General features: G+C 64.1%; 53 protein-coding genes (1 of these 53 cut by a window edge). 21 read left to right on the top strand and 32 right to left on the bottom strand.

All coding sequences use genetic code 11. The features are described 5' to 3' along the window. From AC3G2C_RS17430 to AC3G2C_RS17420, 3 genes are all read right to left on the bottom strand, one after another. Positions 1-836, bottom strand: the 5' portion of a protein-coding gene (locus AC3G2C_RS17430; protein ID WP_488385908.1) for an NAD(P)/FAD-dependent oxidoreductase. It extends 442 nt beyond the left edge of the window; 836 of the gene's 1278 nt are visible here — the first part of the coding sequence; its start codon is at positions 834-836; its stop codon lies off the left edge, out of view. A gap of 2 nt (positions 837-838) precedes the next feature. Further along, entirely contained in the window at positions 839-1798 is a 960-nt protein-coding gene (locus AC3G2C_RS17425) for an acyl-CoA desaturase (protein WP_488385907.1), read from the bottom strand. A 67-nt stretch (positions 1799-1865) separates the two neighbouring features. Continuing rightward, positions 1866-2690, bottom strand: coding sequence for a hypothetical protein (locus AC3G2C_RS17420; RefSeq protein ID WP_488385906.1), 825 nt, complete (start codon positions 2688-2690; stop codon positions 1866-1868). A gap of 162 nt (positions 2691-2852) precedes the next feature. On the opposite strand from AC3G2C_RS17420, the gene AC3G2C_RS17415 reads away from it, so the two are divergent. The 4 genes from AC3G2C_RS17415 (at position 2853) to AC3G2C_RS17400 (ending at position 11150) form a co-directional block, all read left to right on the top strand. Further along, a complete protein-coding gene (locus AC3G2C_RS17415; protein WP_488385905.1) occupies positions 2853-3866 on the top strand; it encodes a LacI family DNA-binding transcriptional regulator in 1014 nt (337 codons plus the stop codon). A gap of 217 nt (positions 3867-4083) precedes the next feature. After that, on the top strand, positions 4084-6600 hold the full coding sequence (locus tag AC3G2C_RS17410; protein ID WP_488385928.1) for a glycoside hydrolase family 3 protein: 2517 nt from the start codon (positions 4084-4086) through the stop codon (positions 6598-6600). Positions 6601-6947: 347 nt separating this feature from the next. Beyond that, the gene (locus AC3G2C_RS17405; RefSeq protein ID WP_488385904.1) at positions 6948-9380 is read left to right on the top strand and encodes a TonB-dependent receptor; all 2433 of its coding nucleotides are present in this window, start codon (positions 6948-6950) and stop codon (positions 9378-9380) included. Positions 9381-9566: 186 nt separating this feature from the next. Continuing rightward, the gene (locus AC3G2C_RS17400; RefSeq protein WP_488385903.1) at positions 9567-11150 is read left to right on the top strand and encodes a tryptophan halogenase family protein; all 1584 of its coding nucleotides are present in this window, start codon (positions 9567-9569) and stop codon (positions 11148-11150) included. A gap of 18 nt (positions 11151-11168) precedes the next feature. On the opposite strand, the gene AC3G2C_RS17395 is transcribed toward AC3G2C_RS17400, so the two are convergent. Beyond that, positions 11169-11537 carry an ArsR/SmtB family transcription factor gene (locus AC3G2C_RS17395; RefSeq protein ID WP_488385902.1) on the bottom strand — a complete coding sequence of 123 codons (369 nt, stop codon included), beginning with the start codon at positions 11535-11537 and terminating at the stop codon, positions 11169-11171. 109 nt (positions 11538-11646) lie between these two features. On the opposite strand from AC3G2C_RS17395, the gene AC3G2C_RS17390 reads away from it, so the two are divergent. Together AC3G2C_RS17390 and AC3G2C_RS17385 are read left to right on the top strand one after the other, a co-directional pair. After that, on the top strand, positions 11647-12393 hold the full coding sequence (locus tag AC3G2C_RS17390; RefSeq protein WP_488385901.1) for a glucose 1-dehydrogenase: 747 nt from the start codon (positions 11647-11649) through the stop codon (positions 12391-12393). A 123-nt stretch (positions 12394-12516) separates the two neighbouring features. Beyond that, a complete protein-coding gene (locus AC3G2C_RS17385; RefSeq protein ID WP_488385900.1) occupies positions 12517-12915 on the top strand; it encodes a DUF302 domain-containing protein in 399 nt (132 codons plus the stop codon). A 6-nt stretch (positions 12916-12921) separates the two neighbouring features. On the opposite strand, the gene AC3G2C_RS17380 is transcribed toward AC3G2C_RS17385, so the two are convergent. The 3 genes from AC3G2C_RS17380 to AC3G2C_RS17370 form a co-directional block, all read right to left on the bottom strand. After that, positions 12922-13356: a GFA family protein gene (locus tag AC3G2C_RS17380; RefSeq protein ID WP_488385899.1), complete on the bottom strand. Its 435-nt coding sequence runs from the start codon at positions 13354-13356 to the stop codon at positions 12922-12924. Positions 13357-13386: 30 nt separating this feature from the next. After that, the gene (locus tag AC3G2C_RS17375; protein ID WP_488385898.1) at positions 13387-14220 is read right to left on the bottom strand and encodes an SGNH/GDSL hydrolase family protein; all 834 of its coding nucleotides are present in this window, start codon (positions 14218-14220) and stop codon (positions 13387-13389) included. A gap of 119 nt (positions 14221-14339) precedes the next feature. Beyond that, positions 14340-15362 carry a YeiH family protein gene (locus tag AC3G2C_RS17370; RefSeq protein ID WP_488385897.1) on the bottom strand — a complete coding sequence of 341 codons (1023 nt, stop codon included), beginning with the start codon at positions 15360-15362 and terminating at the stop codon, positions 14340-14342. A gap of 86 nt (positions 15363-15448) precedes the next feature. Here AC3G2C_RS17370 and AC3G2C_RS17365 point away from each other — a divergent pair, with 86 nt between their 5' ends. Next, on the top strand, positions 15449-16357 hold the full coding sequence (locus AC3G2C_RS17365) for a LysR family transcriptional regulator (RefSeq protein WP_488385896.1): 909 nt from the start codon (positions 15449-15451) through the stop codon (positions 16355-16357). Here AC3G2C_RS17365 and ptsP read toward each other — a convergent pair. From ptsP to AC3G2C_RS17305, 12 genes are all read right to left on the bottom strand, one after another. Continuing rightward, positions 16347-18077, bottom strand: a complete 1731-nt coding sequence (ptsP, locus tag AC3G2C_RS17360; RefSeq protein WP_488385895.1) for a phosphoenolpyruvate--protein phosphotransferase — start codon at positions 18075-18077, stop codon at positions 16347-16349. The genes AC3G2C_RS17365 and ptsP overlap by 11 nt on opposite strands. A 158-nt stretch (positions 18078-18235) precedes the next feature. Beyond that, positions 18236-18505, bottom strand: a complete 270-nt coding sequence (locus AC3G2C_RS17355) for an HPr family phosphocarrier protein (RefSeq protein WP_488385894.1) — start codon at positions 18503-18505, stop codon at positions 18236-18238. Then, positions 18498-18890 (bottom strand): PTS sugar transporter subunit IIA, encoded by a 393-nt coding sequence (locus AC3G2C_RS17350; protein WP_488385893.1) that lies wholly within the window; start codon positions 18888-18890, stop codon positions 18498-18500. The genes AC3G2C_RS17355 and AC3G2C_RS17350 overlap by 8 nt, the downstream gene beginning before the upstream one ends. A 43-nt stretch (positions 18891-18933) precedes the next feature. Next, positions 18934-19833 (bottom strand): RNase adapter RapZ, encoded by a 900-nt coding sequence (gene rapZ, locus AC3G2C_RS17345; protein WP_488385892.1) that lies wholly within the window; start codon positions 19831-19833, stop codon positions 18934-18936. A 3-nt stretch (positions 19834-19836) separates the two neighbouring features. Next, a complete protein-coding gene (hprK, locus tag AC3G2C_RS17340) occupies positions 19837-20787 on the bottom strand; it encodes an HPr(Ser) kinase/phosphatase (RefSeq protein ID WP_488385891.1) in 951 nt (316 codons plus the stop codon). Between the two features lie 142 nt (positions 20788-20929). Further along, a complete protein-coding gene (hpf, locus tag AC3G2C_RS17335; RefSeq protein ID WP_488385890.1) occupies positions 20930-21253 on the bottom strand; it encodes a ribosome hibernation-promoting factor, HPF/YfiA family in 324 nt (107 codons plus the stop codon). A 291-nt stretch (positions 21254-21544) separates the two neighbouring features. Next, a complete protein-coding gene (locus tag AC3G2C_RS17330; RefSeq protein ID WP_488385889.1) occupies positions 21545-23005 on the bottom strand; it encodes an RNA polymerase factor sigma-54 in 1461 nt (486 codons plus the stop codon). A gap of 210 nt (positions 23006-23215) precedes the next feature. Next, a complete protein-coding gene (lptB, locus tag AC3G2C_RS17325; protein ID WP_038620857.1) occupies positions 23216-23935 on the bottom strand; it encodes an LPS export ABC transporter ATP-binding protein in 720 nt (239 codons plus the stop codon). A gap of 3 nt (positions 23936-23938) precedes the next feature. Beyond that, on the bottom strand, positions 23939-24418 hold the full coding sequence (gene lptA / locus AC3G2C_RS17320; RefSeq protein ID WP_488385888.1) for a lipopolysaccharide transport periplasmic protein LptA: 480 nt from the start codon (positions 24416-24418) through the stop codon (positions 23939-23941). Positions 24419-24431: 13 nt separating this feature from the next. Beyond that, positions 24432-25100 (bottom strand): LPS export ABC transporter periplasmic protein LptC, encoded by a 669-nt coding sequence (lptC, locus tag AC3G2C_RS17315; protein WP_488385887.1) that lies wholly within the window; start codon positions 25098-25100, stop codon positions 24432-24434. Then, on the bottom strand, positions 25097-25636 hold the full coding sequence (locus AC3G2C_RS17310) for a KdsC family phosphatase (protein WP_488385886.1): 540 nt from the start codon (positions 25634-25636) through the stop codon (positions 25097-25099). The genes lptC and AC3G2C_RS17310 overlap by 4 nt, the downstream gene beginning before the upstream one ends. Before the next feature lie 95 nt (positions 25637-25731). Next, the gene (locus AC3G2C_RS17305; protein WP_488385885.1) at positions 25732-26742 is read right to left on the bottom strand and encodes a KpsF/GutQ family sugar-phosphate isomerase; all 1011 of its coding nucleotides are present in this window, start codon (positions 26740-26742) and stop codon (positions 25732-25734) included. 252 nt (positions 26743-26994) lie between these two features. Between AC3G2C_RS17305 and AC3G2C_RS17300 the strand changes: the two genes are divergently transcribed. Further along, positions 26995-27234: a BolA family protein gene (locus tag AC3G2C_RS17300; RefSeq protein WP_488385884.1), complete on the top strand. Its 240-nt coding sequence runs from the start codon at positions 26995-26997 to the stop codon at positions 27232-27234. A 42-nt stretch (positions 27235-27276) separates the two neighbouring features. Next, the gene (gene murA, locus AC3G2C_RS17295) at positions 27277-28536 is read left to right on the top strand and encodes a UDP-N-acetylglucosamine 1-carboxyvinyltransferase (protein WP_488385883.1); all 1260 of its coding nucleotides are present in this window, start codon (positions 27277-27279) and stop codon (positions 28534-28536) included. Between the two features lie 81 nt (positions 28537-28617). Here the strand turns inward: murA and AC3G2C_RS17290 are convergent, their stop codons facing one another. Genes AC3G2C_RS17290 through purM form a run of 3 tightly spaced genes read right to left on the bottom strand, consistent with a single transcriptional unit; the run spans position 28618 to position 31092 of the window. After that, a complete protein-coding gene (locus AC3G2C_RS17290; protein ID WP_488385882.1) occupies positions 28618-29334 on the bottom strand; it encodes a DUF3108 domain-containing protein in 717 nt (238 codons plus the stop codon). Positions 29335-29390: 56 nt separating this feature from the next. Beyond that, a complete protein-coding gene (gene purN, locus AC3G2C_RS17285; RefSeq protein ID WP_488385881.1) occupies positions 29391-30059 on the bottom strand; it encodes a phosphoribosylglycinamide formyltransferase in 669 nt (222 codons plus the stop codon). A gap of 4 nt (positions 30060-30063) precedes the next feature. Beyond that, the gene (purM, locus tag AC3G2C_RS17280; RefSeq protein WP_488385880.1) at positions 30064-31092 is read right to left on the bottom strand and encodes a phosphoribosylformylglycinamidine cyclo-ligase; all 1029 of its coding nucleotides are present in this window, start codon (positions 31090-31092) and stop codon (positions 30064-30066) included. Between the two features lie 159 nt (positions 31093-31251). On the opposite strand from purM, the gene AC3G2C_RS17275 reads away from it, so the two are divergent. The 3 genes from AC3G2C_RS17275 to hda all read left to right on the top strand — a co-directional run bounded on the left by AC3G2C_RS17275 (position 31252) and on the right by hda (position 34199). After that, a complete protein-coding gene (locus tag AC3G2C_RS17275; RefSeq protein ID WP_488385879.1) occupies positions 31252-32232 on the top strand; it encodes a DUF2066 domain-containing protein in 981 nt (326 codons plus the stop codon). Positions 32233-32316: 84 nt separating this feature from the next. After that, complete coding sequence (locus AC3G2C_RS17270; RefSeq protein WP_488385878.1) at positions 32317-33498, top strand: AI-2E family transporter; 1182 nt, start codon at positions 32317-32319, stop codon at positions 33496-33498. After that, positions 33495-34199 carry a DnaA regulatory inactivator Hda gene (gene hda, locus AC3G2C_RS17265; protein WP_488385877.1) on the top strand — a complete coding sequence of 235 codons (705 nt, stop codon included), beginning with the start codon at positions 33495-33497 and terminating at the stop codon, positions 34197-34199. The genes AC3G2C_RS17270 and hda overlap by 4 nt, the downstream gene beginning before the upstream one ends. A 59-nt stretch (positions 34200-34258) precedes the next feature. Here the strand turns inward: hda and AC3G2C_RS17260 are convergent, their stop codons facing one another. Next, positions 34259-35062 carry an inositol monophosphatase family protein gene (locus AC3G2C_RS17260; protein WP_488385876.1) on the bottom strand — a complete coding sequence of 268 codons (804 nt, stop codon included), beginning with the start codon at positions 35060-35062 and terminating at the stop codon, positions 34259-34261. A gap of 159 nt (positions 35063-35221) precedes the next feature. On the opposite strand from AC3G2C_RS17260, the gene AC3G2C_RS17255 reads away from it, so the two are divergent. Further along, positions 35222-35995, top strand: a complete 774-nt coding sequence (locus AC3G2C_RS17255; RefSeq protein ID WP_488385875.1) for an RNA methyltransferase — start codon at positions 35222-35224, stop codon at positions 35993-35995. Positions 35996-36011: 16 nt separating this feature from the next. On the opposite strand, the gene AC3G2C_RS17250 is transcribed toward AC3G2C_RS17255, so the two are convergent. Continuing rightward, positions 36012-37334 carry a hemolysin family protein gene (locus AC3G2C_RS17250; RefSeq protein WP_488385874.1) on the bottom strand — a complete coding sequence of 441 codons (1323 nt, stop codon included), beginning with the start codon at positions 37332-37334 and terminating at the stop codon, positions 36012-36014. A 177-nt stretch (positions 37335-37511) separates the two neighbouring features. Here AC3G2C_RS17250 and AC3G2C_RS17245 point away from each other — a divergent pair, with 177 nt between their 5' ends. Further along, positions 37512-38141, top strand: a complete 630-nt coding sequence (locus AC3G2C_RS17245) for a DUF47 domain-containing protein (protein WP_488385873.1) — start codon at positions 37512-37514, stop codon at positions 38139-38141. Between the two features lie 78 nt (positions 38142-38219). Next, positions 38220-39341 carry an inorganic phosphate transporter gene (locus AC3G2C_RS17240; RefSeq protein ID WP_488385872.1) on the top strand — a complete coding sequence of 374 codons (1122 nt, stop codon included), beginning with the start codon at positions 38220-38222 and terminating at the stop codon, positions 39339-39341. Positions 39342-39389: 48 nt separating this feature from the next. Here the strand turns inward: AC3G2C_RS17240 and AC3G2C_RS17235 are convergent, their stop codons facing one another. Beyond that, positions 39390-39794, bottom strand: a complete 405-nt coding sequence (locus tag AC3G2C_RS17235; RefSeq protein ID WP_488385871.1) for a type III secretion system chaperone family protein — start codon at positions 39792-39794, stop codon at positions 39390-39392. 88 nt (positions 39795-39882) lie between these two features. Here AC3G2C_RS17235 and AC3G2C_RS17230 point away from each other — a divergent pair, with 88 nt between their 5' ends. Continuing rightward, entirely contained in the window at positions 39883-40224 is a 342-nt protein-coding gene (locus tag AC3G2C_RS17230; RefSeq protein WP_488385870.1) for an MGMT family protein, read from the top strand. 63 nt (positions 40225-40287) lie between these two features. Here AC3G2C_RS17230 and AC3G2C_RS17225 read toward each other — a convergent pair whose 3' ends face one another. After that, positions 40288-43170, bottom strand: a complete 2883-nt coding sequence (locus AC3G2C_RS17225) for a TonB-dependent receptor plug domain-containing protein (protein ID WP_488385869.1) — start codon at positions 43168-43170, stop codon at positions 40288-40290. A 262-nt stretch (positions 43171-43432) separates the two neighbouring features. On the opposite strand from AC3G2C_RS17225, the gene recQ reads away from it, so the two are divergent. Beyond that, entirely contained in the window at positions 43433-45250 is a 1818-nt protein-coding gene (gene recQ / locus AC3G2C_RS17220) for a DNA helicase RecQ (RefSeq protein ID WP_488385868.1), read from the top strand. Between the two features lie 551 nt (positions 45251-45801). Here recQ and AC3G2C_RS17215 read toward each other — a convergent pair. Both AC3G2C_RS17215 and AC3G2C_RS17210 read right to left on the bottom strand, forming a co-directional pair. Continuing rightward, positions 45802-46062 carry a hypothetical protein gene (locus AC3G2C_RS17215; RefSeq protein WP_488385867.1) on the bottom strand — a complete coding sequence of 87 codons (261 nt, stop codon included), beginning with the start codon at positions 46060-46062 and terminating at the stop codon, positions 45802-45804. 210 nt (positions 46063-46272) lie between these two features. Further along, the gene (locus tag AC3G2C_RS17210; protein WP_488385866.1) at positions 46273-47931 is read right to left on the bottom strand and encodes a M28 family metallopeptidase; all 1659 of its coding nucleotides are present in this window, start codon (positions 47929-47931) and stop codon (positions 46273-46275) included. A 295-nt stretch (positions 47932-48226) separates the two neighbouring features. Between AC3G2C_RS17210 and AC3G2C_RS17205 the strand changes: the two genes are divergently transcribed. After that, positions 48227-48625: an HU family DNA-binding protein gene (locus AC3G2C_RS17205; RefSeq protein ID WP_488385865.1), complete on the top strand. Its 399-nt coding sequence runs from the start codon at positions 48227-48229 to the stop codon at positions 48623-48625. Between the two features lie 118 nt (positions 48626-48743). Here the strand turns inward: AC3G2C_RS17205 and AC3G2C_RS17200 are convergent, their stop codons facing one another. After that, the gene (locus AC3G2C_RS17200) at positions 48744-49166 is read right to left on the bottom strand and encodes a PepSY domain-containing protein (protein WP_488385864.1); all 423 of its coding nucleotides are present in this window, start codon (positions 49164-49166) and stop codon (positions 48744-48746) included. 221 nt (positions 49167-49387) lie between these two features. Here AC3G2C_RS17200 and AC3G2C_RS17195 point away from each other — a divergent pair, with 221 nt between their 5' ends. Continuing rightward, complete coding sequence (locus AC3G2C_RS17195; RefSeq protein ID WP_488385863.1) at positions 49388-49816, top strand: phasin family protein; 429 nt, start codon at positions 49388-49390, stop codon at positions 49814-49816. A gap of 359 nt (positions 49817-50175) precedes the next feature. Continuing rightward, on the top strand, positions 50176-51768 hold the full coding sequence (locus AC3G2C_RS17190; protein WP_488385862.1) for an MASE1 domain-containing protein: 1593 nt from the start codon (positions 50176-50178) through the stop codon (positions 51766-51768). Between the two features lie 51 nt (positions 51769-51819). On the opposite strand, the gene AC3G2C_RS17185 is transcribed toward AC3G2C_RS17190, so the two are convergent. From AC3G2C_RS17185 to AC3G2C_RS17175, 3 genes are all read right to left on the bottom strand, one after another. Further along, positions 51820-52281, bottom strand: a complete 462-nt coding sequence (locus AC3G2C_RS17185; RefSeq protein ID WP_488385861.1) for a hypothetical protein — start codon at positions 52279-52281, stop codon at positions 51820-51822. Between the two features lie 437 nt (positions 52282-52718). Next, positions 52719-53003, bottom strand: coding sequence for a helix-turn-helix transcriptional regulator (locus tag AC3G2C_RS17180; protein ID WP_488385860.1), 285 nt, complete (start codon positions 53001-53003; stop codon positions 52719-52721). A 154-nt stretch (positions 53004-53157) separates the two neighbouring features. After that, a complete protein-coding gene (locus AC3G2C_RS17175) occupies positions 53158-53490 on the bottom strand; it encodes a hypothetical protein (protein ID WP_488385859.1) in 333 nt (110 codons plus the stop codon). A gap of 762 nt (positions 53491-54252) precedes the next feature. Between AC3G2C_RS17175 and AC3G2C_RS17170 the strand changes: the two genes are divergently transcribed. Further along, positions 54253-55068, top strand: a complete 816-nt coding sequence (locus AC3G2C_RS17170) for a hypothetical protein (protein WP_488385858.1) — start codon at positions 54253-54255, stop codon at positions 55066-55068. Positions 55069-55606 lie beyond the last annotated feature (538 nt).

Here is a 55606-nt window from a genome sequence, read left to right as displayed (position 1 = left end):
GCAAGAATGTCGTGCTCGCGCTCGCTGGGGTCAGCCAGCAGCGACAGCGCCTGATCGCTGTGGCAGGAGAGCACCACGTGATCGAAGCGCTCCGAACCGTATCCGGTGACGATCTCCACATAATCGTCGTAGCGATGGATGGTATGGACCGGGCAGCGAACGCGTTCATCGACCTGCCAGCGCGCGCGCATGGCCTGCACATACGTGGCCGAGCCACCACGAACGACACGCCATTCCGGTCGGCCGGCGACTTGCAGCATCTGGTGATTGGCCATGAACTGCACGAGGTATCGTGCAGGAAAGGACAGGATCTGCTGCGCGGGCGAGGACCACAGTGCCGACGCCATGGGGATCAGGTGCAAGTCACGAAACGTGGCGCCATAGCGATGCTGCTCCAGGTAGTCGCCCAGGCTTGGCCCTGCGCCTTCGCCCTGCAGCAGCGCTGGCGCCTCGCGATAGAAGCGCAGCAGATCGCGCACCATGCCGAGAAAACGCGGCGATACCAGATTTCGGCGCTGGCAGAACAGGCTGTCGAGCGTGGTCGCGTTGTACTCCAGACCGCTGGCCTCGCTGTGCACCGAGAAACTCATCGTGGTGGGCTGGGACACTACGCCCAGGGCGTCGAACAGGCGGTTGAGCCGTGGGTAATGCGCCGGGTTGTGCACGATGAAGCCGGTATCGACGCGATACAGTTTCCCGTGACGCGCGATGTCGTGCGTGTGCGTGTGCCCACCGAGATAATCGTTGGCCTCGAACAGCGTGACTTGATGATGCTGCGAGAGGTACCAGGCGCTGGCGAGCCCCGCGATACCCGAGCCGACGATGGCAATGCGCATGCTCAACCCTCCCGCTTGCGCAGCACCCAGGCGGGCACGGGCTTAAGATCCCAGACCAGACCTAGGGCGGCCATGAGACGCAAGCCGTACCAGGTAAGGTCGATCTCCCACCAGCGGAACCCCTGCCGGGCCGATCCAGGGTAGTAGTGATGATTGTTGTGCCAGCCTTCGCCAAAGGTGATCAGGGCCAGCCAGACGTTGTTGCGGCTGTCGTCGCGAGTCGGGAAGCGGCGGCGCCCAAATCGATGGGCCAGGGAGTTGATGGTCACCGTGGCGTGGAACAGCACCACGGTCGATACGAAGAACCCCCACACCAGCATCTGCGCCCCACTGGTACCCCAGGACGGAGCCAGCCATTGCAGCAGCGCACCCAGGAAAAATAGCGCCACGGCCAACGCCACCGGTACCGCTATGTCATAACGATCGAGCCAGCGCAGCTCCGGGTAGAGCGCGAGGTCCGGCACGCGCGATGCATCGGTGCGAAAGGCTGCGGGCGTGAGGAACCAGCCGGCGTGACTCCACGCAAAGCCGTGCACCGTGGGGGAGTGCGGGTCTTGCGCGGTGTCGGCATAGCGGTGATGGTGCCGGTGGTGGGCTGCCCACCACAGCGGCCCGCGCTGCACGCAGGAGGCGCCGATCAGTGCGAACACGAACTGCACAGCGCGCGAGGTGCGAAAGGCGCGATGCGAAAAGTAGCGGTGATAGAACCCGGTGAGCGCGAACATGCGTAGCGCATAAAGCGCCGCCGCCACGCCCAGGGCGATGGGCGAAACACCGACCCAAAGCACGGCGACGCAGGCCAGATGCATGGCGATGAAGGGGCCGGCTCGCAGCCAGTCGATGCGATCCGGTCGATCCGCCGAGTCCGCGTTGACCTGCGTGTCGAACCACAGGCGAATACTGGCGATGCGGCGAAAGCTGCTGCTCGCGGGCTCCGCGTTGCGTGGCAATGGGGTGTGCATCTGCGGGTCCTTGGCGCCAGTCAAAGGTCTATACGGCGCGAGGATGGATTTGGATGCATCGCCGGACTCAGTCCGGGCAGCGACTGGCCAAGGGCGTCGCCAGTGCGTTCATCACTTCGGTGTGATTGGGCGCGGGCTGCTCGCCGCTGGGCGGGAACTCGATGCGCACCCGCTGGCTGTGGCCGTTGGCATCACGGATGTTGCTGATGCCGTCGAATCGCAGCAAGCGCTGGTTGTTCACCGCATAGACCAGCTCCACACTGGGAGCGAGCTTGCCGAGCCAGCCATCCAGGCTCATGCGCAGGCGTTGCACGGATGCCGCGTCGGCGCGTCCGTCGGCCACCGGGCGAAGGCGCAGCGTCAGCTGGTCCAGGCGGGAGGGCACGATAAAGTCGGCGCGCAAGCCGTCGGGTTGCCGCAACTGGCTCCAATGGCCCCGCACGAAGTCGTCGAAGCCGGCATCGATCACGGTATCGGGTGAAGGGGTGAGCGTGGCGGTGTCCGGCGGAGCGTCATGATGGCGCTTGGCATATACCTGCAGCTGCCCGTTCGCCTCCCGGCGCACGCCTTCGCGATAGCCGTCCCGGCCATCCTCGAAGGCGTACTCGGGTGCCCAGGGCACTTGCCCGTAGCGAACCCACTTGCGTGCGAATGCCGTGCCATCGCTGCAGCGGTAAAGCACCAGGCGCGTGCGAGTGCCGCGATCATCGAACAACCAATGTTCCTCGCGATAGCGCACGGCATTGCCATTCTGGGCATAGGCCACGCCGACGTAATGCCGATCGGCGGCGGCGAGTTTCCCCGCGCTGCTAAACGCCAGCACCACCAGCAGGGCCGTGCGGATGCCGGCGCCTGGGCGCGGCATGGCGAAAGGGCGGTTGGGAGCGGTCATCGCCAGGTATCGCGTTGGGGTTATGGAGCCGATACGTGGTTTGGCGTGTTCTGGATTCCCGATGCTTCATTCGGCGTCCTGACCGGCATACGCCGGGTTCTTGTAAACCTGCCGTACCGGAGGGCATAGTCACCGGGCAGTACGGCAATGTCGGGAGAACACATGCGGGTCCGCCTGGAAGATGTAGCGCGCGCGACGGGAGTCTCGCCCAAGACGGTGTCCCGCGTGCTCAACGAAGAGGCGTCGGTGAAGGAGTCCACGCGCCAGAAGGTGCTGGCGGCGATGGAGTCGATGAACTACCGACCCAGCCCGGCAGCTCGTGGGCTGGCGGGCAGCCGCTCGTCCCTGGTGGCGATGCTGTACGACAACAACGACAACCCGGCTTCCACGTATCTGGCCGAGATCCAGGATGGCGTGCTCGACGCCTGCGACGCCCATCGCTTCAGCATGATGGCGTGCCCCTTGCGCATGCGCGGCAAGGATTTCATCCGTCGCGTGGACGCCCTGGTGCACGATCACCACATCGAGGGCGTCATCGTCACGCCGCCGCTGACCGATCATGCGCCGCTGTTGCAACGCCTCAAGGAGCTGGGTGTGCCGCATGCCAGCATTTCGCCGCTGCAGCGCGAGCACGTCATCGGCGTTTGCATGGACGAGCAGCAGGCGGCCAAGGCGCTGGTAACGCACCTGATCGAGCTGGGGCACCGGCGTATTGCGCATATCGTGGGTATCGCCAATCACGGCGCCAGTCGTTGGCGCCTTGCCGGTTACAAGGACGCGCTCGCCGCCGCCCGTATCGATTTCGACCCGCAGTACGTGTTGCAGGGCGAGTTTTCGTTTGGTTCGGGCGTGTTGGCCGCCCGTCAGTTGTTCGACCTGCCCGAACACCCCACGGCCATTTTCGCGGCCAACGACGACATGGCGGCGGGCGTGATGTGGGCCGCCAACGAGCGGGGACTCAAGCTGCCACGCGACTTGTCGGTATGTGGGTTCGACGACACCCCGTTGGCCAGTCAGTTGTGGCCGCCGTTGACGACAGTGCGCCAGCCGAGCCGCGAAATGGGCAGGCTGGCCACCCAGCAGTTGATGGATCTCCTACGTGGGCGTGGTTCGGGCTTGCTGGTGCAGGTGCCTTACGCGCTGCAATTGCGCGAGTCGACGGCGAAGGCGCCGTAAGTTTCTCGGGCAGCGGGCAGTGATGCCCTTCTGTCGGCCAGGTGCTGGTCGGTCACCTATTCATCTCCTCATGCCTAGCTAAAACATAAGTTATTTCAAGTAGTTGTATGGATTTTGCGGGCTGCTGCATCGCAAATTGACAGCGCTGTCATTTCTGTCAGGCTGTTTCGCACGGGCTCCACGGGGGAGGCCGCCTTGGCCTGTGGAGAGAACCGTGCTGGCGTCTGTTCGTCGTTTGCGATGTGCCCCAACCCTGCTGGCGGCCTTGTTGGCTGGCGCAACCGGAGGTGCGGCCTGGGCCGCTACCACAGCCTCCATCCACCCGGCGCTTTGGCCGCGCGCGACCTGGCCATTGCCGGCCGACGCGGCGCTGGAGCGGCGCGTGGCCGCGTTGATGGCGAAGATGACGGTGGAGGAAAAAGTTGGCCAGTTGATCCAGGCCGATATCCTCAGCGTGACGCCCGACGACGTACGCAAGTATCGCCTTGGCGCGATTCTGGCCGGCGGCAATTCCAAGCCGGGCGGTGCCGTGACCGCCACGGTGGCGCAATGGCAGGCCCTGTCCGAGGCGTTCTATCGCGCCGCCATGGCGCCGGTGGCCGGGCACGTGGCGATTCCACTGCTGTTCGGCGTTGACGCCGTGCATGGTCACAACAACGCCGTCGGCGCCACGCTGTTTCCGCAGAACGTCGGTCTGGGCGCCGCACATGATGCGGATTTGATTCGGCAAATTGGCGAAGCCACCGCGGCCGAAGTGCGTGCCACGGGCATCAACTGGAGTTTCGCACCCACGCTGGCCGTGCCGCAGGACGTGCGTTGGGGGCGTTCGTACGAGGGCTATTCGCAGGACCCGAAGCTGGTGGCGTCATACGCCGGGGCGATGGTCGAAGGATTGCAGGGCAAAGTAGGGACGCCGCAATTCCTGGATGGTGAGCATGTGGTGGCATCGGCCAAGCACTTCCTTGGCGATGGCGGCACGCTCAACGGCAAGGACCAGGGCGATGCGCAGATCAGCGAGGCGGCGCTGCGTGATGTGCACGCGGCGGGCTATCCGCCGGCCATCGAGGCGGGCGTGCAAACGATCATGGCGTCGTTCTCCAGTTGGAACGGCGAGAAAATGCATGGCAACCGTGCCTTGCTGACCGACGTGCTCAAGCAGCGCATGGATTTTCAAGGTTTCGTGGTGGGCGACTGGAACGCGCACGGGCAGGTGCCTGGTTGCACCAATGAGGATTGCCCCGTCGCGATCAATGCGGGGCTGGACATGCTGATGGCGCCGGACAGTTGGCGCGGCCTTTACGAGCACACGCTGGCCGAGGCGAAGGCCGGCACCATTCCGATGTCTCGCCTGGACGATGCGGTGGCACGCATTCTTCGGGTGAAGTTTCGTGCGGGCCTGTTCGAACAGGGCGCACCATCGGCGCAAACGCTGGTAAAGAACGCTACGAGCGTGGTGGGCAGCCCGGCGCATCGGGCGCTCGCGCGCCGCGCGGTTCGCGAGTCGTTGGTGTTGCTCAAGAACGACGGCGGCTTGCTGCCGCTCGATCCTCGAAAGCATGTGCTCATCGCCGGCGACGCGGCAGACAGCGTGCCGCGCCAGAGTGGCGGCTGGACGCTCAACTGGCAAGGCACCGGGCTCAAGAGCAGCGATTTTCCGGGTGCGCAAACCATCGGTGCGGGCATCGTGGAGCAGGTGCGTGCAGCGGGTGGCCGGGCGTGGATCGATGCGGATGGTCGCTACACCACCAAGCCTGATGTGGCCGTCGTCGTGTTCGGCGAAGATCCCTATGCGGAATTCCAGGGCGATTTGCCCAACCTCCTGTATCGCCCGGGCGACGACCACGACCTTGCCCTGCTGCGTCGCCTGCGTAGCGAGGGCATTCCGGTGGTTGCTGTTTTCCTGAGTGGCCGGCCGCTGTGGGTGAACCGCGAACTCAATGCGGCAAATGCCTTTGTCGCCGCCTGGCTACCCGGTAGCGAAGGCGGTGGCGTGGCCGATGTGCTCCTGCGTACGCGAGATGGCCAGATTGCCCATGACTTTCACGGCACGCTGGCGTTCGCGTGGCCACGCACGGCCGTCGCGGGTGAGGGCACACCGCAGTTCGCTCTGGGTTACGGCTTGCGATATGGCGACAAGCGTAGCTCGCCGCCGCTGCCGGAAAACTCCGGCATTCAGGGCGAGCAGATTCCGATCGGGCATTACCTCGATCGCGGCAAGCCCATTCATGGCTATGCGTTTGCACTGGTCGATGCCCAAGGGCAGGCGGTGCCCGCGGACGTATCACGGGCGACCACGGCGGACGGCGGACTGCAGATGAGTGGCATGGACTATCGGGCGCAGGAGGATGCCCGACAGTTCCGATGGCAAGCCGCTGGGGGCGAGCTTGTGATCCAGGCGCATGCGCCGCTCGATCTGGATCGCCAAACCAACGGCGACGTGTTGCTGGTCACGACTCTGCGAGTGGACGCCATGCCCAGTGGCGATGCCTGGATCGCCATGGGGTGTGGCAGCGGCTGCGAAGGACGCGTGCCGTTGGCCAAGAGCTTGGCGGTGCTGCCACCGCATGCCTGGGTGCGTCTGGGCGTGCCGCTCAAATGTTTTCGGGCCGCCGGCGCGGACATGCATCGCATCGATCGACCCTTCGTGATGGCTGGTAGCAAAGGAAGCGATTGGGCACTGACGCGCGTGGCGCTTGGCACGGAGGTCGATCAGGTCGTCGATTGCCCACGTTGATGGCCTCGCTCGCCGACACTGCGCATGGGTGAGTCGATGGGGTTTTGAGGGTGTGCGCCGGCACAAAAACGGTAACGGCGCGCGGGACGTCCATCTGCTGTGCACCAAAAGCGTGGTGTTGCAGCTTGCCTGATGGGCTTGGAAGTGTGCTGTAGCAAGGGTTTGGCGGTATGCGACAGGCGTGTTGCCGCGCGTCAAGCTTCTACGAAGGAACCGGTCTATCATCACGAATGACAGCGCTGTCATTTATGAATTTGACAGCGCTGTCATTTGGGGTGGGGATCGACGGGTCGCCGCAGGGGGCGGTGACGAACAACAATCCGAACGATGCTTAGAGGGGAAGCCACATGAAGTTGCGCTATTCGGCGTTGTATATCGCCATGTCGCTGGTACTCGCCCCGGGCGCGTTGCTGGCGGAGGATCAGGCGGCGACGCCGGCAGGTTCTTCCGCACAGAACGCCTCGCCGGCGACCGAAAAGAAGGTCAAGCAACTCGACGCCATCGAGGTCAGTGCGACCAAGCGCGAGACGCCACTGCAGAAAACCGCCGTGGCCGTGAGTGCCATCACGCCCGATACGCTCGACAAAGAGCGTGTGATGACGGTGCAGGATCTCACCAAGCTGGTACCAGGCCTGCAAGGCACCAGCGAAGGCGACCACGGCGTAGTCACGTTGACGTTGCGTGGCATCGGCAACGACAGCGCCAAGACCGAATATGCCGACCCCGAAGTGGCCACCTTTGTCGATGGCGTGTATGCGCCGCGCGCCGAAACAGCGGCCAGCCTGTTGCTCGACATGGATGGCGTGGAAGTGCTGCGTGGGCCGCAAGGCACCCTGTGGGGGCGCAATTCCACGGCCGGCGCAATCAGCTTCCAGACCGCCAAGCCAGACATCAACGCCGGCTTCTACGGCAATGCGCAGGTAGAGGCGGGCAATTACAACCAGGTCGGTGCGCGCGCTGCCTTCAACCTGCCCATCAGCAGCACGTTCGCCATGCGCGTAGCGGTGGTGCATCAGCAGCACGACGGCTACGTGGACTATCAGAACCCCTCCACCGAGCTGCCGAGCGTGGCACAGCAGCAGGCTAGTTATCTGGCCTCCGGCGGCAACCCTGCCAAATTCCAGCCGATCAATCCCGACCAGTTCATCCATGGCGGGCAGAAGTACAACGCGCAGGATCAATCGGCCGCGCGCGTCAGCGCGCTGTGGCAACCGAGCGATGCGTTCAAGTGGAACATCTCCTACGAGTACTTCGTGGATCGCGGCACGCCCAACCTCAGCCTGATGCAGACGCCGCGAGCAGGGCAGGACTTCTGGTCCGCGTTGATCGACGTGGCGCCGTACCTGGATCGCACCTCCAAGACGCTGCGCAGCCGCATGGACTGGAACATCAACGACGGCGTGCAGTTGAGCTATATCGCCGGCTACAACCGCTACTCCGGCAAGAGTGACTTTGACCAGGACGTGGGCGTCAGCGTGCCCACCAGCTTCACTACTGGCGGCGTGTACCAGGACGATCGCACCAACTACTCCAACTACAAGAACTGGAGTCAGGAGGTGGACCTCAAGTCCACCGGCAAGCAGACGCTGGACTGGATCGTTGGTGCGTACTACGCGTACGAAGACAACAACATCCGCTTCGACATCCCCATCATGAATGGCACCCAGTACGGTTCAGTGAACTGGCAGGGCTCCTTCATCCAGCCCAAGGAAACGGTGAAGTCCTCGGCCATTTTTGGCCAGGCCACCTGGAACCTCAGCGACCACTGGCGCCTCACTGGCGGCGCACGCTGGTCGCACGACAACAAGGCCAACGATGGCGGCGTGAACTGGGGTTGGAACTACGACCCGAACGTGCCGCAGGTGCCGATCTCTCCGGGCGTGTATCCGGCACCCTCCAACGGCTTCAACGTATCCACCTACAACACGGCCAGCTACAGCAAGAGCAAGGTCACCTGGCTGGCACGCGTGGATACCGACGTGGGCGAGAACGGCTTGCTCTATGCAAGCGTGTCCACCGGCTACAAATCGGGCGGCACGCAGGACGGCGGTGCGCTGTACAAGCCCGAGTCCCTCACCAACTATGAAATCGGCAGCAAGTTCAGTTTCCTCGATGGCCACATGACGTGGAACTCGGCGATCTACTACGAGGATTTCAAGAACTTCCAGCTCTCCGCGCCCATCACCTATCCCGACGGCAATCATGGCCTGGGCTTCTCCAATGTGGCGGGTAGTACCAAGGTGCTGGGCATCGAGTCGGAACTGGCCTATCAGCAGAAGGACGATCGCTTCAACCTGGTGTTCTCGGCCATTCCCAAGAAGACGCTGGGCACGCTGATCTACGCGGGGAGCAACGATTACCAGGGGCTGCCCGCATGCCCGCCGGCTTCGAATCTCTCCAGCTGCATGAACGTGACGGGCAACGACCTGCCGCATGCGCCCAATGTGTCACTCACGGCCATCTACGAGCACGATTTCCATCTCGGTAATGGCGGGCGCCTCACGCCGCGCGTAAGTGCGCAATACCAGAGCGCGCAATGGTTGAGCTATTTCAACCTCGGCGACGGCGACAAGCAGAAGGCGTACACGCGGGGCGACCTGGCGTTGCGTTACACCGAGCCGGGCGACAAGTGGTGGGTCAATGCGTATGTGCAGAACGTTGCCGACGGCAAGGTGCGCACCAGTGCGGGCCGCTTCCAGATGCCGGATGGTTCGTTCCAGTACGTCTCCCAGTACCTCGCGCCGCGGACCTATGGCGTGCAGTTGGGTGTCTGGTTCTGATGAACACTTTGGGTGGCGCTCCGGGTGCCTTACGCCGCCCACCTTTTGCCGTTCCACGAACAGCACCAGGGAAGGCGCTGTCTCCCTCCCCGTGAATGGCGCTTTGCCGGGCTCGTCTGGAGCGGCCCGGCAACTCTTTATGACGCAAACACACGCCGCGCCAAGTTGCGCGCGATGGGGGCAAGCATGGCGCGCATCAGAAAGGTACTGATCGTCGGCGGTGGCACGGCCGGCTGGCTGGCAGCGTGCTACCTGGCCAAGGCGGTGAACGCGCGTGATCCCAACAGCGTGCAGGTGCACCTGGTGGAGTCGAGCAGCATCGGCCTGCTCGGGGTGGGGGAGGCCACGTTTCCGTCGATACGCGGCACGCTCTCGGCTATTGGCCTGGACGAGCGGCGCTTTCTGGTGGGCGCCACGGCCACCTACAAGCAAGGCATCCACTATCGGCACTGGGTGCGGCCGCCAGGTGCGCCGGGCCCGGATCATTTCTTTCATCCCTTCAGCGTGCCCAGCCAGCGTCCGGGTGGGCCGGAGCTCTTGCCTTATTGGCTGCTCGGTTGCGCGCCCGAAGGGGTGTCGCTGGCTGACGCCGTCACCATGCAGAGCCTGCTGGTGGCGCACGGCAAGGCGCCCAAGCGTGCGAGTGATGCCGATTACCAGGGGCCCATGAATCATGCGTTTCATTTTGACGCGGCGCAGTTCGCACGCGTGCTGGCCGAGCATGGGCAGGCATCGCTGGGCGTGCACCGGCACGTTGCCACGGTAGAGCGCACCGAACTGGACGAGCACGGCGCCATTGCCCGGGTGATCACCACGGAGCTCGGCGCGCTCACCGCAGACCTGTATGTGGATTGCACGGGATTGCGTGGCGCCCTCATCGGCGGTGCGATGGCCTCGCCGTTCCGCAGCCGTCGCGATGTGCTGTTCGCCGACCGCGCCGTGGCCATGCAGGTGCCTTACGAGCGCGCTGATACGCCCATTCCCTCGTACACCATTTCCACCGCGCAAGAAGCAGGCTGGATCTGGGATATCGGGCTGCAGAGGCGGCGTGGCGTGGGCTACGTGTATTCGTCGCGGCACACCGACGACGTGCGCGCCGAGCAGGTGTTTCGTCGGTATTTGGGTGCCGCTGCCGATGGCCTCAAGGCCATGCACATTCGGTTCGAAACGGGCTATCGCCCGGAACACTGGCGAAAGAACTGCGTGGCGGTAGGCCTGGCCGGTGGCTTCGTGGAGCCGCTGGAGTCCACGGGTATCGCACTGGTCGAGCTGGCGACGTATCTCCTGACGCACCTGCTGCCGGGCGACACGGACGACATGGCCAGCGCCGCCCGCCACTTCAACGACATGATGGTGGCGCGCTATGACCGCATCATCGATTTCATCAAGATGCACTACTGCCTGAGCCAGCGTCGCGACTCGGCGTTCTGGATCGACAACACCGACGCCGCCAGTATCCCCCAGACGCTCAAGGACAAGCTGGCGCTATGGAAGCACCGCCCGCCGCATCGCCTGGATTTCGTCAGCGACCTGGAGATGTTCCTGGTTTCGAGTTGGCAGTACGTGCTTTATGGCATGGAGTTCAAGACCGACCTTACGCCCAGCCGCAGCGCCTATCCGCACATGGACGAGGCACGGCGCGAGTTCGCCATGATCCAGCAAGTGGCGGCGCATGCATTGAACGATCTGCCGGATCATCGCGCATTGGTGGAGCAGTGGTGCGCTGAGTTTGAACAGCGAGCAGAACGGCAGCGCGTTACGGCGGCTTGAGCCAGGTTGCCGGCGACCTTAACCGGCCTTGGCCTTGCGCTTGGCCGCCGGTTTGCGCCCGACCACCTGCGCCTTGTACGACTGCATGATGGCCGGCAGCAGGCCCGGGAAGCGCTGGGAGATTTCCTCGCAGCGCGTGGTGTTGAACATTTCCACGCCGCGACGCTCGCTGCGCACCAGCCCGGCCTCGCGCAGGGCGCGAAAGTGCTGGGACAGGGTGGATTTGGGAATATCGCGGTCTTCCATTTTCAGGAAGGCCGAGCAGGTGTTGGCCGCATCCGCACAGGCCAGCTGCGCATAGATGGCCGCGCGGGTGGGGTCGGACAACGCATGGAGGATGCCCTCCACGGTCACGTCGTCCATCGAGGGATGGGTAAGGGGGCGCATGGGGCCATTCTACCAGCCCTTGAAAACTAGTTCATAAGTTCGTATGTTGCGAACTATGGGAGTTGTTCAGCTCCCTGGCTTCATTCCCTCCCCAACATCAGGAACTGTCATGAGCAAGCTCAAGGGTAAAGTGGCTGTGGTTACCGGCGCCTCCAAGGGCATTGGCGCGGCCATCGCCAAGACGCTGGCGGCCGAAGGCGCCGCCGTGGTGGTGAACTACGCCTCCAGCAAGGCCGGCGCCGATGCCGTGGTCGCCGAGATCCAGAAGGCCGGCGGCAAGGCCGTGGCGGTCGGCGGTGACGTATCCAAGGCGGCTGACGCCAAGGCGATTGCCGACGCTGCCGTCGAGCATTTTGGTCGCCTGGACGTGCTGGTGAACAACTCCGGCGTGTACGAATTCGGCGCGCTGGACAACATCACCGAGGAGCACTTCCACAAGCAGTTCAACGTGAACGTGCTTGGCTTGCTGCTGGTGACCCAGGCCGCGGCCCGTCACATGAACGAGGGTGGCAGCGTCATCAACATCAGCTCGTTGGTGTCGCGCATCGTGCCGGCGGAAAGCGCCGTGTACACCGGCACCAAGGGTGCGGTGGATGCGATCACCGGCGTGCTTGCGCGTGAGCTGGGCCCGCGCAAGATTCGTGTGAATGCGGTGAACCCAGGCATGGTGGAAACCGAAGGCACGCACGCCGCGGGCTTCATCGGCTCCGACTTCCATGCCCACGCCGCCGCGCAGACGCCGCTGGGCCGCATCGGTCAGCCGCAGGACATCGCCACCATCGTGAGCTTCCTGGCCTCGGATGACTCCTTCTGGCTCACCGGCGAGCTGCTCTACGCCGGTGGCGGCATGCGCTGAGGCCTGACTCCGCAGCGACGCGCCCTTCCGGCGCGTCGCATGCGTCGGCTTGACGGTTCAGGGCGGATCATCGCTGCCATGAGAGGCCGCCGGTGCGGCTTCTGGGCACGTGGAGTGGCGAACATGTCCGGCACACCGATGGAGCGCGGCGTGGTGACGTTGCGCTCGGCGTACAGCGTCATGCAAACCGTCAAGCAGATCGAACAACGGCTCGCCGATCACGGCATTACCCTGTTTGCGCATATCGATTTCAGCGGTGACGCCGCGCGCGCGGGATTGACCTTGTTGCCCGAGCAACTGCTCATCTTCGGTAACCCGCGTGCCGGCACGCCCTTGATGCAGGTGGAACCGGAGATCGGCTTGGACCTGCCGCTCAAGGTATTGGTATGGGAGGACGACCAAGGCAGCACCTGGATGGCCTACAACGCGCCGGAGTACATCATGGTGCGTCACGGGCTTCCCCGAGCCATGGGCTCGGCCTTGCAGGGCGCGGCACAACTGCTGGAACAGTTGGCGCGCTAGTGGTGGCTACGGGGCGGCGCCTTCGATCACCTCGACCTGACTGATCCAGTTCCGTTGGCGTCGTGCCAGGCGGGCAACGGAATCTTCTTCGCCGAAGCTCACCGGCTGCGGGCGTACCAGGGCCGGGTCCACGTGCTCGAAGCAATTGACGTTGACCACCGCGTAAGCCTTGCCGTCGATGTCACTCAATGCCACCGGCGGCACGCCGCACACCGCGCAGACCAGGAATTCCGCCGTGCGCGTACCAAAGCGATAGCGCGACACGCGTGTCGTGTCGCTGAGCGTCACGCGCAGGTGACCATCCGCACGGGCCGTCCACACGCCGCCGTGTTTCTGGCAGAAGCTGCAGTCACAGGCCCGCGCGGGAATCGCGGTGGGCGTGGGCAACCAGTCGAGCGCGAAGGCGATGTTGCCGCAATGGCAGCGTCCTTGAATGAGCATGCGCGAGCGTCCTTGGGTGAGTGGGGCAGCTTAGCGTTGTGCCGGAGCCAGTGCATCCGTGATCAGTTTTACCTGCGCTTCTTGCAGCAGGCAGTGCGACTCGCCGGCGGGCGCGGTCAACTCGTCATGGCTGACAAAGGCATGTCCACCCAGCTTGGTCGTGTGCAAATCGCTTGCTGTGCATAACGCGAACGGCCGTGGCGCACGATCCTGTTGCAAGGCCTGGTACACGCGCAGCGCCATCAAGGTGGTGGTGGCGATGCCGGGGTGACTGTGATCGCTGTGCAGCCATGGCAGATCGGCATGATCCGATTGCAGGCGGCGCAACGTGTCGGATATCTCCAGGTAAGGCACGTCCAGCTCGCGCGCGATCTCGGCCTCGCTTCGCGTGAGCAGGGCGGAGAAATAAGGCTGGCTCTGGTAGGTACCCATGTACAGCACGCGGGCGCCATGCGCGCGCGCTTCGGCGACCAGTTGGCGATGCGCGGCAAGCAGGTCGTCGCACGATTGGTTGCTTGTATGCGCCTGCATTTCCGGGCTGCGGCACATCACATCGCCGCCGCGCTCCTGCAGCACCACCACCTGGTAATCGCCGCTGTCGAGCAGGCGGTGCAACTCCGCCTCCCGATTCAGTTGGGCCAGCGTGGCGCCGCCGCGCACATACATGTCCGCCCTATAACGCGGCCCGCCGGTTTGGGCCTGAGCCACCTGTTCGAAGATGGTCGGCAGGCTGTTCACATACGTCAGGCTGTTTCCGACGAACAGCACGCGTGGCTCGTTGCTGGCCGTAGTGGCAAGGCTGACGGTGCTCAACACCAGCGCAAACAACAGAGTAGCGATCCGGCGAAACAGCGGCAGCTGCATGTCACATGTCCTTATGTGCGTGGGGCTCGTTTTTACATGGGGTGGCGAGGCGCAAAGAAAAGCCCCGCTCCATAGGAGCGGGGCTTTAGAAAACCGGTGTACGCGGGGTCGGAAGAAACTTACAACTGCCCGATCACCAGCTGTACCAGCAGGCTGCTCACCGACACCGCGGCCCACACACCCAGGCCAAGCAGGATCGGGCGAGCACCGGTGGAAGCCATCTTGCGCAGATTGGCGGAGAGGCCGATGGCGGTGAGCGCCACGATGATCAGGAACTCCGCTGCCATGTGCAGGGCAGGCTGGATCGCTACCGGCACCAGGCCCGCCGTGCGCACCGCCGAGGCCACCAGGAACCACAGGATGAACCAGGGGAAGATGCGGCGCAGGCTGAAGTCGCTGGCGCCTTGCTTCTTCTGCTTCCAGGCGGTGATCAGGGCCAGCACCAGGCAAATCGGGATGATCAGCGTGGCACGCGTGAGCTTGACGATGGTGGCGTAGTCACCGGCCTCCTTGCTGAAGCTGTAGCCGGCCGCCACCACCGAGGACGTGTCGTTGATGGCGGTGCCTGCCCACAGGCCGAAGCCAAGATCGGACAGGTGCAGCAGGTGCCCCAGCAGCGGGAACAACAGCACGGCGACCAGGTTGAACAGGAAGATGGTGGAGATGGCGAACGCGGTGTCATGCTCGTCCGGCTTGAGGATGGGCGTAACGGCAGCGATGGCCGAGCCGCCGCAGATGGCGGTGCCCACGCCAATGAGCACCTTGAGCTTGTCGTGCACCTTGAGTGCGCGGCCCAGGCCCCAGGCGGTAAGGAAGGCGACCGTGATGGTCACCAGGGTCACCGACAGCGACTCCATGCCCGTCTTGGCCACCTGGCTGAGGCTAAGGCCAAAGCCCAGCGCGATGATCGACCATTGCAGCACCTGCTTGCCGGCGAACTGAATGCCCGGGGTATAGGTGCCGCCTGGCGACAGTGTGTTGCGCACGACGATGCCCAGCACGATGCCGAACACAGGGCCGCCGATCAGCGGCAGGAAACGGCCCAGCACTAGCGCCACGAGGGCGATGCCGATGGCCAGCAGCAGGCCCGGCAGGCGTTGGGAAAGGGTGGGGGCGGCAAGGCTGGTGGTGGTGGCGTTCATCGTGTTCTCCCGAATGGTGGCCATTGTCCGCCCGCCTTCGCATCAATAAAACTTTGAATTTCTGATTCATGTAATAAGATTTACTGATGATCAACATCAGCCCGCGCCAGCTCGAGGTATTCGTGCAGATTGCCCGCCTCGGCAGCGTGCGTGCGGCGGCCGAAGCGCTGCACCTCACCCAGCCGGCGGCGAGCATGGCGCTGGCCGAAATGGAGCGGCAGCTCGATGCACCGGTCTTCGCACGCGAGCGTGGTCGCCTGCGTCTGAATGCGCGTGGGCGCGAGCTATTGCCGCTGGCCCAGGAGCTGCTGGAGCGCTATGCGGAGTTTGGTCGCGTCGGCACGGGGGCACAGGCATCGCTGGGTGGCGAACTGCGTGTGGGCGCCAGCAATACCGTGGGCAACTATCGGGTAGGCGAGCTGCTGGGTGATTTCGTGCGCGCGCATCCGCATGTGTCGGTGCGCTTGCGCGTGTCCAATACCGCAGAGATCGTGGCCGCCATGCTCGATCACGCGCTGGAGCTCGGTTGCGTGGAGGGCCCGGTGGCCCATCCCGCGCTGGAGCTGCGCCCATGGCGGGACGATGCCCTGGTGGTGTGCGCGCCGCCCGACCACCCGCTGGCGCGCAAGCGCCGGCTGCAACAGGACGATTTCGCCGGTGCGCGCTGGGTGCTGCGCGAGCCCGGTTCCGCCACGCGTAGCCTGAGCGAGCGAGCTTTGTCCTTGCTGCCTGCAGGCGAAACGGTGTTGGAGCTGGATCAGGCCGAGGCGATCAAGCAGGCCGTCATCGCTGGCCTGGGTATTGCGTGCCTGCCGGAGGTGGCCGTCACCGATGCCGTGAGCAGCGGTCGGCTCAAAGTGCTCAAGACACCTTTTCTCGACCTGCGCCGCACGCTGTCGCTGGTGCTGCATCGCCAGCGTTACCGCGGAGCCCTGATCGATGCGTTCCTCGCCTTGGCGGGCGGCAAGGCCACCGGCACGACGCTCAGCCGGTGATCTGCGCGAGCAGCGCCTCGGCCTCTTCGTGGGTGCGCGAGCGCAGCAGGCGCGGAGCCGCAGCGCGCAGCGCGGAACGATCCAGCGTGGCAATGCGATCGCGCACATGCAGTAGCTGGCTGGGATGCATGCTGAACTCGTTGAGCCCGAGGGCCAGCAGCAGCGCGGTGAAGTTCACGTCGCCGCCGATCTCGCCGCACAGGCTCACCGGCTTGCGCGCGCGGCGACCTTCGGCAATTACGTAGGACAAGAGGCGCAGCAGCGCGGGCTGCAGTGGGTTGTAGATGTTGTCCAGCGCGTCGTTGCCGCGATCGGCTGCGAGTACGTACTGGGCAAGGTCGTTGGTGCCGATCGCGAGGAAGTCGGCATGCTCCAGCAGCGCACGTACATTGATGGCGGCCGCGGGCACTTCGATCATGGCACCCAGCGCGAGCTTTTCGGGCAAGTCGACGTTCTCGCGCTTGAGCTCCTGCCGCGCCAGCTTGAACAGCGTGCGCACGGCGATGAGTTCGTCCGGCTGGGTGACCATGGGCACCAGCACGCGCACCGGCCCGTAGCAGGCGGCGCGCAGGATGGCGCGAATCTGCGTGGTGAACACCGCCGGGTAGCGTAGCGACAGTCGCACGCCGCGCACGCCCAGCGCCGGGTTGTCTTCACCGCGCAGCACGAGGCCGGCGGCATCGGCCTTGTCGGCGCCCAAGTCCAGCGTGCGGATGGTGACCGGCAGGCCGCCCATGCCGAGTACGAGGTCGCGATAGGCGATGAACTGCTCGTCTTCGGTAGGCAGGCCCTTCTGGCGCAGAAACAGGAATTCGGTGCGATAGAGGCCCACGCCATCGGCGCCGCGCGCACGCGCGCTGGCGACGTCCGGCGGCATTTCGGCGTTGGCCAGCAGGCGGATATCCACGCCGTCGCTGGTGCGGGTGGGGGCGTTGGCCAGGGTGGCGAGGCGGCGGCCTTCCTGGGCGGCTTCGCGCTGCCAGGCCCGGTAGCGGGCCAGGTCCTGCGCGGTGGGATGCACCACGGCTTCGCCGCGTTCGGCATCGAGCAGGATGAGGTCGTCGTCGTGCAGTGTGGAGAGTGCGTCGCGCACGCCCACCAGCATGGGCAGGTCCAAGCTGCGCGCAAGGATGGCGCTGTGCGAGTACGCGCTACCGGAGCTGGCGACAACGCCCAGCAAGCCACTGCCGGCGAGGTGAGCCATATCGGCCGGGGCAATGGTGTCGGCGATCAGGATTTCGCCCACGCGCGCGGCCAGCTTGCGTTCTTCGCGGCTGGTTTGGCGTTGCAGGGCGGAGATGACGCGATTGATAACCTGGTCGACGTCTTCCTTGCGCGAGCGCAGGTAGGGGTCGTCCATGGCCTCGAAGACGGCGGCGAGGCGATCGCGCTGCTTCTTCAATGCCGCGCCCGGGCGGTAATGGCCAATGCGCACCAGGTCGTCCAGGCCGCGCAGTAACTCGGGATCGTCCAGCAGCAGGCTGTGCGCGTCGATGAACTCGTTCACCTCGCGTGCGAGCGCGCCGTGCAGTTTTCCGCGCAGTTCACGCAGTTCCTGGCGGGCGGTGTCCAGCGCGCGGTGCAGCCGGGCCAGTTCGCTCTCCACTTCGTCCTCACCCAGCGGGCGGGTGTCGACCAGATAACGGCTGGGCTGGACCAGGCGTGCGCGACCGAGGGCCATGCCCTTGGAGGCGGTGGTGCCTGGAAGTATTTCTCTCATGCCTGCCCTCCGTGGCGCGGTGGTGGAGCGACGGTGCCCGGGATGTGGCGTCCTGCCACTTTGGCCGCGCACCCCAGCAGGGAAAGATGGCACGACATGGTCTGCTGGGCCGTGAACACGGCCTCAGGGTTCCACGCTCGAGCGATCGATTTCCCCACTCAGGCTCCTTCGTCGAACTTGCGATCGAACAGGGCGACCACGGCATCGAGGGCGGACTGCTCATCCGGGCCATCGGCCCGCACGGTCAGCGGCGTTCCGATGCCGGCCGCCAGCATCATGACGCCCATGATGCTCTGCGCGTTGACTTCACGGCCCTTGCTGATCAGCCACACGGTGGACTTGAAGCTCTGCACCAGTTGCACCAGCTTGGCCGATGCGCGGGCATGCAGGCCCAGCTTGTTGGAAACGACAATCTCTTTCTCAAGCATGATCGATGAAGATTCCCCCGCGGCCACCGCTGGCGGCGATTTCCGCCAGCTCGTCCAGTGGTTTTTCCGCATAGTTGAGTACACGCAGCAGCATCGGGAGGTTCAGCCCCGATACGCAGCGCAAATGGACGCCCAGCGCGCTGAGCGACAGGCCAATGTTGCAAGGTGTGGCGCCATACAGGTCGGCCAGCACAAGCACGCCGTCGCCCTGATCCAGCGCCCGCGCATGCTTGGCCGTGAGCGTGCGCATCACGTCCGGGTCCGCCTGCGGCGGCACTTCCACCGCCTCCACGCGCAAGGGCAGCTTGGGCAGCACGTGATGTGCGGCCGAAATCAGCGCCTGGCCGACCGATTCGTGCGTCATCAACAACACACCGACGCTCATGACGGCTCGCCGACCCGGTTGGGAAAGTTGAAGAACATGGCGGTCACTCGATCTCGCGGTGGAAGGTAAGCACGCCGTTGCGCAGCGCACGGAAATGGGCGGCCAGCTTCTCCACCAGATACACCGAGCGGTGGCGCCCCCCGGTACAGCCGATGGCGATGGTCACATAGCTGCGGTCATCGACCTCGAAGCGTGGCAGCCAGGCATCCAGCCAGCGCTGGGTGTCGGCCAGATACTCGGCGACCAGCGGTTGTTCGTCCAGGTAGTCGCGCACCGGGCCGTCCTTGCCGGACAGCGGGCGCAGACGCGGATCCCAGTGAGGATTGGGCAGGCAGCGGGCGTCGAACACGAAATCCGAATCCAGCGGCAGCCCGCGACGGAACGCGAACGACTGGAACATCAGGGTGAGCCCTTCGGTCGTTTCCGCGTAGCCGGTGGCGATCAGTCGGCGCAGCTGGTGCACATTGAGATCGCTGGAGTCCACCACCTTGTCGGCGATGGCGGCCAGCGGGCGCAGCACGCGGCGCTCTTCCACGATGGCGTCGGCGAGCGAAAGCCCTGCACTGGACAGCGGGTGGCGGCGGCGCGTTTCCGAATAGCGCTTGATCAGTACGTCATCGCGGCAGTCCAGGAAGATCAGGTGCGCATGCACGCCGGCGGAAGCGAGCTCCGAGAGCATCGCGGGCATGCGTTGCAGGTCTTCCTCGCGGTTGCGCACGTCCACGCCCACGGCGATGTTGCGGCGCTTGCCGCCGGTGCCCCAACTGGCGGCGGCCACCAGCTGCGGCAGCAGCGAAGTGGGCAGGTTGTCGACGCAGTAGAACTCCAGATCTTCCAACGCGCGCAGGGCAACGGTCTTGCCGCCGCCGGACATGCCGGTGAGCACGACCAGGTGGATGGCGTCAGGGTGATGGATGTCGGGTCCGGATGTCGTCTGGCTCATGGTTCACCACGGCGGCAAGCGGCGCATCTGGTGCGCCTGGCGATCGATAAAGGTTTGGGCCGGGTCAATGCCCTTGCTCTTGAGTACATGATTGCGCACCGCCGCTTCCACCAGCACAGCTAGGTTGCGGCCGGGCGCCACCGGAATGGTGATCATCGGCACGGGCACTTCGAAGATCTCGCGATGGCCGATATCGCCGGTGAGGCGGGTAAGACCGTCGGTGTCCTCGCCTTCGCGCAGTGGCTTCAAATGCACTACCAGGCGCAGGTACTTGGACGGCTTCACCGCGGTGTGGCCGAACATCTCGCGCACGTTGAGCACGCCCAGGCCGCGCACTTCCAAGAGATCCTGTAGCAGCTCGGGGCAGGTGCCGTCGATCACGTCGGGCGCGATCAGAGTGAATTCGGTGGCGTCGTCGGCCACCAGGCGATGGCCGCGGCTGATCAGTTCCAGCGCCAACTCGCTCTTGCCCGAGCCCGATTCGCCGGTGATCAGCACGCCTATGGAGAACACCTCCAGAAACACGCCGTGCAGGGTGATCTTGGGCGCCAGCATGCGGGCCAGATGGTACTGCATCCAGGTTAGCAGCTCGTGGCCGCGCTTGGAGCTGATCCACAGCGGGGTATTGGTTTCCTCCGCCACCTCGCGCAGGTCGGTGGGGATGGGTTGATCCTTGGTCACGATCATCGCCACTGGCTGATAGGCGGCGATCTTGTTGATTGCCTCCCAGCGCTGGCGCGAATCGAGGCTGTCGAGGAAGTTCAGTTCCTCGGTGCCAATGATCTGGATCTTGTTGGGATAGATGACGTTGAGGTAGCCGATCAGCGAGGGACGGCGCGTGGTGGTCGCGGCCTGCTCCAATACGCGCGACTCGCCGCGCATGCCGGAAACCCAGCGCAGCGCCATGCGCTCGTGGACACCATCGTAGAGTTGTCGGGCGGTGAGCCGGTCCAAGCCATATCCTTTGCGCCGCTAGGAAAGGGCCTTCAGGCCCGGCGGCTACGGCGACATTGTGCCAGTTCGCACCGGCCGCTGCCTTGGATACGGAGAAATCCGGGGGAAAAGGCCCGCCCCGTGATGGGCGGGCCAGGAGGGGTCAGCCGTACTGGCGCTCTTCGCGCACGTCGCGCTGGTGCTTGTCGCTGATCTTCTCGCGGTGCTTGCGCAACTGCGCCACGAGCTTGTCGAACAGGACGTCGATGGAGACGTACATGTCGCTCTCGTTGGCCTCGGCATGGAAGGTGGAGCCGGTAACCGCCATCGTGCCTTCTGCGCGCTGCTGCAGTTTGTTCACCGAAAGCACGATGTTAAGGCTGAGGATGCGGTCGTCGAGGCGGGATAAGCGGTCGAGTCGACTGTTCACGTGGTCGCGAAGGGCCGGAGTGACTTCAATCTGCTGACCGCTGAGCTGAACTTGCATGTTGCGCCTCCTTTGGTACATGCCGCGGACGCGGCTGGGGTCGATGCGCCAGTCACCGGTGTCGTGGCCGACACACCTTTTGAAGCTAAGGGGATGTTCCGATGGGTTCTCCGGCCTCCTCACCAAGTCGGGATAGTCACTATGCGCCAGTCTCGCGGGTTTCGCGTTATGCAGACCTTCACGCGTTGGCCATGACAGGTTTCCCTTCGGATCGACTCACTTACGAATATGGAGACGACTTTCGCATCGCCAAGTTCCCGGGACGTTTTGCCGCGGTCGGCGTAAGCAGGCTCAGCCGGCGCGCTGCCGTTCGCTGGAGCTGGGGATGCGCATGGCTTCACGGTACTTCGCCACCGTGCGGCGGGCAACCTGAATACCCTTGCGGTGAAGTTCTTCGGCGATGGCCTGATCCGATAGCGGTTTGCGCGGGTCTTCCGCATCCACCAGCTTGCGTAGCATGGCCTGGATGGCGGTGGCCGAGGCGCTGCCTCCATCTTCGGTGGACACGCCGCTGGAGAAGAAATGCTTGAGCTCGAAAGTGCCACGTGGCGTGTGGATGTACTTGCGAGTAGTTACACGTGAAATTGTCGACTCGTGCATGCCCACCTCCTCGGCCACTTCGCGCAGCACCAGCGGGTGCATCGCTTCGGGGCCGTAGTCGAGGAAGGCGCTCTGGCGCCGCACGATGGCCTCGGCCACCTTGAGCAGCGTCTCGGCGCGGGATTCCAAGCTCTTGATCAGCCAGCGGGCCTCCTGCAATTGGCCGCGCATCCAACTGGCATCGCTGCCGCGGGCCTGGGCGATCAGGCCGCAATAGTGCTGGTTGAGGCCCAGGCGGGGCTGGCAGTCGGGGTTGAGGCTGACGCGCCAGCGGCCACCGTCCTTGCGGGCATACACGTCGGGCGCCACGTATTCCACGGGCGTGACGTCCAGCGCCGCACCGGGGCGCGGGTCGAGGCTGCGGATCAGCACGGCAGCGGCGGCGGTGTCGTCCTCGCTCGCCTTAAGCTTGCGCGCCAGGCGCGTAATGTCGTTGCGGGCGAGAAGTTCGAGTTCGGTATCGACGATGCGCAGCGCCAGTTCGCGCTGCGGAAAGTCAGGATCGAATTGCTCCAGTTGCACGCGCAGGCAATCGCGCAGGTCGATGCTGGCAATGCCGGTGGGGTCGAAGCGCTGCAGTAAACGCCGCACGTGCTCCACTTCGGCCGCGCTCGCCTTCGCATCCGAGGGCACGGCCGCGAGCAGCGATTCCATGCTTTCGGTGAGATAGCCATCGGGATTGAGCGCGTCGATGAGCACGGTGGCGATGGTGCGCTCGCGCACGCTCATGTGCGAGAGATTGAGCTGCCACAGCAGGTGCTCCTGCAACGTTTCCGGTGCGGCACTCTGTGGTTCGAAGCCGTCGTCGTCGCCACTGCCGTTGCGCGATGCGCCACTACCGACGGAAAAGTCGATGGGGTCTTCGCCGGCTCCATCGCCGTCGCTCCACTCGGGGGCGTCGCTATCGTCGACGGTGTCGTTGCTGGAGGTGCTGCTGGTGTTGCTGGCGGGGATGTCGAGGGTCTCGCGCTCGTCCGCGTCGGCGCTCTCCGGGTTGTCCTCGGAGAACTCCAGCAATGGATTGCTTTCGGCCATCTGGCGCAGTTCCGCCTCCAGCTCCAGCTGCGACAACTGCAGCAAGCGGATGGCCTGCTGCAACTGTGGCGTCAGCGTGAGCTGCTGATTGAGTCGAAACTGCAGTCCGGGTTTCATGCCAGTCAAATCAAATATGTAGGCAAGGTCATCGTAACCCCTTGCTGGTTCGAGCGGCCATAGCGCCGTTCGCAGATTGATGTATCCCGTACGGCGGATACTCCTACGCCAGTATGCGACCCAATAGCCCATCCGGGCAGTCGGCTGCGACATATGGAGTGCGCCCACCTTGCGCGAAGCTGGCGGGTGCGCGGTGTCGGCTTACAGGGCTTACAGACGGAACTCGCGCCCCAGGTAGACCTCTCGTACCTTCTCGTCGGCAAGGATGTGCGCCGGGGTGCCACGCGACAGCACTTCGCCATCGTTGAGGATATAGGCGCGGTCGCAGATACCAAGGGTTTCGCGCACGTTGTGATCGGTGATCAGCACGCCGATGCCGCGCTCCTTGAGGTGGCGCACGATGCGCTGGATTTCGCCGACCGAGATCGGGTCCACGCCGGCGAACGGTTCGTCCAGAAGCATGTAGCGGGGGTGAGCCGCCAGGGCGCGGGCGATTTCCACGCGGCGACGCTCGCCACCGGAAAGGCTGATGCCTTTCTGGTCGGCAATGTGCGCAATCTTCAGTTCGTCCAGCAGGCTCTCAAGCTCGTTGGCGCGGCGCTTCTCGTCCCAGCCTTCGCGCAGCTCCAGCACCGCCATGATGTTGTCGGCCACGCTCAGGCGGCGGAACACCGACGCCTCCTGCGGCAGGTAGCCAATGCCGAGCTTGGCGCGTTGATGCATGGGCAGGCCGGTGATGTCCTGCTTGTCCAGCTTGATCACGCCGGCGTCGGCCTCGATCAGGCCCACCACCATGTAGAAGCAGGTGGTCTTGCCGGCGCCGTTGGGGCCGAGCAGTCCCACTACTTCGCCCTCGCGGATGGAGAAGGCGAAGTCGCGCACGACCTGGCGCGACTTGAAGCTTTTTTGCAGCCCTTCAGCGGAAAGCATCGATCAATGGCCCTCGGCCGGCTTGGTGGCGGGCTGTTGCGGTGCCGGTTTGGCCGGCGTGGCGGCCGGGGTGCCGGGCTTCTGCTTGGGCAGGATGGTGCCGTGCACCAGGCCGTCGCCACCCGCCTCGCCGGTGATCAGCGCGGTCTGGGTGTTGTAGGTGAGCTTGTCGCCATGGAACTCGCCGCGACCCTGCTGGCGCACCACGGCGTTGCCGGTGAGCACGGCAATGCCGTTGATGTTGTCGTAGTCGAGCTGGGCGGCGTCGCCCTGCATCAGGTTGCCAGCGTCGTCGATCTGTTCGATGTGCGCCGGCTTGCCGGTCACCACCGCGCGCGATACCTGGGTGTCGCCATCGAGGTAGAGCTTGGCGACTTCGCCGGTTAGCTTCATGGTGCCCTGAGTGGCGATCACGTTGCCGGTGAGGGTGGTGATGGTGTTGGGCGCGTTGAAGCCGTCCATGGACTTGGACGAGAAGTTCATCGGCTGGTTGCGGTCATCCTGCTTGGCCAGCGCCGGCTGCAGGGTGAGCAGCCCCAGGCACAGCAGCCCGAGGTGCAGCTTGGGACTTTTTAGGGCGCGGCGGAAACGAGCCGGTGACTTCATCGAGCAGCTCCAGATGATTGGTATTGAGGTTGGCGCGCATGCCTACCCCGTTAAGTGTACGTGCGCCTTGCTTCATGTGCGCTGGGGCGTCGGTGACCATGCGGTTTTCCTTGGGCCAGGAGGTCACCTCGGAGGTGTGCAGCTCGGCCGCATCGGTGTCACCGAAAGCGTCACGGTGCATGTACACCGGCCCCTGCAGTTTGAGCAGGGTACCGCTCTTGTCCACCCAGGCGTACAGCGAGTCGCCGCGCCACGGGGGTATGCCTTCCTCGTTGGAGGGCAGTTCGAACTTGGGCGTGTTGATGTACAGCGATTCGTCGTTCTCGCGGCGCTCCAGGTGCGGGGCGACCATGCTGAAACTGGGCAGGCCGTCCACGCCGTAGGACCACAGGCGGAAGTTGGTCAGCGTGTAGCCCGAACGTGGTGGACCCACAAAATCACTCACCTTGGGGGCCGGCGCCAGCCACCAATACAGCATTTGGGCGCTGCCCGTGGCCAGGCCGACCAGCACGATCGCTACCGGGATGCCCCGGTCGCGCAGATAGGAGCGCAGACTCACAGCCAGCGCTCCCGCTCGGCGGTCGAGCGGCCTTGGGCGTGCAGGATCAGGTCGGCGATTTCCCGCGCCGCGCCGAGGCCGCCGCCCAGCCGGGTCTGCCAATGCGCCTGTTCCTTGACCCACGGGTGGGCATTGGCCACCGCGATGGCCAGGCCAGCCATGCGCATGGGGCGGATGTCGGGCAGATCGTCACCCACGAAGGCCACCTGCTCGGGGGATAGCGCGAGGGCGTCGATCAGTTGCTCCAGGCAGGCGCGCTTGTCGCCCTGGCCTTGGTACACGTGGGCAATGTCCAGCTCCTCCGCACGCAGCGCCACCGGGTGGCTGATGCGCGCGGACATGATGGCGATCTGCACGCCATTGGCCATGAGCAGTTTCAGGCCCAGCCCGTCGTGCACATGGAACACCTTGGTCTCGTGGCCGTCTTCGGCGTACCACAGGCGACCGTCGGTGAGGGTGCCGTCCACGTCGAACACGACGAGACGGATCTTGGCGGCACGGGCGATTACGTCAGTGGGGATATCAGCCAGATACATGGATGCGGTCGGCAAGGGGGCGAGGGGGCGATACCGTCCAACGCCGGGACGGCGGGATGGTGCACGCGGTCAGTGATAGCAGCCGAGCCTTTCGATCAGACCACACGGGCGCGGAGCAGATCGTGAATGTTCAGCGCACCCACCACCTGTTGCTGGTCGTTGACCACCAGCAGGGCGTGGATCTGGTGTTTTTCCATCAATTGCGCGGCTTCGATGGCGAGCTTGTCGGCGCCGATGGTCTTGGGGCCGCGGGTCATGAGTTCGGCCACGCTGGCGCCGCGTAGGTCCACGCCGTCGTCGTCCAGGGCGCGGCGCAGGTCGCCATCGGTGAACACGCCCAGCAGGCGACGGTCCGCATCGATCACCGCGGTCATGCCCAGGTGCTTGCGGGTCATTTCCATCAGCGCCTGGGTAAGCGTGGCGTTGGGCGGCACGGTCGGGATGCCTTCGCCGGTGTGCATGACGTCGCTGATGTGCAGCAGCAGGCGGCGGCCCAGGCTGCCGGCCGGATGCGAACGGGCGAAGTCCTCGGAGGTGAAGCCGCGTGCTTCCAGCAGGGCGATGGCCAGGGCGTCGCCCATCACCAGCGCCGCGGTGGTGCTGGCGGTCGGCGCCAGGCCCAGCGGGCAGGCCTCGGCGGCGATGCTGGCGTCCAGGTGCACCTCGGCCTGATCAGCCAGCGAGGAGTGCGCATTGCCGGTAATGGCGATGAGCGGAATACCCTGGCGTTTGATCACCGGCAGGATGAACAGCACTTCGTCGGTTTCACCCGAGTTGGACAGGGCCAGCACCACGTCCTGCGGCAGGATCATGCCCAGGTCGCCGTGGCTGGCTTCGCCCGGGTGGACGAAGAAGGCCGGCGTGCCGGTGGAGGCCAGCGTGGCGGCGATCTTGCGGCCCACATGGCCCGACTTGCCCATGCCGGTGACAACCACGCGCCCCGCGCAGCCCATGATGAGGCGGCAGGCCTCCACGAACTCGGGCCCGATGCGCGGCTCCAGAGCGCGGATGGCAGCCGCCTCGGTGGCGATCACGGTGCGCGCGCTGTGCACGATGGCCTCGGCGTTGATCGCGTGCTGGCTGGCTGGGGCGACGTGGGCGTTCATGCGTCCTCGGGGGTAGGTGCCGACATTCCGACACCTGGCCAGGCGGGCTCGGTGCGTGAATGCCTTACTGAATCATGGGGTTGCGCGATACCGGGGATTGGGGCTCGAGGCCGCCGGTAACGCGTGTCGTTTCTGCGACAGAGGTTTTCCATTAACATGGCATATTCGCATTTTAACGTCATAGTCGGTGGCCAGGGGCTTGGAACGCATCCAGACCCGTGGCGCTGACCGACCTCTGTTAGTGGAACAACCATGGACGCTGCCACCATCCAGGCAATGATCGAACAAGGCCTGCCCGGTGCGCAGGCCACCGTCAGCGGTGACGACGGCGTGCACTTCGAAGCCGAAGTGGTGGCTGAGCAGTTCGCCGGCAAGCTGCCGTTGGCACGTCATCGCCTGGTGTACGGCACGCTGGGCGATCTCATGGGTGGCGCGATTCATGCGCTTGCCCTGAAAACCCTGACCCCTCAAGAGGTTGCTGCGCGCCGATAAGGGCTGCGCGGTTACCCTCACGACTTTTCGCAAGGACTTTTGATGGCCAAGATCCTGATCAGTGGCGGCGAGCCGCTCCACGGTGAGGTGGGCATTTCTGGCGCCAAGAACGCCGTGCTGCCGATTCTCGCTTCCTGCCTGCTGGCCGACGAGCCGGTAGCGATCAGCAACGTACCGCATCTGCACGACGTCACCACCTTCATCGAGCTGCTGGGTCAGATGGGCACGCAGCTGGTGCTGGACGACCGCATGAAGATGCATATCGACCCGCGCTCCACCGACAAGTACTTCGCCCCGTACGATCTGGTGCGCACCATGCGCGCGTCGATCCTGGTGCTGGGCCCGCTGGTGGCCCGCTTCGGCGAGGCGGAGGTGTCCCTGCCGGGTGGTTGCGCCATCGGCTCGCGCCCGGTAGATCAGCACATCCGTGGCCTGCAGGCGCTGGGCGCCGACGTGGTCGTGGAGAATGGCTATATCAAGGCCAAGGCCAAGCGCCTCAAGGGTGCGCGCATCGCCATGGACATGGTGACCGTCACCGGTACCGAGAACATCATGATGGCCGCCGCCCTGGCGCAGGGCACCACCATCATCGAGAACGCCGCCCAGGAGCCGGAGGTGGTGGACCTGGCGCATTGCCTGATCGCCATGGGCGCGCAGATCGAGGGCGCCGGCACTTCCACGCTCACCATCCATGGTGTCGAGCGTCTGCATGGCGCCGAGTACGAAGTGCTGCCCGATCGCATCGAAACCGGCACCTTCCTGGTGGGCGCCGCCATGACGGGTGGCAAGGTGCGTGCGCGCAACGCGCGCGCCGACACGCTCGAAGCGGTGCTGGCCAAGCTGGAAGATGCCGGCGCGCATATTTCCACCGGTGCCGACTGGATCGAGCTGGACATGCGCGGTCGTCGCCCCAAGGCGGTGAACATCACCACCGCGCCGTATCCGGCGTTTCCCACCGACATGCAGGCGCAGTTCACCGCGCTCAACTGCGTGGCCGAGGGTGTGGGCGTCATCACTGAAACAGTGTTCGAGAACCGCTTCATGCATGCGCTGGAACTGCAGCGCCTGGGTGCGGACATTCGCCTGGAAGGCAACACCGCCATCATCAAGGGCGTGGAAAAGATGAGCGGCGCGCCGATCATGGCCACGGACCTGCGCGCATCGGCGTGCCTGGTGCTGGCTGGCCTGGTTGCCCAGGGCGACACCATTGTCGATCGCGTGTATCACATCGATCGCGGCTACGAGAATATCGAAGAGAAGCTGGGCGTGCTCGGCGCGAAGATTCGCCGCCTGCCGTCCTGAGCGTTTACGCTTTGGGTGCATGAAAAAGGCCGCGCAAGCGGCCTTTTTCGTAGGTGCGGCACCCGGGCCTTCAAGGTGTCATCAGTTGCCGTTCTTGTAGCTCACCAGCTGCAACTCCAGGTTGCCGCCATCGCTCTGTGCCAGCTTTACCGGTACCGGATACTTCTGCGGCGCATACCACGCGCTGAAAGCATGTTCATCGCCGCTGCGCACCACGCGCTCGGTCTGGAAGCTGCCTGCGGGCACCTTCACCGTGTCCTTGCCGGCCACTTTGAATGCCTGGGTTTCCACGTTGCGCTTCACGGCCACGGGCAGGGCCACCTCTTGCTTGCCCGAGCGCAAGGCCAGGCCAATGGCGTACGGCGTGGTGTTGCGGTCTACCAGTCCCGGCGCGCTGGGGTAGCTCATCGGGCCTTTGCCTTCGTTGACCGTGACCTGGCCGGTGCTCCAGTCCACGTCGGTGTGGCGTTGCTTGCTCTTGATGGCGGCATCCATGCGGTAGTCGTAGCTCACCGTCTCGGGGGCGTTGTTGTTCCAGCGAAAGCGCGTGGTTTCGTTGGAGTTGGCGCCCAGGGCGGCGGCAATGCCGGCGGTGCCGTGAGTCTGGTTGCTGTATTCCCATTGCCCGTCGGTCGAGGGCTTGAGCGTGACCACTGCCTCGCCGATCACCTGGCCACCCTGCGACACCTGGTAGGTGGCGGTGAACGGTGCGGGGCCGGCGGCGGCTAGTGCGGCGGTGGTGGACAAGGCCAGGGCGAGGCCGGCGAGGGACGAGCGGATGGCGTGGAATGAGGTCATGGGGACCGGAGTCTACGCGGCAAGCCTGAACGAGTTGTAGCGGGCGGGTGACGCCTTCAGTCAACCAAATCGCCGTTGCGCAGTTGCAGCGGCGCGCGCAGGGCATGGCCGTCCAGTGCGATGCCGTCGGGCGGCGTCAGGCGGAGGCGGTGTTCGGCGATCAGTCGCAGCACGGCCGGCAGCAACTGGTGTTCGTAGGCGAGCAGGCGCTGGGCCAGCGCGTGCTCATCGTCACCCGGGCGAATGTCGATGCAGGCCTGGGCAATCACGGGGCCGCCATCCAGTTCGGCGGTTACGTAGTGCACGCTGGCGCCGTGTTCGGCGTCGCCCGCTTCCAGTGCGCGACGATGCGTATGCAGGCCGCGGTACTTGGGCAGCAGGGAAGGGTGGATGTTGATCATCCGACCCACCCACGGCTTAAGGGCCTCGCCGTCGATGATGCGCATGAAGCCGGCCAGCACCAGTACGTCGGCGCCGCTGGCGTCGAGCTGGCGGAACAGCGCCAGGTCGTAGTCGAGACGGCTCGCAAAACCCTTCGGGCTCAGCGTGAAGGTGGGAATGCCCGCGTTCGCCGCCAGTTGCAGCGCGCCCGCGCTGGCCTTGTCGCTGCCGACCAGCACAAAGTCGACCGGCAGTGCACCCGCGTCGCGGGCGGCGATCAAGGCTTCCAGATTGCTGCCGCGCCCGGAGGCGAGCACGGCGACACGCAGACGCGGGTGGCTCACGGGCTTAGCCGATGTGCACGCGCTCGTCGCCCTGGGCGGGCACGATCTCGCCGATCACCGAGCTGGCCAGGCCGTGCTTGGCCAGCAGCGCGGAGGCGCTGCTCACGGCGTCGCGCGGCAGGATCACCGTAAAGCCCACGCCACAGTTGAAGGTGCGCCACATTTCCTCGCGGGCCACGTTGCCTTCGCGCATCAGCCACTCGAACACCGGCGGCAGCACGATGGCGGCGGCATCGAGCTGGATGCCCAGGGCATCCGGCACCACGCGGATGATGTTTTCCTTCAGGCCGCCACCGGTGATGTGGGCCATGCCGTGCACCGGCTGGTTCTTCAACAGGTCGAGCATGGGCTTCACGTAGATGGTGGTCGGCGCCATCAGTGCGTCCGCCAGCGTCACGCCGCCGAGGTCCAGATCCAGCGGGCGGCCAGCGCGATCGAGGATCTTGCGGATCAGCGAGTAGCCATTGGAGTGCGGGCCGGAGGAGGCCACGCCCAGGATCACGTCGCCCGCCACGATGGCGTCGCCGCTGAGCAGGTGCGATTTCTCCACCGCGCCCACGGTAAAGCCGGCGAGGTCGTATTCGCCCGGCGGGTACATGTCGGGCATTTCGGCCGTCTCGCCGCCGATCAGCGCGCAACCGGCCAGCTCGCAACCCTTGGCGATGCCGCCGACCACGGCCACGGTGGTGTCCACGTCCAGCTTGCCGGTGGCGAAGTAGTCCAGGAAGAACAGCGGCTCGGCTCCTTGCACCAGCACGTCGTTGACGCACATGCCCACCAGGTCGATGCCGATGGTGTCGTGGCGGCCCAACTGCTGTGCCAGCTTGAGCTTGGTGCCCACACCATCGGTGCCGGAGACCAGCACCGGCTCCTTGTAACGGCCGGACAGGTCGAACAGGCCGCCGAAGCCGCCCAGGCCGCCCATGACCTCAGGACGGAAGGTGCGCTTGACCAGGGGCTTGATGCGTTCGACCACGGCATTGCCTGCGTCGATATCGACACCGGCGGAGCGGTAGGTGAGGGCGTCGGACATGGGGAAAACCCAGCGATGGGAAACGCCAAAGTGTAGCAGCGTAGGGGGCTTCCTGCCTGGGGCGCTGCGCTCGGCAGGCGTGGAAATGGGGTGCCTTCGATGGACGCTGAGGGGCGGATTGGGCAGACTTTCCCGGTTCCCAACGGATTCCGCCTCCCCATGCGCCTGTCCCGACTCTTGCTCGTCTGCCTGATGCTGGGGTTCGCCCCGCTGCTCCCCGTGCATGCCCAGGGGCAGGTGTCGCCCTATACCGTCGTGGTGTCCGTGGCCGATACCAGCGACGGTGCCCGCAATAATGCCTTCGGCGATGCATTGGCCCAGGTGCTGGCACGTACCGCTGCTGGCCAAGACCTCAGCAGCAAGCCCGGTTACGCCGATGCGCTCAAGGGGGCGTCGGGCATCGTGCAGCAGTTTCAATACCAACGCGCCACCACGGGCCTCAGTCTGCAGGTCACCTTTGACCAGGCCGCGGTGCAACGTCTGGTCACGCAACTGGGCGTGGCGGCAGCTGGCCCACGTCCGCCCGTGTTGCTGGTGGTGCGCGATGAGGACGGCAGCGTGTTGACACGCGATGCCCTGGCTCCGATGGCGCAGGCGCTCACCGCGCGCGGCTACAGCGCCGTGCTGGCCGACCCGGGCAAGGTGGGCGACACCCCCAACCTCACCAGTGCCGAGCCCGATCAGCTCGGTGGGCTGGCCCGCCAGTACAAGACAGGTTTGATCCTGCTGGGTCAGGTGCATGGCACCGGTGCGGACTGGGCGCTGGTATCCGGTGGCCCGCAGCAGCGTTGGAGCACGAACGGCGCCAACGTCGGCGCCGCGCTGGCCGAGGCCGGTAACAGCCTGGCCGATCGCCTGGGCAAGCAGCTCAATGTGATCGGCTCGGCCACCGTCGACGGCAAGTTGTGGGTATCGCAAGTCAATTCCGCCATGGACTTCGCCAACCTGCTAGCCGCCTTGCGTGCCGACCCCACCATCCGCCAGGTGAGTATGTTGAGCGCCCAGGGCGACGGCATGCTGCTGGCAGTCAAAGCCAGCCTGCCGATGGATACGCTCTCGGCCAACCTTGCTGCTGGCGGCCGCCTGCTGCGCGGCGATGCCCACGCCGGTGCCGATGCCAGCCTGCGCTGGGTGCACTGAGCAAAAGGCCAGCCTTGCATCGGTTCGCTGGCGATGCCCTGACGCATCCGTCACACTGGTCCGCCCACCCGAAGAGCCATGCCGATGACGCATGACACCTCCCGCCGCTGGCAGATGATCGCGATTACCGCGGCCATCCTCTATGTTTTCTGGCTGCTGGCGCCGGTGCTGATGCCCTTCGCCGTGGCGGCCATGCTCGCCTACCTGGGCGACCCGCTGGCCGATCGTCTGCAGCGTCTGGGCATGGGGCGCACGCTGGCGGTGAGCATCGTGTTCATTGTGCTTCTGCTGGCGGCTATCGGCGCGCTGCTGCTGTTGATCCCGTTGATCTCGCGCCAGGTGGAAAACTTGGTGCAGAACTTGCCGCGCTACGTGGACTGGGCGCGCAGTACCGCGCTGCCCTGGGTGCAGGCCAAGCTGCACCTGGATCCGCGCGCCTTCGATACCGACCGCCTGGTGGAAGAGATCAAGTCGCATCTTGGTTCCATCGGCGACGCCGCTTCCGCCGTGCTGGGCAAGATCTCCCGCTCCAGCCTTGGCGTGATCGCCTGGCTTACCAACCTGGTGCTGATCCCGGTGGTGGCCTTCTACCTGCTGCGCGACTGGGATCGCCTGGTGGCCTGGATCGACGGCATCCTGCCGCGTTCGGTGGAGCCCACCGTTGCCCACCTGGCGCGCGAGGCGGACAGCGTGCTGGGCGCCTTCGTGCGCGGCCAGCTGGCAGTCATGCTGGCGCTGGGCATCTTCTACGGCGCGTCGCTAACCATCATGGGCCTGTCGGTGGGCCCGCTGATCGGCATGGTGGCCGGCCTGCTGAGCTTCGTGCCCTACCTGGGCTTTATCGTGGGCTTCGGTTCGGCGCTGATCGCTGCCCTGGTGCAGTACGGCGACTGGACCCACGTGCTTATCGTGGTCGGCATTTTCACCGTAGGCCAGCTCCTGGAAGGTTACGTGTTGGTGCCGCGCCTGGTGGGCGAGAAAATCGGCCTGCACCCAGTAGCGGTGATTTTTGCCGTGCTGGCGGGCGGTTACCTGTTCGGCTTCCTGGGCATCCTGCTGGCGCTGCCGGCCGCTTCAGTGATTTTGGTGCTATTGCGCTACCTTACCGAGCGCTACCGCCAGAGCGAGCTTTATACTGAGGAGGGCGCCGGTGACCCGGTGCTGGCCGAGGTGGACGTGATCGTCGACACCCCCGAGGGAACGGTGGAGACCCAAACCGTTGTCGGCGGCCGCGATGCCAAGAAGGATGCAGTTCCCCCCCCATGATTCCGCAGATGCCGCTTGCATTGCGCTGGCCGCGCCGCCAGCGCTTTGAACATTTCTTCCCCGGCTCCAATGCCGAAGCGCTTGCCGCCTGCGAGCTGCTGGCACGTGAGCCGGGTACGCCATGGTTGTATCTGGCCGGCCCCAGCGGCAGCGGTAAGAGCCATTTGCTCATGGCCTCCTGCCAGGCGGCCATCCTGGGCGGGCGCACGGTGCAGTACCTGCCGCTGGCCCGCATCGACGATCACGTCACAGCGATCCGCGGCGTGGCCGGCAGCGAGTTCCTGGCGCTGGATGACCTGGGTGTGATCGCCGGCGACCGCGAGGCCGAGCACGCCCTGTTCGACGTGTACAACATGGCCAGGGCCGACGGCGCCACTTTGCTGTTCGCCGCCGAATCGCTGCCCTCGCAACTGGGTCTGATTCTGCCGGACCTGCGTTCGCGCCTGGGGGCCTGCCAACAGGCGGTACTCAAGCCGCTGGATGATGCCGAGCGTCGCGCGGTGCTGCGCAAGCAGGCGACCCAGCGCGGCATCGAGCTGGACGACACCGTGCTCGACTGGCTGTTCAACCGCTACGCCCGCGACCTGGGTGCCTTGCTCGACTTGCTCGATCGCATTGACCAGGCCTCGCTCGCCGCGCGTCGGCGCATCACGGTGCCGTTCTTGCGGGACTTTCTGCGCGAGATCGAGCCAGGCGTCTGAGCGGATACAAAAAAAAGCGCCCCACGGGGCGCTTTTTGTTAGTCGAGACTGCTGCGTCGTTAGGCCATCAACAGCCGCGGCGTAGCATTGGCGCTGATGGCATCCACCATGGCCTGCGCCACGTTGAGGTTGCCGGCGATGATGTTGCCGCTCTCGGGGATGCCGTCGCGACCGGCAAAGTCGCAGTAGCGACCGCCCGCCTCGCGCACCAGCAGGGCGCCGCCGGCCATGTCCCAGGGCTTCAGGCCGATTTCGAAGTAGCCGTCATAGCGACCGGCGGCCACGTAGGCCAGGTCGAGTGCGGCGGAGCCGGAGCGACGGATGTCCTCGGCCTGGCCGAGCAGGGCGCGCGTCATGTCCAGCTGCGCATCCAGGTACGAGCGCTGGCGGTACGGGAAGCCCGTGGCGATCATCGCGCCGCCCAGGTTGTCGCGGCGGCTCACGCGGATGCGGCGGTCGTTGAGGTACGCGCCGTCACCCTTGCTCGCGGTGAATAGTTCATCGCGCAGCGGGTCGAACACCACCGCGTACACCGGCTCGCCCTTGTCGAGCAGTGCGATGGACACGCAGAAGTGAGGAATGCCGCGCAGGTAGTTGTGCGTGCCGTCCAGCGGATCGATCACCCACACCAGCGGGCCCTTGCCAATGGCGCCGGCTTCCTCGGCGAGAAAGGCGTGCGTGGGGTAGGCGCGCTTGAGTTCCTTGACGATCTCGGCTTCGGCCAGGCGATCGACCTCGGAAGCGAAGTCCATGCGTTGCTTTTCGACGACATTGAGTCCGTCGATACGGTTCATGTAGCGCAGGATGATGTTTCCTGCGGAGCGCGCGGCGCGCACCGCGACATTGACGGCGGGTCTTGGCATGGCTTCGACTTTCGAAAGAACGGGGGTTTCGGCTGGAAAGTTTAACAGACCCGGCGCCATTGTTCAGGCCGCCCTGGACAGCCCCTTGAACGGCGGGTTTGACACGGGGGCCGGCAATTTCCAAGCTTTGCGACCATTTGCACGTGTCTGGCCACCTCAATGACCGCTGAATCCGACCTCGCAGCCCGCATCCGCTACGTGCTGGTGCGCACCTCGCACCCGGGCAATATTGGCAGCGCCGCGCGCGCCATCCGCACCATGGGCTTCGACCGGATGGCTCTGGTGGCCCCTCATCGCTTCCCCGACCGCGAGGCCTCGGCGCTGGCGGCAGGCGCCGACGAGGTGCTGGAACGGGCCACCGTGAGCGACGGGCTGGTGGATGCCCTGGCTGGCACCAGCCTTGCGCTGGGCCTGTCGGCGCGCCGGCGAGGGGTGGATTTGGAAGAACTTACGCCGCGCGAGGCGGCCGCCCGCGCCCTGGCTGCCGCCGCTCGCGGCGAGCAGGTGGCGCTGGTGTTCGGCAACGAACGCACCGGCCTGGAGAACGAAGAACTGGCCCGTTGCCACGCCATGGTGCGCATTCCCAGCGTGGATGATTTCAGCTCGCTCAACCTTTCGCAGGCCGTGCAGGTGATGGCCTATGAGCTGCGCGTGGCCTCGCTGGGCGACATCAGCGCGCCGGTACGCGAGGATGCCGAACCGCCGGCCGACGCGGCGCGGATGGAGCGCTTCTTCGAGCACCTGGCGCAGATGCTGGACGACATCGACTTTCACAAGGGGCGCGCGCCGACCACGATCATGCTGCGCCTGCGCAAGCTGTTCCAGCGTGCCCAGCCCGATGAGCGCGAGTTGCGCGTATTGCACGGCATCTTTGCCGATGCTCAGCGCATGGCTGGCATCGCCAACGGCAAGCTCAAGGGCGACAAGCGGTGATCGCACGAGGCGGTTATTAGAAGCCGTCTTCGTCCACGTCGATGGGCGGTTTGCGGGTGATCAGCAGCTTGTCGATACGGGCCCCGTCCAAATCGACCACCTCCACGCGGAAGCCGTTCCACTCCAGCACTTCGCCGGTTTGGGGGATATGGCCCAGCGCGGCCATCACCATGCCGGCGGCCGTGCGGTAATCGTGTTCGTCCTCGGCGGGCAGGGCGTCCACCTGCATCAGTTCGCGCAGGTCATCGGTGGAGAGCGAGCCGTCGATCAGCCAACTGCCGTCTTCGCGCTGCACTACCAGGGCGTTCTCCTCCTTGCCGCTGCTACCGAGCTGGGTGGCGCCCACAATGGCCGCCAGCAAATCATTGAGCGTGACCAGGCCCACGATGTCGCCGTATTCGTCCACCACCAGGGCAAGTTGGGTCTCGGCGTCGCGAAACTCCTCTAGTAGGTCAAGCGCGCGGGCGGTAGCGGGGACGTAGAGCGGCTTCACCAGGTGGCCGAACACATCCGGCTTGCCCTCGGCATAGCCCCGCAGCAGGCGCTTGACCTCCACCACGCCCAGCACGTCGCTTTCGTCGCCGCGGTACACCGGGTAGCGGGAATAGGGGGTGCTGCGCAGGATTTCAGCGTTTTCCTGGTAACTGGCGGCGGCATCCAGCCACACGATGCGCGTGCGGGGTGTCATAACACTATCCACCGTGCGATCGCCCAGGCGCAGCACGCGGTTCACCATGTTGTGTTCGTCGCGGTCGAGCACGCCGTGCTCGGCGCTTTCGGCCACCAACAGGCGGATTTCCTCTTCGGTCGCCACATCGCTGCCGCGACCGCGCACGCCCATCACGCGCAGCAATGCGCTGCTGAAGGCATTGAGCAGCCACACGAAGGGCGCTGTCAGCCGTGACAGCACCAGCATAGGCAGCGCCACAAGGCCGGCGATACGCTCGGGGGCGGACAGCGCGAGGCGCTTGGGCACCAGCTCGCCCACCACGATCTGGATAAACGAAATCAGCACGAAGCCCAGCACCAGCCCCGCCACGCGGGCATAGGGCTCCAGCCAAGCCGCCCGCCCGCCGTGGATGGCGGTGGCGATGTGGTCGCCCACGGCATCGCCAGCCAGCGCGCCGGTGACCAGGATCACCAGGGTCATGCCCACCTGCACGGTGGATAGATAGCGCTCTGGCGCCTCGGCATTGCGCAGCGCCGCGCGGGCGCGCCGGCTGGTGCGGGCCATGTGCTTGAGGCGGGTCTTGCGGGAGGCGACCAGGGCCATCTCCGACAGGGCGAAGAACCCGTTGAACAGCGAAAGAACCAGAACAATCGCAAAGTCGGTCAGCATCGGGGCGGCCGGCGGGGGAGGTCGCGTAAGGACATGAGACGGAGTGTAAGGGCTGAGGGCGCGTTCAGGGTCACCGGGCGGGCCTGCGACGGCCCGTCTTGGGCCCGTGATGCGGTGCGGCAGGGGCCTCCTGTAACATACGCGTCATTTCAGCCCCGCACCCCAGGCAATAACCGCATGTTTTCATTGCAAACGATTTTCGGCAAAGGTGACAAGTTCTATGGTCTGCTCGAGCAAAGCGCCGAAGCGGCGCACGAGAGCGCCAAGGCCCTGCACGAGCTGGTCACCCGCAAAGATCACGCCCCCGTGATGGCCGCCTTTGCTGCCGCGCGTCAGCGCGAAAAAGCGCTTGCCGGGAAGATCAGCGAGGAGCTGGTGAACACCTTTGTCACCGCGCTCGACCGCGAGGACATCGAGGCGCTCAACTCGGCGCTGTACAAGATTCCCAAAACCATCGAGAAGTTCGCTGAGCGCTACGAGATCGTTTCCGATCGGATGGGCGACGTGGATTTCGCCGCCCGCGCCATGGTGCTCGAGCGCGCCACCGAGGTGGTGTCGGAGATGATCGGCGAGCTGCGTCGCGGTCTGCGCATCGACCCGGTGAAGAAGCTGCAGGATCGCCTGCAGACGCTGGAGTCGGAAGGCGATCGCATGCTGCTTTCGCCGTATCGCACGCTCTACGTGGAAGGTAACGACGCCATGCGCGCCATGCTGGCCAAGGATCTGTTCGAGCTGATGGAGAAGGCGATCGACAAGTGCCGTGACGTCGGCAACATCGTTTACTCGATCGTGCTGAAGAACTCCTGAGGCCGGCCCGATGACCTGTCTCCAATCGCGCCGCCCGGTCGCCAACCGGGCTTCGGCCATCGCGCGCGAGGTGCATGCATGAGCATCGGCCTCGTTGTTGCGGTGGTGCTTATTGCGCTGGCCTTTACCTACATCAACGGTTTTCACGACACCGCCAACTCCATCGCCACCGTCGTGGCGACCAAAGTGCTTACCCCCGGTCAGGCGGTGATGCTGGCGGCCATCACCAACCTCATCGGCGCGTTGTGGGGTACGGCGGTGGCCAAAACCATCGCAGCGGGCCTGATCAACAGCCAAGTGATCGATGCGGGCCCCGTATTGCTCATTTGCGCCCTGCTGGCCGCCACGGTGTGGAACCTCATTACCTGGTGGCGGGGCTTGCCGTCCAGCTCCAGCCACGCGCTGATCGGCGCGCTGGTGGGCGCGGCCATCGCATCCTCTGGCGACAACTTCCAGTCGATCATCTGGTCGCAGGGCGGCGATCATTGGTGGAAGGGTTCAGGTGTGATCCCCAAGGTCATCGTGCCCATGATCGTATCGCCGCTGGGCGGCTTCATCATCGGCTTCACCGTGATGGGCTTGCTTTACGCGCTGTTGAGCTGGTTTGCGAGCCGCACGGGTTTTCTGCGCCGTTTTGGTCGTACACCGTTCGTGAATAGCTTTTTCGGCAAGGCCCAGATCATTTCTGCGGGCGCCATGGGCTTGGCTCACGGCTCGAACGACGGCCAAAAGAGCATGGGCATCATTGCCATGGCCCTCGCGGGTGCGACGGCGGCTGGCCAGTTCGTGGACTTGCCGAATTGGCTGGGCTTCCTGCGCATCCACGGTGATGTCGGCGGCGGCTTCGATGTACCCATGTGGGTGGCCGTGGTTTGTGCATTGACCATGGCCGTGGGTACGGCGAGCGGCGGTTGGCGCATCATCAAGACGTTGGGCCACAACATGGTCAAGCTGCACCCGATCAACGGGTTTGCCGCCGAAACCAGCTCGGCCTCCGTGATCCTGCTGGCGACCCACTTCGGCATTCCGGTATCCACCACGCACAACGTGTCTGCCTCGATCATGGGCGTGGGTGCGGCCAAGCGCTGGAACGCCATCCGCTGGTCGGTGGTGGAGCGCATGGTGTGGGCGTGGATTCTCACCTTGCCGATCACCGCACTGCTGGCCTACGGGCTGGTGCGTCTGTCGGCGCTCTTCTGACGCCCTGCGCGATCTCCCTCTGGCGGGAGATCGCGCTACGCGCAGGTACTAGAGATCGTCGCCGCCTGTGGCGACGATTCGCTCCAATTGGTCGCCCAGCTGGCCGAGTTCCTCAATCAAACGCTTGAGCTCGGCAGCGTCGAGTAGCTCATAGGGACGGTTTTCGCACAGGTGCAAGTAGGGCGAGCCGTCCAAATCGGCCACCGCAAGAAAGCCGTTGCGCTGTTCCCAGTTGAAACGCAGGCAGCGGCGTGGGTCTGCCCCGGCCAGTGGCCCTACCGGTGTGGAGATGCGCAGGTAGCGTCGGCCCGCTTCGTCCTCCAGCTCCGCCAGGTAAATGCCCTGATGCCGGTTCTGCGGCAGGGTCAGGTCAAAGCTGATCAGGTAAGGGTCGTTGTGGCGCAACTCGTGCAGGCTGCCGATGTGGGAACGCACGGCTTCGAAATGGCGCATGGGTGCGGTCTCCTTGGCAGGCGGCGGTTGCCTCGCTACTGTGCCACGACCCGGTGTAAAGAGCCTGTTCAAGATCATGGATAAGCCCATGAACGATGCCCATGCCCGCATCTTTGCCGCCATTGCGGCGATTCCCCCTGGCCGCGTGGCCAGCTACGGCGCCATTGCTGCGCGTGCGGGCCTGCCCGGACGGGCACGGCTGGTCGGTCGCGCGCTTGGCGAAGTGCCCGATGGCATGGAACTGCCGTGGTATCGCGTGCTGCGATCCAGCGGCCACATCGCCTTTCCGCCGGGTAGTCGAGGGTTCCGGGAGCAAAGCCGTCGGCTCAAGGCCGAGGGCGTCGAGGTGCGCAATGGCCGCGTACCGCTAGCCACATTCGGGTTGGATGCCGATCTGGATAGGGCGCTGTGGGGCATGCCAGCCTCATAAAGACGAATCGCAATGCACGAGGGCAGCCTTGCAGGCTGCCCTCGGTTGACGCTCTCAAAGCGGTTAGAAGCGTTGCGTGTACTTCAGGTAGTAGAAGCGACCAATATCGAAACCACCGTAGTACACGAAGCTGCTATTGGGCTTGCTGTACATGATGGGGCCGGCCTTGTCGAAGACGTTGTTGGCTCCGACCGAAATGACTCCCTTCCAGGGCATCTTCCACCGGAACTGAACATCATTGAACGTCGTCGACCCCGTGTGGCGTTGGGCCTGGGCCCCATTGAACGGGTCGATGTGGTTGGGATCATTGCACTCGGAGGCATAGGAGCAGCGCTCCGTCATGCCCGAGTAATAGCGCGTTGTCCACGTCATGCCGAAAATGCCGCGGCTCCAGTCGACCGTGAGGTTCGATCGGGTGCGGAAATTGCCGCGATAGCCCGTCAGTGGCTCAACGATGGTCTCGGGATTGTCGTCCGCCTTGATGTCGTTGTAGTCCACATAGGTGGTGTTCCAGCGCACGACGAACTTGTCCAGGGAACCGACACTAAAGCGGTAGTTCGCGCCAAAGTCATAACCGGCCGTCTTTTGCCAGCCCTTGTTGGTTATGCCATAGAGCATGCTTGTGATAACGCCGCTGCTCGGGTCGCGAACGAACCCTGTACAACGTGAGGTAATGCCCGCCACATAACAGTCATCCAGGATGTCCTGCACCTCATCCGTGGCAATTACATTCTTGATATCGATCTTGTACCAATCCAGCGATACGTCGAAGCCTTCGATTTGATGAGGGCTATAGATCAAGCCCAGCGTCCGCGTGGTCGCGGTCTCCGGAGTCAGGTTTGGGTTGGAGCCGCTGATGAACTCATATCCAGTCGCACAGGGATAGGTGGTGCAAGGTTTCAACCCTTGGCCAAGCTGCACGTAATTGACGGGCGTGCCCGCTTGACCGCCGAAGCCGGCTACGCAGCGGGCAGCCACCCCGGGGTTGCCGGTAGCTGCACCGCTATGCGTATCGCACGGGTCGGTATAGCTTTCGAAACTGCTGGATGTTCCGCCATACAAATTCGCGATGGTGGGAGCGCGGAAACCCTGCGCCCAGCTACCACGAACGAGCAGGTCGTCGATGGGCTTCCACTTGATGCTGGCCTTGCTGTTGGTGGTGCTGCCAAAGTTGTCGTAGTTGGAGTAACGGCTCGCCACGTCGATCGACAGCTCGCGCGCCATCGTCATGTCTTTGAGCAGTGGCACGTCGAACTCTAGGTAGGCCTCGTCTACCGTGTAACTGCCCTTGGTGATGGTGGAGGCAAGGCCCGAGCTCAGGCCGGACTGACGAAAGGCATCCGGCACGAAGCTGCCACCGTCTCGCCGATGTTCGATGCCTGCTGCGATGCCAATATCGCCCGCCGGCAGGCCGGGGAACGTGCCCGCGATGTTCGCCGTATAGTCAGTGGTCGTGGTCTTGCCCGTGTCGTGATATTCGGGGAACAGGTAGGCCTGCAAATCAGCATTGGCCAGTGAGCCTGCCCCGGCCTGTCCGTACGGCAATAGCGGGTTCCAGGGGGCGCACCCGCTGATGTGGGCGCTTGCCGTACCGCAATGCACTTGGCCGTCACTGCCAAGGAACGAGGGGCCGAGCGCCGCAGCGGCACTGACGAGGTTGAAATCGCCGTGGCCGATCTTGAGCATGTTGTTGCGATTCGTCATCGCGCCAACGTCCCAGGTCCACGTGTGCTGGCCCAACGCGAAGGCACCGTTGAATCCGGCCGACCAGCGATATGTCTCAAGTTCGCTGTCGGTGGTGCGCGGCACTTCCCAGCCTCGACGCGCAAAGGAAATGTCCTTGCCCAGCGGGTTGAAATAGCTGCTTGCGCTCAGAGGGGTTTTGAACGCCTTGAACCCGGTGGATTGGTAGGGATAGCCGGCAATCTGCTGCGTGGTGCTGCGCTTGTTGTAGAGGAAGTCCGAATTGAACGTTACGTCCTCCAGCACTTTGTATTCGCCCGCCACAAACAGCGACGTGCGCTGTGAGCCGGTTTGCAGCGTCATCTGCTGATTGGCGTTGGAGTACTCGGCCGGCGTGATCGGGTGATAGTTGGCGATATCGCGCGGATCGAGGCCCTTGCCAAGTGTGCAGCTCGCTATCGCGCCGCCGGGGCCGCACGGGCCGGTGAACGAGCCGTTCTGGCTAATCGCGCTCCAGCCATCGGCGGGATGGTTGGGGCCCGCCGGGTAAGCACTGAAGCTACGATCCTTAGCCAGGATGGGGTCGTCCTTGGCATATTGAGCGCTGAGCATCAGCGAGCCGCGCTCGTTGGCGGTGCCCAGGGTGAAGTCAAACTTCTGTGCGGTGCCGTCGCCCTGGTCGTATTCGCCAACGTAGGCGTTGGCTTCTGCGCCGGTAAATTTGCTTCGGGTGATGATGTTGACGACGCCAGCGATGGCGTCCGAGCCGTAGATCGATGAGCCGCCGTCCTTCAGTACCTCGATGCGGTCGATGGCGGAGACGGGAATCTGGTCGAGGTCTTGGTACCCGGTAGTGTTCGCACCCAGACGCTTGCCATTGACGAGAACCAAGGTGCGGTTGGCGCCAATGTTGCGCAAATCCACGTAGTAGCCGCCCACATTCTCACCGGACGATAGCGCCTGCGCGCGGCTGATGGGCGGAGAGCCCACCTCCGTCAGGTTTTGCATGATGTCAGCGACGGAGGTGAAGCCCTGGTTTTCGATCTGCGTACGACTGATGGAGAGCACCGGTTGCGCAGTCTCGATATCAACCCGAGGAATACGCGAACCAGTGACCGTTACGGTCTCCAGGTTCTTGGCGGCGGCGGTGTCCGCTTGGGCGCCCGTGTCCTGGGCGAGAACCGACTCCGCGGCCAGCAGGCCGCCTGTAGCAATGGCAATACGAATGGCCGCGGCTAGTCCGCCGTCCTTGAGCAATTTCATGGTTTTTCCCAACTCCAGAGAAATGAAAAGCCCCCAATGGGGGCTGTCGCAACGTGACGGGCGGAAGATCAACGGGGGGGAAGGGGGCCTCCGCCCGTCACGTGCGGCAGTTCACATAATGATTTCTCTGTGTTCAGCCGCCATCTATTGACTGCGCCGTCGAGATGTGAGTCTCCGGCAAGCAAAAATGTGAGTCATGTCGCACTTGATGTGGGCGGTGGCGGTGCTCGGCTGGATTAAGGGGTTTTGCTAGCATCCACCAATGGTTTCTTCGCCCCTCGATATTCTTCATAGCGTTTTCGGCTATACCCAGTTCCGCGGTCACCAGCAGGCCATCGTCGAGCATCTGATCGACGGTGGCGATGCGTTGGTGCTCATGCCTACCGGTGGTGGCAAGTCGCTCTGTTACCAAGTACCCGCTTTGGTGCGGCAAGGCACCGGTATCGTCGTGTCGCCGCTGATCGCCCTAATGCAGGATCAAGTGGACGCCCTGCGCGAAGCCGGTGTGTCAGCCGCCTACCTCAACTCCAGCCTCAGCGCGGAAGATCAGCGCGAGGTGGAGCGGCAGCTGCTGGCAGGCGAATTGAATCTGCTTTACGTGGCGCCGGAGCGCCTGCTCACCGGGCGCTTCCTGAGCCTGCTCGAACGCACCGAAGTGGCTTTGTTCGCCATCGACGAAGCGCACTGCGTGTCGCAATGGGGCCACGATTTCCGCCCCGAGTACCGCGAGCTGGCGGTGCTGCACCAGCGTTTTCCGCGGGTGCCGCGCATCGCGCTTACCGCCACGGCGGATGAACGCACGCGAGAGGAAATCGTCGAGCGCCTCGCATTGCAGGACGCGCGCCCGTTCGTGTCCAGCTTTGATCGACCCAACATCCACTACTTGGTGGGGCAGCGCCACAACGCGCGCCGCCAGTTGATGGATTTTCTGGAGCGCCATCGCGGCGACACCGGCATCGTCTATGCGCTCAGCCGCCGCAAGGTGGATGAAACCGCCGCCTGGCTGGCGGAGGCCGGCATCGACGCACTGCCGTATCACGCGGGGCTGGATGCCGCGACGCGCCACGCGCACCAGCGCCGTTTCCTACGCGAGGATGGCCTGGTGATGGTGGCCACCGTCGCCTTCGGCATGGGCATCGACAAGCCCGACGTGCGCTTTGTGGCGCACCTGGATCTGCCGCGCAGCATGGAGGGCTACTACCAGGAAACCGGTCGCGCCGGCCGTGACGGCCTGCCTGCGGAAGCCTGGATGATCTACGGCCTCTCCGACGTGGTGACCATGAGCCAGATGATCGCCCAGTCCGAGTCGGCCGATGAGCGAAAGCGCGTCGAGCGGCAGAAGCTGGAATCCCTGCTGGCCTACGCGGAGGCCACGCAATGTCGCCGCGAGTTGCTGCTGGCGGCCTTCGGCGAAAGCTTCCATGGCCCCTGCGGCCGCTGCGACAACTGCGTGGAGCCACCCAAGACCTGGGACGCCACCGTGCCGGCGCAGAAGGCGCTGTCGGCGGTGTATCGCAGCGGGCAGCGTTACGGCTCGGGGCACGTCATCGATATCCTGCGCGGCGAAGACAGCGAACGCATGAGCAGCCTGGGGCACGATCGCCTGTCCACCTTCGGCATCGGCGCCGATATGGACGACAAACAATGGCGCTCGGTTTTTCGACAACTGCTGGCGATGGGCCTGTTGGAAGCGGATGCGGAAGGCTTTGGCACCTTGCGCCTCACCAAGGCCAGTCGCGACGTGCTGGTGGGGAACCAGTCGGTGCGCCTGCGTGAGGACGCGCGTCCACCGCGCGCCGCGCGCAAACGCCGCGATAGCCAGCTCATCACCGGCGCTAGCGTGGGTGTGGAAGCCTACGAGCAGCCCTTGTGGGACGAACTTCGCAAGCTACGCACCCAACTGGCGCGCCAGCACGGTGTGCCGCCTTACGTGATCTTCCACGACGCGACCTTGCTCGCCATGCTCCGCGCCCTGCCTTCCAACGAGCAGGAGCTGGCGGCTATCAGCGGCGTGGGCGAGGCCAAGCTCAAGCGCTACGGGCACGACTTCCTGGCGGTGATCAACGCCAACGAGGCCTGAGGGAAGGTCTGATTAATCGACTTCTTATTCGTCATTCCTGTGGACCTCAAGAAGGGGGCAAGAGCAGGAGGTGCTTTCTAACAGCCGAAGGGCTGGTCATCCAGCGCCTAACATTCAATGATTTACAGGCACTGGATCCCAGCATTCGCTGGGATGACGGTCAAAAGCGGAGCACCCCTAGATAGGCGATGTTTTGCTCGTTATTCCTGCGGACCCCAAGAAGGGGGCAAGAGCAGGAGGTGCTTTCTAACAGCCGAAGGGCTGGTCATCCAGCGCCCTAGCGTTCAGTGATTTACAGGCACTGGATCCCAGCACTCGCTGGGATGACCATCAAAATCAGAGCATCCCTGAGAGCCTGTTCTCGACCGCCACGTGGCCCGCGCCGGCCCGAAGGATTGCGCTGTGTGCCCATCCGGAAACGGTGCGCGGCTCGACTTTATTACCCGTCAGGCGCTTCACGACGCCCCGCCCCCTGGCGGGTATGCCAGCGCAACGCGGGCCTCGCGGAGATAGTGAACGGTTCTAAGCGCCGGCCTTGGCCCCGCCGCCATTCAGCCGGCGAGCGGCCAGCGCTGTGCCGGCTCACGCGTAACGCGCGAGTGGGCCAGTGCCTGTTCGGGCAGGTAGCGCCAATGCGCCAGTTCCCCGGGTAGCCGGGCTTGCGGGCAGGCGATGCGCGCGGCGATCAGTGCGGCCTCGGCGGTTTCGTGGCGCCCAATTTCGTGTGCTTCGCGCAGCACGCGCCACTGGCGGCCATGCCGGATGATGCGGAAAAGACCGGCTTTCGATGGATAAACGTATTGCGCCAACATGGGGACGACGGGGTTCTGCGGGGATGGCGCCTAGCCTGCCGGGCTTGCGTGACTTCCCGATGATGGCCTTGCGACGGTTCCATGGCGCCTGACAAGCCCTTTGGTGACGGTCGCATCGGCGCCCCGTCATGTGAATGAGCGGCCTGTGAAAAGCACACAAAAAAACGGCCCGCATCGCTGCGGGCCGTCTGGTACGGGCAGGCTAAGCGCTTACTTGCGTTGCGTCGCGGTGGTGTCGCGGGCTGCGCGGAACTCCGAGTCCTTGCTCCAGTTGGGCCAGGTATCGGAATTGGCCAGGTCGTTGCCCAGCGTGTAGAGAATCTGCAGGTCGCGCGCCATGCCGGTAAACGGCCAATCCGCCTGCCATTCGTCCGAAGGCTGGTGGTAGTGCTTGGCGACGTACTCGTCCTCGGCGGCCTTGCCGGCAGCCAGGCCACCATCTAACCAGTCGTTACCCGAGCCGAACGAAATGGCAGGCACGCCGCGCTTGGCGAACGGGAAATGATCGGAGCGGAAGAAGTGGCCCGCCTCCGGCTTGGGATCGGCCGAGTACACCAGGTTCCACTTCTTGGCAGTGTCGGTCAGCTCGTCGAGCAGGTCGAGCTTGGCGCTGCCGGAAATGGTGAAGTTGCGCGCGGGGCCGTGCGGGTCGAGCGCATCCATGTTGATATCGGCCACGGTGGTGGCGAGCGGGTAGAGCGGCTTGGAGGCGTAGTACTCCGAGCCGAGCAGGCCCTTCTCTTCGGCGGTAACGTTGAGGAACACCACCGAGCGCTCCGGCTTGGGTCCCTGCGCAAAAGCGCGGGCCAGTTCGATTAGCGCGGCGGTGCCGGTGGCGTTGTCCACGGCTCCGTTGTAGATCTTGTCGCCCTTGGCGTCGGGGGCGCCCACGCCCAGGTGATCCCAGTGCGCGCTGTAGATCACCGTCTCGTTCGGGCGCTTGGTGCCCTCGATGCGGCCCACAACGTTGTGCGAAACGATGACCTTGGAGTCGACCTTGTAATTGGCCGAGAACGTTTCGCCCTTCAGCTCCACCGGCTTGAACTCACGCGTCTGCGCCTGCTTTTTAAGCGCTTCGAAGTCCAGGCCCGCGGCCTTGAACAGGTCCACCGCCACGTCGCGCTGAATCCAGGCTTCCAGCGGGGTGTGCACGCTGCGGGGGTGATCGCGCACCACGTCGAACTGAGTGTTCGTGTTGGAATTGGCGACAGTGGGCCAGCCATACGAGGCCGGTGCCGTTTCGTGGATGATCAGCATGCCGGCGGCGCCCTGACGCGCGGCCTCCTCGTACTTGTAGGTCCAGCGGCCGTAATAGGTCATGGCCTTGCCGCCGAAGTCACCTACGCCGGTTTCGAAATCCGGGTCGTTGATCAGCACCACGGCGATCTTGCCCTTGAGGTTCACGCCCTTGAAGTCGTCCCAGTTGCGCTCCGGCGCCTTCACGCCATAGCCCACGAACACCAGCGGCGCGTTCTTGATGTCCACAGCCTTGGAGCCGTCGAGCGCCGAGCGCACGGCAATTTCCTTGCCCTGGGTGAGGTTCTCGGCCTTGCCGTTCACGGTGAAGGCAAGCTGCGGCGTGCCGGCGATGTCGGACTGCAGCAGCGGCACGGCCTGGGTCCACTCGCGCTTGCCGTTCTTCAGGTCGCCGCCGGGCTGCACGCCCGCCGCCTTGAACTGGGCGATCACGTAGTCGACCGTCTTGGTTTCGCCTGCGGTGGCGGGGCCGCGACCTTCAAAGGCGTCGGACGAGAGGGTTTTCACATCGTCGGACAGACGGTGCGGATCGATGGTCGGGGTGGTCGGCGTGGCGGCGAACAAAGCCGTCGTCACCGAGAGGGCGAGCAGGGAAAGAGCCAATCGCTTCATGGACTACACCTAGCGGGGAAACGAACCTCGATAGTAGATAGCGCCAGGCGCGCAGGTCCATAGCATGAAGGTCTAGCGCTGGGGTCAACACACGGTGGGAGCAGGGTGAAAACCCTTGAAAACAGCCCTCCGCTGCCCGCGTCCGTGACTTTTTTCACCCCTCCGGGCAGAAAAATGCAAAAAAAACCGTATTTTTTCCGTCCTGCAGCTTGGCGCGATGGGTTGGCATGCCATACATTCCGCATGCCGAGAGGCATTTATAGACACCATCATCTTGATGACCACGGGGAAATGTATGGCGAAGGCGCAAAAAGCAGCAGCAAAGAAGAAGGCCGCTCCGAAGGCAGCTCCGAAGACCGCCGCCAAGGCAGTCGTTAACAAGCCGATCAAGGAAGCCCTGAGCAAGTCGGGTCTGGTCGCTCACATCGCTGAAGTCAGCGGCGTGATCGCCAAGGACGTGCGCGCGGTGCTCTCCTCGCTCGAGGCCGCCGTCACCAATTCGGTGCACAAGAAGGGTGCCGGTCACTTCACGCTGCCGGGCCTGCTGAAGATCACCGCCGTCAACGTTCCGGCCAAGCCGAAGCGCAAGGGCATCAACCCCTTCACCAAGGAAGAGCAGTGGTTCGCCGCTAAGCCCGCCACGGTGAAGATCAAGGTTCGCCCGCTGAAGAAGCTCAAGGACGCCGCTCTCTGAGCGTAGCGTTTCGCTAGAGTGTTCTTGCGTCAGGTGCGGCGTTTGCGCCGCACCTGACGGATTCCGGAGCCGAAAGCGCCGTGGCCATCAGGCCCGCCATCGACTCCTGCGTCGGCCCTCAGTGCCGATCGCTGCCCATCACCCGACCCGACTCCGGATCCAACTGCAGCGTTACGCGCTTGCCCGCGGGGTTGTCGGCCCGGGCCACCCACATGCCATCCTTGTAGTCCACGTCGCGCACATGGGTATAACCCTGCGTGGACAGTTCGGCGCGCACGTCCGCTTCGCTCAGGCGTGGCACCTGCCGGTCCGGGAGCGCCTGGCCACTCTTGGGGTCGATGCGCAGGTCCACGCCTTTGTCGTTGGCACTGCGTGCCTTGGCGGTCCACATGCCGTCGTGAAAACGTAGGTCGTGCACCTTGCTGTAGCCCTGTTGTTCCAGGGACGCCTGAATCTGGTGTTCGGTGAGCGCATCCTGCGCCATGGCGTTGGCGGCCACTCCCAGGGCCATCGTGATGGTCAATGAAGCGAGCTTCTTCATGGACATGCCTCGGTTGCTGGGGAGGCTCCCGAGTGTTCCCCCGTGCGGAATAACTTCCGGTGAACGCGACCGGGCTGGTGGCTGAACGGCACGTGCGCTCCCTCCGCTGCCCGGCATACAGCGATTCCGCCGACTGACATTTTGTTGAGGCTTGCCGGTGCATGCTCCCACCGCGGCGCTGGATCGCCGAGCCAATCCCAACACCCGCCGAGGGCATAAGCATGAGTCAAGCGAACGATCTGCCGTTGAGCCTGTATAAGGCCAACGCCGAATTCCAATTGCGCGTCAACAAGCTAGTGATGGAGAACTGGAAGAAATGGCTGGAGCTTTCCTCGCGCACCGTGGATGACGGCATCGCCCAATCGCAGGCGCGGGTAGAGCAGTTGATCAAGGCGCAGGACTGGGCCTCGCTCGCCACCTTGCCGGCCGATACCTTCTGGCGACAGCTCCAAATGCATGTGGGCGACGCCCATGTAACCAATCAGATTGCCGCCAATGTGCAGGCACACTTCGCCCAGGGCCTGCAGGAGGCCTTGTTGACCTGGCAAAAGGACACCGCGCGCGCGTTGAACAGCGCCGGGGAAAAGGGCCTGGCAGGCCCGTGGGAGGACCTCATCGCCCAGTGGGGGAGGTTTGGTTCATCTATGTGATGACATCCATGTTTCACGCAGCGCAGGGCGCGCGGTACTCGGGTTGTGAGCCCGGATTTGCTATCCTTGCGCTGTCCGCTCCGACTTATGCATCCGTTGGGTGCCAAAAGTGTGATCAAGAACGCACTTAGGGCCACGGAAGCACAGGGTGGGTGCCTTGTCAGGCAGGGTCGGGGGCGGTGGAATAGGCGAGTTATGGCGCGAGCCAGAGTGCTCCGGGTTGGGGCCTGCCTACACGGCGAAGCAGGGGCCGTTCACTGCGTTTTCACCCCTATCGTTGTTCGATCCAGCCCTTTGTACGGCGATCTTTAAGCCCGATCGCCGAGCTAGTGTCTTTTAGTGCTAAGGGGTAGCCAAAGATGCGGAAGGGTCTGGGGGAGCGTGCGTGGCTAAAGCACGTTGCGGTCACGTTGGGGTATGCGGCGGGCTTCGCTGCGCTTTACCAAGTTTCCTTTTCGCACTGGGTGCTCTTTGCGGGCTTTCGGCTTTGTGCGCTGCTGTTCATTCCCGTTCGCTACTGGCCTGCGCTGGCCGTTGGTGAGCTGATTCCGCTCGGCTATATCGGCTTTACGTGTCGCGAGCAGTACGGCACGGCGTGGGCGCTGGTGGTTACCGTGCCCCCTATTGCAGTCGCCATGCCCGTGGTGCACTGGTGCCGCGAGCGTTTGCGACTATTCCCCACGGCGTCCACCGTGAAGATGGGCATTCTGCTGCTCTGTATGTTCCTGGTGGCCGTGGTTTGGACGCTCTGTAATCTCGTCTCGATGGCGGTTACCGAACTGCCGCCGGGTTATCCGGCACTGCATTGGGACGTGCTCGCCTCACGCTGGTTTATCGGCAACTTCCTCGGTGTGCTGACGGTAACGCCACTCGCCGTATGGGTACGCGAATCGCTTGCCCTTACGCCCAAGGGCGCACGCTGGGGGCAGTTCATCGAGAGTCGCCTGTTGCTTGAGGCCGTATCCACCTTGCTGCCTACCTTGGCGCTGCTGATCTGGCTCAGCTTTCAGGCAGGCAGCGAAACCGCGCGCCAGGCCGCGCGCATGGCCATGTTTCTGCCCGTGATCTGGGTGGCGCTGCGCCATGGCTGGCAAGGCGCCGCCATTGGCGGCACCGCCGCCAGCATTGCCGTGGTGCTGACCATGCCGGCCAAGTACGACGCCGGCACCCTGCAGGCGCAGGTATTCATTGCCTTTGCCATTACCTCCATGCTGCTCCTTGGCGCGCGCATTTCCGTGCTCAACAAGAAAGACGGCAAGGATCGTGACGAACTGCGCATGGCGTTGGCGATTGCCCAGCGGAACATCTACGTGGGCGAAATGCAGCTACGCCAGACCTCGCTGGCCGTGGAGCAGATTCGCGAATCCGTACGCGTCGGTTATAGCCACCTGATTGGCCGTCTGCGCCATACCGTTCCGGTGGTAGACGAGCGCTCCTACATGCGTCAGGCAGCGATTGCGCAGGAGCAACTGTTTCGGTTGTCCGATAGCCTCTACCCCAGCACCTGGCGCGAGCGCGGCCTGCCTGCCGCCCTACGCGAAGGCTCCATTGCCCGTGGCCTGGCCGAGGTGGGCATTTCCTACTGGTGCGACATCGAAGGGCGCGGCCTTAGTCGGTTGTCGCCCAGCGTGCACATCGCCATCTATCGACTGGCGTGCGAATGCATTGTGCTGATCTGCTCCAAGCGCAAAGCCAGCGAAATTCGCCTGCGCATTCGCGGCGGCGCGTACAAGGGGCGTCGCTGGGTGGTGCTCAGCGTGGAAAGCCGCGTGGACGAAGAGCGTTCGGCCATGGCGCGCTGGGAAGACCTGATGGTGCGCCTGGCCAGCAGTGGCATGGGCTTTGACGCTATTCAGCACCGTGCGCAGGCGTTTGAAGGGCGGGCGCGCCGCCGCGCCTCGCAGGAGGGCGAGCGCATCAGCCTGATCCTGCATGATCCGGAAGTTGCTTGATCCGGAACCATAGCAGCGGCAGCCGCCGCCATGGTTCCGGATGGGTCGTGCTTAGTTGATGTGCGTGTTGCACTCAACCGGGTCGTTGCAAATCGACGCAGCGCGAAGCTGCATCGTGCCGTCGCTCAGCGGCGTAGCGGTCACGGTGGTGGCCGTGTCCTGATACACCGTGGTGGAGCTGGCGGTCGGCGTAGCCGTGGTGCTGGCCGTGGGCGCTTGTTGCGGCGTGGCCACCTGCTGGGAGAAACGGCCAATCGGCAGGGTGATGAACTGACCATTGGCGGTGCCTACGGCGCCCAGCACATTGCCGTTGATATCGTTCACCTGCACGTACTGAACGCCACCGAGCACGAAGACATAGGCGTGGAAGTTCGCGTTTGCGCTGACGTCGGTGGCGTTGGGCCAGGATTGGCCGAGGCCGGTGGCCGGCGGCTGGGTGGCCCATGCCGAACCGGAGAGAACCAGCGCCAACAATCCAGCCTTGATTGCACGATGTGACAGTAGTTTCCGCATATAAAACCCCTTTGTATGGATGACGTTCAATCGTTGAACATCGGCCCGAATGTAGCATCAAGCATGGGCCGCGCCTTGTGCCGCAGCACGCCGTTCCGCTTTGGCGCTCCGGGCAAAAAAGCAAAGGTGCCTACAAGAAACAATGCCGCGGCAACACCCACTTAAGGAACAAGTCGGCTGCTTTCAGGCCTTCGATGAGGGCTTGGGAGAGGGACTATGGCCTAAAGCCCAAGGCCTGGATAAACCAGGGCCTTTCACATCGGCGCCTAGTATCGCGCAAAGAACGGTGGAGGTCTGAGCACTGAGCGCACCCTCGGGGTGGTCGTTCAGAAATCTTGGGGGGGGCAAGCCGGGGGGGCAAAGCGGGGTGGCCGGGGCCTGCCGGTTGCCAAGGCCCGCGCGGGGCTCCCTAGTTCAATACACGCTACAGGGTGTGCTTAATCGGCCGGCTCTTCCAGCTCCAGGCGCGCCTGCAACACCATCCAGTACAAGGCCGTTGTGTTGAACGCGCGCGCGAATAGACGGGCGAGATCCACCGTCATTGGTCTGCCCTCCATCATCCAATCCTTTAACTGTGCGCTGGTGATGCCGATGCGCCGCGCTGTCTGCGCAAAGGTGAGGTCATCCGGCAGCATGTAATCGTGCAGCAGCACCTGCGCGGGTGAGCGCACGGCCAGCACACGGCTGACGTACATGCGCGGTGAGAGGGGAATCCGACTCATCACTGTCCTTGGTTGATGTGCGCGCACGCTTAAACACGCCGGCGCGAGCGCAGCGATACATGTAGGCAAAATGCCAATTCATGCGTACGTAATCGCCAAGGTGCGGCACACCGGCAACACGCCCGGTGCGCCGCGGGGGCGATCAACGGACGGGTCAGGTGCTGGCGGCGGTTTTTTGGCCCAACAAGCGCGCATAGGTGTGCAGGTAATGCACAGCCAACGATAACCCCGCGGATTCCAACGGGGTTAGGGCAAGCTGGCGTACCGGCTGGGAACCTCGGCGCGACGGGGCGAGGAGAGCCTCCTCGCTATCCATCAGCAGACCCAATAAAGCATCTGCCGAGCGGGCAATGCCGACCAGCGTTAACAACCGCTGCTCTGCGTCCTGCGCCGCGGCTGAGGGGGCCAGCGTGTCGGCGGAGGTCGCGTGCGTAGCCTCTGGTGGGAAAGACGGGCGTGCGCGTGCCGTATGATCGTGGACAGCCATGATCAACTTCCATTCAGTTGGTGATGGCCAGCGGGTCGTGAGTGTTAGTGGCACTCGCGGCCCGCGCTTCATGACCCGAGGGTCACGATTGCGCGAGAAATGGATTCAGACACCCCACGCGCAACGAGACAAAAAGTAGCAGAGCCCCGCCGAGTACCTTGTCAGCCAATGGCGCGTCGAGCCATGCGGCCCTGGCGCGCAACCGCTGCGGCGGGCGCTGTCAGTGGAGCGGGTGCGCGTGGTGCTTTCGCTATCAGCTAAGTGCCGAACCTTCGATACGGGAAGGAAAGGTCAAATCCCTTTCCATCGCCGTTTCGAGTCGCGCAAAGCATTTGCGCTACGCCTATTCGGCGAGCACTAGCACAACGAACTCCGAGTCATTGTCCATGCGCCGCTTAGCAGGATAGATAGCCAGCATCATGCTGCGATGAAGCCCCGCTGCGCGGTTCACGCGCGCTGTAAGCAGATTCAACTGGGCCTCCACAACGAGGGCTTCGCGGCTGAAATCGTCGATGCGTTGAGCGTGCGGAGCCGCATCACGTAGTGGGATAGGTCGTGACCATACAAGCCCTGCGCCGGATGAATGCGCATCGGTCATCCGAGCACAGCCAGGCCCTACATACTTTCTCAACCACACAAAAAGTTTCGATTTTGTTTGTGACGTAAGTCGCGTTGTCACGCCTTATGACCAGTCGACTCGTAAAGATGCCTTTGTGCCGGCCGTAAAAACATACGAATCACGGAAAAAGGCCGGAGGCTTCCATGTCGATCATCCGTCCCGCTGTTGCGGACACGCCGCCCCAGGTTGTGTCCTCACCACTCCAGAGCTTAAGAGAGCAACTAAATACAGATGCGAGTAGCTCGGCCTCCGACGCGTCGCTTCTTTCAAGTGATGATCTAGCTAAACGCCAAGCTGAGTTGGACGCGCGTTTAAGAATCATGTTCAGACCGACGCATATGCCTCAGGCTGCATCCAGGGCCTTGGATGCGTTGACGAGTACGATGGAGTTGGTCATGAGGGTGCGCCCTGATTTGGCTAATGCCAAGTTCGATTTCCAGACGGACAACGGCAAGATCAAAGTCATCTCGTCCTCCATGGACCAGATAGACAAGACGTGGCTGCAGCGCCAGCTAAACGCAAATAGTGCGCTGGTAGCGGCCCTTCAAAGCTTTCACGACGATGCGGTCGAGGGCTATCGGCTATGGGCAACGTTGGACGGATCCGCTGATGAACTGGATATGGCGGCGGTGTCGCAAGCGGCTGATGAAAAGTTCAGCTTTCTGGATGTCTTTCAGCAGTTCTACAAGGCTTTCAACGCAGGCAAGGATCGCAGCGAATCCTACTTCACCACGGATGGATCAGCGCTCAACTTCAACCTACAACCCAGCAGTGCGAGAACAATCCTCGAATTTTCCAAGGTCGCGAACGCCGTCAGGCTAGGAGCTGTGAACTATACCGACTCTCGCGGTAGAACTTATCATGGCGTTATGAGAGGCGACATTTTCGATATCCGTAACCTTCTCATCTTCCGACCAAATAGCGATCTAAACACGCTCGGATTCTACGCAAGGGCTTAGTTGAAGCGGCTTCGCTAATTCAAGCCAGTTGAAAGTATCGTTTCGCGCTCGAATGTATCGGTATGAAGAAATCGACCTTCAACGAGGCACAGCGAAGGTGTCATAGAAGAGGGCTGCCAGGCGCTCTGCGATATCGGATCCGACAAGTGGTTTTGGCAAAGCCAAAATCACCGCTTTTTGGCACCAGGCGCCTTGCGCCTGCCATGCCACTTGGATCTTTAGCTACGGCCACCACGCGATCCAATAGCGTCAAGTGTCGCCTCCGGCCCTTAGAGATGCTTTGATTTTGATCGTCATCCCAGCGGAAGCTGGGATCCAGCGCCTGTAAATGCTTGCCTGTAAGAGCACAAGATGAGCAGCCCTTCGGCCGTCGAAAAGCGCTTCCTGCCTTCGCAGGAATGACGAGCATAATCCCGCTTAATCAGGCCGTGCTCAGCGCCCCATGGGAGTCGCGGGAATGTGGGCGTCGTGTCACATCGGCGGGGAGCCATCGGCGAGAGGTGGCATCTTGCGGTGTTTGTACCGGCGCTTTCTTTTG

This window comes from Frateuria sp. sgz306004, assembly GCF_057750885.1.
This window is presented reverse-complemented; position numbering and strand designations above follow the sequence as displayed.

Bases quoted from the DNA above. Each gene is read 5' to 3' on its own strand.
- AC3G2C_RS17355 (WP_488385894.1), bottom strand. From the start codon at position 18,505: ATGCTTGAGAAAGAGATTGTCGTTTCCAACAAGCTGGGCCTGCATGCC.
- AC3G2C_RS17260 (WP_488385876.1), bottom strand. From the start codon at position 35,062: ATGCCAAGACCCGCCGTCAATGTCGCGGTGCGCGCCGCGCGCTCCGCA.
- AC3G2C_RS17385 (WP_488385900.1), top strand. From the start codon at position 12,517: ATGTCCGGCACACCGATGGAGCGCGGCGTGGTGACGTTGCGCTCGGCG.
- AC3G2C_RS17210 (WP_488385866.1), bottom strand. From the start codon at position 47,931: ATGAAGCGATTGGCTCTTTCCCTGCTCGCCCTCTCGGTGACGACGGCT.
- hpf (WP_488385890.1), bottom strand. From the start codon at position 21,253: ATGCAAGTTCAGCTCAGCGGTCAGCAGATTGAAGTCACTCCGGCCCTT.
- AC3G2C_RS17180 (WP_488385860.1), bottom strand. From the start codon at position 53,003: ATGAGTCGGATTCCCCTCTCACCGCGCATGTACGTCAGCCGTGTGCTG.
- AC3G2C_RS17370 (WP_488385897.1), bottom strand. From the start codon at position 15,362: ATGAACGCCACCACCACCAGCCTTGCCGCCCCCACCCTTTCCCAACGC.
- AC3G2C_RS17395 (WP_488385902.1), bottom strand. From the start codon at position 11,537: ATGCGCCCCCTTACCCATCCCTCGATGGACGACGTGACCGTGGAGGGC.
- AC3G2C_RS17205 (WP_488385865.1), top strand. From the start codon at position 48,227: ATGGCGAAGGCGCAAAAAGCAGCAGCAAAGAAGAAGGCCGCTCCGAAG.
- AC3G2C_RS17175 (WP_488385859.1), bottom strand. From the start codon at position 53,490: ATGGCTGTCCACGATCATACGGCACGCGCACGCCCGTCTTTCCCACCA.
- AC3G2C_RS17235 (WP_488385871.1), bottom strand. From the start codon at position 39,794: ATGCGCCATTTCGAAGCCGTGCGTTCCCACATCGGCAGCCTGCACGAG.
- AC3G2C_RS17275 (WP_488385879.1), top strand. From the start codon at position 31,252: ATGCGCCTGTCCCGACTCTTGCTCGTCTGCCTGATGCTGGGGTTCGCC.
- ptsP (WP_488385895.1), bottom strand. From the start codon at position 18,077: ATGAGAGAAATACTTCCAGGCACCACCGCCTCCAAGGGCATGGCCCTC.
- AC3G2C_RS17230 (WP_488385870.1), top strand. From the start codon at position 39,883: ATGAACGATGCCCATGCCCGCATCTTTGCCGCCATTGCGGCGATTCCC.
- AC3G2C_RS17380 (WP_488385899.1), bottom strand. From the start codon at position 13,356: ATGCTCATTCAAGGACGCTGCCATTGCGGCAACATCGCCTTCGCGCTC.
- AC3G2C_RS17425 (WP_488385907.1), bottom strand. From the start codon at position 1,798: ATGCACACCCCATTGCCACGCAACGCGGAGCCCGCGAGCAGCAGCTTT.
- AC3G2C_RS17375 (WP_488385898.1), bottom strand. From the start codon at position 14,220: ATGCAGCTGCCGCTGTTTCGCCGGATCGCTACTCTGTTGTTTGCGCTG.
- lptB (WP_038620857.1), bottom strand. From the start codon at position 23,935: ATGCTTTCCGCTGAAGGGCTGCAAAAAAGCTTCAAGTCGCGCCAGGTC.
- AC3G2C_RS17185 (WP_488385861.1), bottom strand. From the start codon at position 52,281: ATGCGGAAACTACTGTCACATCGTGCAATCAAGGCTGGATTGTTGGCG.
- AC3G2C_RS17310 (WP_488385886.1), bottom strand. From the start codon at position 25,636: ATGTATCTGGCTGATATCCCCACTGACGTAATCGCCCGTGCCGCCAAG.
- AC3G2C_RS17300 (WP_488385884.1), top strand. From the start codon at position 26,995: ATGGACGCTGCCACCATCCAGGCAATGATCGAACAAGGCCTGCCCGGT.
- AC3G2C_RS17270 (WP_488385878.1), top strand. From the start codon at position 32,317: ATGACGCATGACACCTCCCGCCGCTGGCAGATGATCGCGATTACCGCG.
- AC3G2C_RS17240 (WP_488385872.1), top strand. From the start codon at position 38,220: ATGAGCATCGGCCTCGTTGTTGCGGTGGTGCTTATTGCGCTGGCCTTT.
- AC3G2C_RS17420 (WP_488385906.1), bottom strand. From the start codon at position 2,690: ATGACCGCTCCCAACCGCCCTTTCGCCATGCCGCGCCCAGGCGCCGGC.
- AC3G2C_RS17195 (WP_488385863.1), top strand. From the start codon at position 49,388: ATGAGTCAAGCGAACGATCTGCCGTTGAGCCTGTATAAGGCCAACGCC.
- AC3G2C_RS17415 (WP_488385905.1), top strand. From the start codon at position 2,853: ATGCGGGTCCGCCTGGAAGATGTAGCGCGCGCGACGGGAGTCTCGCCC.
- AC3G2C_RS17225 (WP_488385869.1), bottom strand. From the start codon at position 43,170: ATGAAATTGCTCAAGGACGGCGGACTAGCCGCGGCCATTCGTATTGCC.
- AC3G2C_RS17350 (WP_488385893.1), bottom strand. From the start codon at position 18,890: ATGAGCGTCGGTGTGTTGTTGATGACGCACGAATCGGTCGGCCAGGCG.
- AC3G2C_RS17215 (WP_488385867.1), bottom strand. From the start codon at position 46,062: ATGTTGGCGCAATACGTTTATCCATCGAAAGCCGGTCTTTTCCGCATC.
- lptA (WP_488385888.1), bottom strand. From the start codon at position 24,418: ATGAACTTCTCGTCCAAGTCCATGGACGGCTTCAACGCGCCCAACACC.
- AC3G2C_RS17305 (WP_488385885.1), bottom strand. From the start codon at position 26,742: ATGAACGCCCACGTCGCCCCAGCCAGCCAGCACGCGATCAACGCCGAG.
- AC3G2C_RS17330 (WP_488385889.1), bottom strand. From the start codon at position 23,005: ATGAAACCCGGACTGCAGTTTCGACTCAATCAGCAGCTCACGCTGACG.
- AC3G2C_RS17400 (WP_488385903.1), top strand. From the start codon at position 9,567: ATGGCGCGCATCAGAAAGGTACTGATCGTCGGCGGTGGCACGGCCGGC.
- purM (WP_488385880.1), bottom strand. From the start codon at position 31,092: ATGTCCGACGCCCTCACCTACCGCTCCGCCGGTGTCGATATCGACGCA.
- AC3G2C_RS17170 (WP_488385858.1), top strand. From the start codon at position 54,253: ATGTCGATCATCCGTCCCGCTGTTGCGGACACGCCGCCCCAGGTTGTG.
- AC3G2C_RS17365 (WP_488385896.1), top strand. From the start codon at position 15,449: ATGATCAACATCAGCCCGCGCCAGCTCGAGGTATTCGTGCAGATTGCC.
- AC3G2C_RS17255 (WP_488385875.1), top strand. From the start codon at position 35,222: ATGACCGCTGAATCCGACCTCGCAGCCCGCATCCGCTACGTGCTGGTG.
- AC3G2C_RS17250 (WP_488385874.1), bottom strand. From the start codon at position 37,334: ATGCTGACCGACTTTGCGATTGTTCTGGTTCTTTCGCTGTTCAACGGG.
- murA (WP_488385883.1), top strand. From the start codon at position 27,277: ATGGCCAAGATCCTGATCAGTGGCGGCGAGCCGCTCCACGGTGAGGTG.
- AC3G2C_RS17190 (WP_488385862.1), top strand. From the start codon at position 50,176: ATGCGGAAGGGTCTGGGGGAGCGTGCGTGGCTAAAGCACGTTGCGGTC.
- AC3G2C_RS17390 (WP_488385901.1), top strand. From the start codon at position 11,647: ATGAGCAAGCTCAAGGGTAAAGTGGCTGTGGTTACCGGCGCCTCCAAG.
- recQ (WP_488385868.1), top strand. From the start codon at position 43,433: ATGGTTTCTTCGCCCCTCGATATTCTTCATAGCGTTTTCGGCTATACC.
- AC3G2C_RS17245 (WP_488385873.1), top strand. From the start codon at position 37,512: ATGTTTTCATTGCAAACGATTTTCGGCAAAGGTGACAAGTTCTATGGT.
- AC3G2C_RS17200 (WP_488385864.1), bottom strand. From the start codon at position 49,166: ATGAAGAAGCTCGCTTCATTGACCATCACGATGGCCCTGGGAGTGGCC.
- AC3G2C_RS17290 (WP_488385882.1), bottom strand. From the start codon at position 29,334: ATGACCTCATTCCACGCCATCCGCTCGTCCCTCGCCGGCCTCGCCCTG.
- AC3G2C_RS17405 (WP_488385904.1), top strand. From the start codon at position 6,948: ATGAAGTTGCGCTATTCGGCGTTGTATATCGCCATGTCGCTGGTACTC.
- rapZ (WP_488385892.1), bottom strand. From the start codon at position 19,833: ATGAGCCAGACGACATCCGGACCCGACATCCATCACCCTGACGCCATC.
- hda (WP_488385877.1), top strand. From the start codon at position 33,495: ATGATTCCGCAGATGCCGCTTGCATTGCGCTGGCCGCGCCGCCAGCGC.